Source organism: Lacrimispora sinapis (assembly GCF_043633585.1).
GTDB classification, from domain to species: domain Bacteria; phylum Bacillota; class Clostridia; order Lachnospirales; family Lachnospiraceae; genus Lacrimispora; species Lacrimispora sinapis.
In genome coordinates, this window is record NZ_CP141832.1 from 2,360,730 (window position 1) to 2,418,400 (window position 57,671).

A 57,671-nucleotide genomic window follows, 5' to 3' on the forward strand; every position below is an offset into this window, starting at 1 on the left:
AATAACATTTTAAAGCATTCCTGTGCGTAAACTGCATGAGGCTTTTTTGCCGGCATAACGAGGGTCTGACCAGCCTCTAAAACATATTCTTTTCCATCTACGGTAAACTTACCTCTGCCTTCCAGTACAGTTACCATGGCATCTCCATTGGAATCATGGGAGCTGATCTCTTCTCCCTGATCAAAGGCAAACAGCGTAATGCTTACCGCCCCATTCTGGGCGAGAGTTTTACTTACGATCTGTCCCTCCTGAACCTGAACCAGATCAGATAGTGCTACAATTTCTTCATGTCCTATATTTTTTAAGATTTTTTCTGACATATGACTGCCTCCTCATATTCTCCTTGCCTTTCTATGGCGATTATAATATAATATTTGCATCATTTCAGTTGTTATTACAACATTTTGAAAATAAATTGAAAGGGTGGGACATATGCAGGAATATCTACCTGTTTTAAAAAAATCCAATTTATTCCAAGGGGTTACACCAGAGGAAATTCAGTCCATGTTAAACTGTCTGTCTGCCTATGTGAAACACTATAAAAAAGATGAGTTTATTATCCGGAGCGGAGATTACATACACTTTGTAGGAATGATTGTTTCGGGCGCTGCTCTCATCATTCAGGAGGATTTCTGGGGCAAACGGACCATTATCTCAGAGCTGCTTCCAGGCAATCTCTTTGCAGAGACTTACGCCTGTATTCCTTCCCTTCCCATTGAGATGAGCGTGATCTGTGACAGCGAGTGCGATGTAATTTTTATGGATATGAACCGGATCATGACCACATGCAGTTCCAGCTGTTCCTTTCATACCCGCCTGATCCAGAACCTTCTGTCATCCCTTGCCAGGAAAAATATGATTCTGACGAAAAAAATGCAGCACATGTCCAAGAAAACCATTCGGGAGAAACTGCTTTCCTATCTTTCTGCGGAATCCTTAAAAAGCAATTCTTCCACATTTTATATCCCATTTAACAGACAGCAGCTTGCAGACTATCTCTCCATTGACCGGAGTGCCCTTTCCAACGAACTGAGCAAATTACAGGCGGAGGGGATTTTGACCTATAATAAAAGCAAATTCACCTTAAATGATGAGATTCATAGAAATTGATGGAAAGAACTCCTTCTCTATCAATAAAAAATTCTCCAAACGGATTAATTTTATCTTAACCAGTTTGGAGAATCAGATCCTCTTCTATTACCTTGCACAATTAGATACCCTTCCGAGCAATACATTCAGACCGTGGGTAAACTGATCCCCAATGTATTCCATACTTTCTTTCACCGCTTTGGGACTTCCCGGAAGATTTACAATCAATGTTTTCCCCCGTATCACACTGACTCCACGGCTGAGCATGGCCCGCTTTGTAATTGCCATGCTGTGCATTCGCATGGCCTCTGCGATTCCGGGAGCCATTCTTGTGGCTACCGCAAGCGTTGCCTCGGGCGTGCAGTCCCTTGGGGAAAATCCGGTTCCACCGGTCGTCACAATTAAATTCACTTCTCTTTTATCGGAAAGTCTGACCAGTTCTTCCCCGATCCGGCTTTGTTCATCGGGAAGAAGTAAGGATTCCACAACGCGGTAACCGTTTTCCTCCAGGATCGCTTTTAACAGCGGTCCGCTTTTGTCTTCCCGTATGCCGGAAAAACCGGAATCACTAAGGGTCACAATTGCAGCGGTAAATCTGTCATCCCGCTCTTCAAGCTTTCTCATTTCATCTCCTACAGAAACAGTTCCTCCCTGGAGCACTTGTGCAAAGGTGCCTTCTGTGGGCATGATACACTGACCCATTTTGTAATAAATCTGGCAGGGAGAATGGCACTGTTTTCCGTGCTGGGTCAGCTCAAGGATCACATCATTGCATTGAAATCTGGTTCCTATGGCTATGGAACGAAAATCAAATCCTTCCACAATGAGATTTTCTCCAAAGGCACCGGGGAGCACATCCGCTCCCCCCCTCTGAAACGCTTCTATCTTTTCATATGACAGAAGACTTACCTGGCGATGCCAGTTTCCTCCATGTGCATCTCCTACGATTCCATAATTTACGGCAAACTCCGCTGTTTTCACATTTGTCTTTTGGGTTCCCCGTTTTTCACCGACACACACTGCCTTTACAGTTCCCATATCCTTTTCCCCATCCCCTTATCGTCTGTTTTTATGAAAGTAATCTCCACTTTTTCCACCTGATTTATGTTCCAGATATATGTCCTTGATTACCATCTCTTTATCCAATGCCTTACACATGTCATAAATGGTCAAAAGAGCCACGTTCACACCGGTCAGAGCCTCCATTTCCACTCCTGTTTTTCCGGTTATTTTTATGGTACAGACTGCTTCGATCTCATGGTTTTCCTCATCCATATGGAACGCTACAGATGCTTTTGTAATCGCAAGAATGTGGCACATGGGAATCAGGTCGGAGGTCTTTTTTGCACCCATGATTCCGGCCACTCGCGCGATTCCTAATACATCACCTTTTTCCACGGTTCTGTTTTCAATCGATTCATATACCGCTTTGTTGACCTTGATTCTTCCTTTTGCTACAGCCTCTCTCACGGTCTCTCTTTTATCTGTCACATCCACCATAACTGCATTTCCATGGGGATCAAAATGAGTAAATTGATTCTCTTTTTTCATCTTTCTTTGGCATCCTTTCCTCACAAATACCAGATTTCTCCTGCCAGATCATATTGGTACCCTCCGATCTGGTCCATACGGCGGTGAAGCTCTTCGCTTTTTAATACCCGGAGAAAGGAGCGCATCTGAGGGAGGTCTAAATACTTGACCGGGACTGCAAAATCATACTCTTCTTCTCCAAGAGGAAGAAACTCTAAATCCATCGCCTTTGCAGCTGAGAATATTCCCATTGCGGCATCCGCGCTGTTACTGGCTACCAGAGCTGCTGCTGCCATGTGGGTAGATGCTTCCCTGTCATACCCTGCTATAAGGGAAGGGTCCAAATTTAAACGCTTTAACTGATAATCAAACAGCACACGGGTTCCCGCTCCTCTTTGCCGGTTTACAAAACGGCATTTGGTCAGATCCTCTATGCCTTTAATATGAAACGGATTCCCCTTTTGCACCATCAGCCCCTGAATGCGTTTCACTCCTTTTACGACCGCCATCGGCTCCTGGAATAAACGGGCTAAATACGGAAGATTATATACCCCTGATTCCTCATCCAGCAGATGAGTTGGGACCATATGAGCCTCCCCCCGCTTTAAGGCCATAAGTCCTCCCATGCTTCCCACATGGGTACTGGACATGTAAATCCCCGGATCATTGCATGACATAAAGTCCCCGATGAGATCAAGAATAAGATCATGGCTTCCAATGGAAACCAGGGTATGCCGGATCTCTGAAAGGCTTCTGTAGAGTTCCACCGTTACGGTTTCCCCCGCTTCCACACCTTCACTGTTTTGGTCAATGACACAAAAGCCATCTGCCCGTACCAGGCTCATGGCCGCTCCTGCTCCTCTGGAAAGAGGAGATGCCACCAATCTTCCATCAACCTCGCCCACCTTTACCCTTATGTATTCTTTGTGTTTTAAGGAAGAGACCAGGCGTTTTGACAGCACCGCCTTTTCCTTGTTGTTTTCATATCCATGCTCTCCCGTAAACATGGCCAGGATGGGTTTTACAAAATTCTCAAAACCGATGTAAGCCGATACCGGATATCCCGGAAGTCCGATCACCGGCTTCTCTTTTACCACTGCAAGTATGACCGGTTTTCCAGGTTTTATGGCAACTCCGTGGACGAGAACCTCTCCCAGTTCTCTTAAAATATGAACCGTATAATCCTCGGTTCCGGCACTGGAACCGGCATTTATAAGTACCATATCGAAGTGGTCAACGGCATTTAAGACTGCTTCTTTGATCTTTTTATAATCATCCTCAATCGGTGAAAACCGATGGGCAGCTCCTCCATAGGAAACCACCATGGCTTCAAACATCCTTGAGTTAGATTCCAAAATATCCCCTTCTCTTGGCTCTGTTCCGGGTTCTATGATCTCCGTCCCTGTGGGAAAGATCGCTACCTTTGGCTGTTTGACCACTTTGATTCTTGTAATTCCACCGGAAAAAAGAACCCCGATGTCAATGGGGCGGATTTTGTGCATACCGGATAAAAGCATTTCCCCGGCTACAATGTCCTCGCCCACAGGCCGGATATGCTGCCAGGGAGCCGCTGCTTCCAGAATCTTAACGGTGCCGTCACCACATTCTATCACATCCTCTGCCATAATAACGGCATCATAAGGATATTTTACAGGATCACCGGTATCCACAATTATGTAATCCTCCTGTTTTTTCAGTTCCAGAGGTTCCCTCTCTGAGGCCCCCTTTGTCCTTTCTGCAATTACGGCAATTCCATCCATGGCGGCAGCATTGAACATAGGAGAAGAACATACTGCAAAAACCGCCTCTTTTGTCATTCGTCCCAAGCTCTTCTCGGTGGAAATTTCTTCACATTCCATCTTAATCCGGCCTTTGAGCGCATTCTTATAAATAATGCGGGCCTCCTCCACCGGAGTATTGTTTAAATATAAATTCCTTTTTCCCATAACCTTAGCCTTTCTACGGGATTTCTATGACAGAAAAAACACTTCCACCTGCTGATCTTTTTTTACCCCTTCCTGGTTCTGTCCAATCATCAGGTAACCATCTGCCTTTGTGAAAGTCGTGATAAGACCGGATTTCCCATACACAGGCTCTGCATAATACTCCTGCTCCTTTTTAAGGAGTCTTACCAGCTGACAGGTAGCCCGGCCCGGCGCTCCGGCCAGATTGGCAGTCATACGGGCAAATAGAGATGGTCCTTCCTTCTGATGCGTCATATGCTTATAAAGCCATACAATCAAAAGCTCAAATACCAGCATGGCAGCTACCGGGTGTCCGGGCAGTCCCGCAGCCAGAGCAGCTCTTGACCGGTCATACCCAAATATGGAAGGCTTTCCCGGTTTTAAGGCAAGTCCGCGGACCAGAGTATTCCCATCTGTGACCTCATCAATAATCTGACTGGTGGCATCCTTTTTCCCTTTGGAACTTCCCCCAGATAAAATCACAAGATCACTCCTGTTCAAAGACTGGACCACCGCTTCTTTTATGACTTCCCTGTCGTCTTTATATACCATGACATTCTGTACCTTCAGACCACATACTTCCGCCTGGGCTTTCAGTGCGTAGGAATTAATATCTCTTACCTCTCCGGGCAACGGCTGCACAAAAGGGGGGACAAGTTCGTCTCCGGTGGAAAGAATGGTGATGGTCCATGGCTCATACACCATTGCATCTAAAATCCCCAGGCTGGCCATAACTCCGATCTCCTGGGGACGGATGCGGGTGCCTTTTTTTATGACCAGTTCGCCGCGGCGGATATCCTCTCCCACAGATACCACGTTTTTCCCATATGCCACCGGATCATAGACGGCCAGATGATGCTTATCAAACATCTCACAGTATTCTTCCATGACCACGGCATCCGCTCCCTCAGGGATCATGCCCCCTGTAGGCACATAGGCACAGGTCCCGTTTTTTACGGAGCCGTGAGAAGGAACCCCCATGGATACCTCCTCCACAATTTCCAATAATACAGGAAGGTTTTCTGAAGCTCCCGTGGTATCCGCCGATTTCACCGCATATCCGTCCACCATGGAACGGCGAAAGGAGGGAACCGGTTCTTGTGCCAGAAGGTCCTCAGCCAGAACATATCCTAAGGATTTGTTTGACTCTACCCGGATTTTCTCAGGCTTTTTTTCCTGCATGGCATGAATCAATTTTTCTCTTGCTGATTCTATGGTATCGACCTTTAATAGCTCCATTGCGTTTCATACCCTTCCTTTATGAAGTATCCCATCTCTTTTGGTGTTCCTGAAAAAAGATGCCTTCCAGCTTCCATCAAATGTACCTCCTGGCAGAGACCGTCAATATGCGCAGGCTGGTGGCTTACAATCACCCAGGTGATAGGATTTTCTTTTTGGATTTCCATAATGATGGTTTGAAATGACCGTATGCTCTCTGCATCCATATTTGCCATGGTCTCATCAATAAACACCAGCTTGGGTTTAAAAATAAGCGCTCTGGCAAAGGAAAGCTTTTGGCGTTCTCCGCTGGAAAGGCTTGGGGCAAACTGCTGTTCCTTTCCGGCCAGACCGCACTGGTCCAGCCATTTTTCGATTTCTTCCTTTACCGGCATCTTCTTTCGGAGCTTTAAGGGGTAGATCAGGTTCTGGTAAACCGTATCATGAAGCATATAGGGCCTTTGGGTGGTAAAGGTAATATCCGTGCTCTTTAGGCCGCCATAATCAATGGTTCCCTGGTCAGGTCTCATAAGGCCGGTAATGAGTTTTATCAGTGTGGATTTCCCGCTTCCGTTCTTGCCAATCAACCCATGGATCTTTTTTTCCTGAAGAAACAGCCTTTTTATATCCAGTTGAAAATTTTCGATTCTTTTTTCCAGTTTAATAATTTTCACCATTGTTTTCGTACCTTTTTAATGTATCCATGATCGTCTGTATGCAAAAGGAAAGGATCAGCAAAACGGCCCCAAGGGTAATGGCTTCGCTATAATCCCCTTTATTCCTCATTAATGAGATGGCGGTGGTCATGGTTCTTGTTTTATATTGAATGTTCCCTCCCACGATCATAACGGCCCCTACTTCACTGATGGACCGTCCAAAGCCGGCTGCCAGTGTAAAACAGATATCCGGTTTCATTTCTCTTAGGAGAAGGAAAAAAGTCTGGCTCCGGCTGGCATTCATGCTGACCGCAAAGGTCCGAATCTCTGGGGCCGCTTTCTTTGCCGCCGTGCAGACCATACCGCTGACAATGGGAGTGATAATGAGCAGCTGGGCAATGACCATGGCCGGAAAAGAAAACAACAGGGAAAGTCCGCCAAAAGGCCCTCTGCGCATGAAAAGAAGATAGACCAGAAGACCAACCACCACCGGCGGGAATCCCATAAGGGTCCGGTTTACCCGCAATATAATTTTCTTTCCGCAAAAATCACTTTTTTCTAACAAAAGCCCCAGTGGAATCCCAAGCATTGCTGACAGAAGGGTCGACACAAGTCCCAGCCTTATGGTGAGCCATATGATATCCACGGTTTCCTGATTCAGGGTCAGATGGAAACTTGAAAGAAATACCATAAGCCGGCTCCTTTATTTATTGGCCTTTGCATTGGGAGTAAATAAGGACTGTCCGTATTCATCCATTCCAAAACTGCCGATCAGCTTTTGAGTGTCATCAGACAGAATCCAATCCACAAAAGCCTTGGCTCCTTCTGCATTGATTTTTGGATTTAAGTCGGGATTTACTGCAATGACCCCATAATAGTTGAGAAGCTGGGTATCTTTTTCACAGATGATATCCAGGGAAGTTTTTTCTTTTGTTGTCAGCCAGGTTGCCCGGTCAGATAACGTATAGGCTCCCTTTTCATCTGCCATGAGAAGCGTGGCTCCCATTCCCTGACCGGAGCTGATATAATTAGGATTGTCGCCGGGTGTAAGATTCATGGATTTCCATATGGAACGTTCTTTTGTATCGGTGCCCGAATCATCTCCTCTGGAAACAAAAGCGAATTGATTGTCAAAAATAGACTGAAATGTTGATTTTACATCCTCATTCTTTTTTATCTTTCCGGCGGGGCCTGCCACAACAAAATCATTATACATGACGTCGTAACGCTTCACTCCGTACCCTGCCTTCATATACTCCTCTTCTTTGGCCTTCGCATGAACTAAAAGTACATCCGCTTCTCCGTTTTCTCCCATCTTTAATGCTTCTCCGGTTCCCACAGCTACCGGTTCCACCTCCCAGCCTGTTTTCTTTGTAAAATCCGGGAGAATCACGTCTAAAAGTCCGGAGTCCTGGGTACTTGTGGTGGTAGCCAATATGATTTTACCTTTTACAGGTAGGGACACAACGTCATCTCCTGCCGCAGCCGTTTCCTCCGACGGGTGCTGTGCCGTGGTTACCGAAGTCTTAAAAGTACTGCATCCCATTAATAAAGTACTAACTATCAGGCTTAATAGTATCATTCGTATATATTTCATCTCATGTTCCATCCTGTTTTATTATTTTGTTTTTGTTGCCGGTTTCAAAAACTTCTTTTCTCATCCCCCAATCTGTGACATATAATTCTGCTCACAAAACTCGGGATACGTTAGAGAATGAAAGCTGTGCCCGTCTGGTTTTTCATAGATGCCAAAAGCAATGGCCCGTTCCAAACTCGAATCGTCTGTTTCCCGTCTTAGGATGGATTTTAGATCCAAGCCTTTTTCATATTGGAGACAGGTCTTTAAATGTCCATCGGCAGTCAGCCGTATCCGGTTACATTCCTTACAAAAATTATGGGACATGGCACTGATAAACCCGATAGAGCCAAGAAAGCCTGGTATGGAATAATATCGGGCCGGCCCGCTCCACTTTGACGGCGGAAGGGGAATTAACGCTCCGTAAGTATGGGTAATCAGGCAACGGAGCTCCTCTTCCTGCCGAAAGGAATGGCGCTTTCCTAATCCTATGGGCATCATTTCAATAAACCGGACACTCAATGGATTTTTCCTGGCTAGTCCCACCAAATCTGTGATTTCTTTTTCTGATGTATCTGTCATAGGTACACAGTTGATTTTCATCTTTAAGGCTTTGTATTGAACCGCTTCTTCTAGGGCAGCATACACCTGGGAAAAACAGTCTTTGCCTGTAATGTGCCGGTACCGGTCCGGAGCCATGGTATCAAGACTTATATTGATCCCATCTAATCCTGCCAAGCAAAGGCCGGATAGGTGTTCCCTCAAAAACACTCCGTTGGTGGTCAGGGTGACACGCCTGATTCCTTCCAGCCTTTTGATTCCTCCAACCAGAGAAACAATATCGTCCCTGACCAGCGGCTCTCCTCCGGTAATCCTTACATGCTTCATTCCAAGCCGGGCAAAGCACCGGCAGAGTCTTATGATTTCCTCATCAGTCAACAGGTCACTCTTTGGAAGAAAAACGGCACCTTCTTCCGGCATACAGTATACGCAGCGGAGATTGCATCTGTCCGTCACGGAAATTCTGATGTAATTAATGTTTCTTTTGTATTGATCTATCATTTTTTATCCTTTTAAGTAAGCGTTTTGCTTACGGTATCAAACGTATCAAACCGGCAGGTATCCTCAATGGATCTGGAAATTTTAGTCAATCCCTTTCCAAGGCTCACTTCGATAAAATTTTTGATCCCTGACCGTGATAAGAAAGCGATGGAATCCCCCCACTTCATGATGCTGTACATGTTTCGCACCAATTCGTCCGAAAGGTCCCTGGATTTCCACCGGATGCTCTGATCAATGCTGGATAGAAACGGAATGGGAGAATCAGCAACCTTGATTGTTTCTACGCTGACGGACAAATCCCGTTGGGGTCTATGATACAAAGGCGTATGAAATGCAAATTTGGAATCAATGGCATAAACATGAAGGGCACCTCTTTCTGCCGCAAGAAGGCAAACCTTCTGAACGGAATTTTCATATCCTGAAATCACAAAACAATAGGGGTTATTTTCGCAGGCAATAAACACTCTGCCCTCATTCCGGCTATCCTTTATGATCCGGCCAAGCTCTTCCTTTTCAAACCCTATGATGGTTGCCATTCCTTCTCCTGCACTTTCTTTTTGGCTGATTTCATGAAGCAAAAAAGCTCCTGCCTCAAACGTGATGGCTTGACTGCAGGCCAGTGCCGTAATGAGTCCCATGCTGTAACCAAGGAAATAGTCCGGCACCACGCCCCGGGCGGCATACCATTGGTAGATGGCATAATCACAGGTGTAGATGGTCAGCCAGTTATAGAGATTGCTTTCTGTGTCCATGGCTGGTCCATAAAGATAGGAATTGATATCTATTTTATACGTTTCTTTTAAGATGTCTGATAGCTGATGAATCCTACCTCTTTCCTTATCGGGAATCTTATGGATTACCTTCCGGTAATCCGCTCCGATTCCAGCAAACATCATTGCCAAATTGTGTTTGTTTTTAAGATTGCGTTCCATAGCTGCCCCCTATATTCTTATGATTCCGTCTGGTTTTAAAATAGATTTTATTTGTCCGCCTGTCCCATATCAGCCAGCTGACAGAAGATAAAATTACAGCAGTGACACACAGCAATAACAGCTTCATCTTTTTATACAATCCCTCCACACTCCTCTCCATTCCAGTCAAGTTCCTTTATACGATTTCACGGTATAAATAAAATGCTTCCGCATAGGCCGTATTGATCTCCGCTCCCCGATATGCCGCCACCAGCCGGCTGGTATCCAGGGTTCTGGTCTGGGCATTGTTTTCTGTGGAATAAACAGAAAGAGCCGCCAGTTTATCCTCTATTTCATTGGTGATATCCACATAGTAATTGGGTTCAAATTTTTTTGTAGAAGCAAATATTTCATAAAACAACACTTTTTTTAGAAAAGGTGTTTTTGATGGCCTGCACCAGACCATGGCCGCCTGTGAAACGATCCGGTGATCCGAATTCATATCAGAATCATAATGACAGTATAAAACTTCTGGCTTTAACTCAAAGATAATACGTTCCAGAGATGTTACAATATCAAGCTGAGGGATGGTATCTAACATGATCAAGGGATGCTCTGCAAAGAATATCTCCTGTATTCCCAACACGTCTGCCGCTTTTTTTGCATGAGCTTTTCTTGTGTTTACCAGTGCTTCATCAAAGCGCTTGGAATACTTTGAACTGATAAAGACCACAAAAACCTGATCTCCTTTTTTTGTATGCCTTTTTATGGTTCCGCCACAGCCCAGCACTTCATCATCAATATGGGATGCAATTACCAGCACTTTCATCTTTCTGTTCCTCTCTTTTGTGATTGGTAGTAATCTTCTAATATATCATTCATAGTCTTTGATGCCTGAAACGATAATTTCTGACGGGCCTTTTCGGCACAAATAACGGAGGGAAGTGTCTCCTTTTCTTCCCTTATGATGAGGGAAGACTTGGAATCGCATCGCTTAAGGATTATGTTGACCAGTTGAAGCATGGACATAGAATCCTCCGGGGCTAAGTTAAAAACCCCTCCGCCCAAAAAACAAAGGCACTGACTGATGGCCTGGGTAAAGTCCGTCACATCAAGCAACTGGATGATCTTTTTAGGAGATACAAAAAGTTCCAACGGTTCATGGTTCCTTGCCCGCTCAAAGAACAAGGGAACTGCTGCAAGGTTCTTCTGCCCTGCTCCGGTGATGTTGACGGGGCGGAGAACCACCAGCTTATTTTGGGGCAGCAGACTCTCGCAAAGAAGCTCTGCCTCATATTTTGTCTTTGCATAATTTCCCACCGGAGCGATGGGAGACTCTTCTGTGATGATCTCTTGCTCTCTTGCGTAAACAGCAGCCGTGGAAATGTAAATAAACTTTGAATATCCGCATGCATGAATGAGATTTTCTGTTCCCTCCACATTGACCCGGTGAAAGATCCGGCTGTCAATGTCCGCTCCAACCGTGGTACGGTTCAATGCCGCCAGATGAATGACCGCATCAAACTCCCGATCCAGCTGGAATCTCTTTGTAATATCCACCGGATAATATCCATCCAGAGGATGAGCGGAAGAAGGTTGTCTTCCCAGCCCATAGACCTTATGACCATAAGACTTGAGTCTGGAAAATAGATATCCTCCCGCAAAACCATTCACGCCTGTAACCAGCACATTCATAATGCTCCCTCCCGATATGCAATCCCAATCTGTTTTTCTTCTACTGTGATCCACTGAATTTTTAACAACGCATGGAAAACGTCCAGTGTGAGTATGGCTCCCGGAAGAGTTAAGCCAAGGGGGAGGGATATCGTTCCCAAATCAACGGTAAGCCCCACAGAGAGGGCCTTTGTGACTGCCTCCTTCATCACCCATGTCCTGCAAAACATCTGGTACTGCTCCTGCCTGGAGAGCCTCTGGTAATAGGTAAATTCTTCCGGCGAATAGAGCACTTTCAGAGCCTCATACGTTCTTTTTCTGAAGGACTGGGCTGTTTCAATATCTATGCCCACCTCCCTGGTTCTGTCTGCAATCAGAATCAGATATTCTCCGCTGTGGGAAAGATTGAATTTCATATCCGTGACCGGCTCTAAAATAAAGGGCTTTCCGTATGAATTTCTGCTAAACCGGATCTCATTTGGAGAGCAATCCAGAACCCCGCTTAATATGAGCCTGGTCAGCGAACGCCGGAGCATCATTCTGTTTTGCGGCCGCGGCATCCGAATAAGGTTTAACCGTTTTTTCTCCTCATCCGATAAATAATCCTCATAATGAATTTCACTTACTTTTCTGCATCGGTCCAGGTCTGCCAGATACACATTTTCTTTTAAAAGAGTGACCGCCCCAAGTCCTATCAGATTCAAAAGTCCGTACACAGCAGCTAAAACCTCTTAATAAGTGCTAAGATGGCATCTTCTCTCCTGGTATCGGCCATATGAGGATCAAAGTGATTCTTTTTTGCGATTTCGACCAGGATCATTCTTATAAAAAAGTTCTGGGAAGAGATATCCAGTTTCCCTCCCAAATAGAGAGTCTCATAATGCTTGTTCTCCAAATATCTGGATACCCCCTGATTTACAATCCCGGAATAGCTTTCTTTGGAATCCAGTCCGTGAATAAAAAAGGTAACCGGTTTGGTTCTCAGTCTTTCCTTGTTTTTCTTTACATAACCGGTCACAGAACCAGGAAGTTTCCCTCCGTAAATTCCTGTGCCAATGTAAATATGGGAATAGCCCGATAAATCCAGGTTTCCTGCCTCTGATATCTTATGGATATCAAGAGGATGGTCTGCGTGAGCCTTTATCCGCAGAACGGTTTCCTCTGTCGTATGATTTTTTGATGCATACAGAATCAGATTTTTCATGCTGCCTCCTACTTTTCGTTCCAGAAACCCTTGAAGTAACGCTCATCCATTCCGGCTCTTAATTTTTTCCAGTAGTCCACGTGATCCACATACCAATCCACTGTTTGAGAAAGTCCGGAGGAGATATCATACTGGGGCTGCCAGCCAAGGGCCTGGAGTTTTTCAGTGTTTAAGCTGTAACGAAGGTCATGCCCCGGTCTGTCGCTGACATAACGGATAAAGGATTCATTTTTCCCCATCAGAGAAAGAATCCGCTTTGTCAAATCCAAATTTGTGACCTCCTGCCCACCGCCTATGTTATAGACCTCTCCATTTACTCCATCTTTTATGACCCGATAGATCCCGCTGCAGTGATCTTTCACATAAAGCCAGTCCCTGATCTGGCTGCCGTCGCCAAACACGGGAACCGGAATCCCTTCATAAAGATTGGTGATAAATAAAGGGATGACTTTTTCAGGATATGCGAACGGTCCGTAGGTATTGGAGGCTCTTGTGATACAGACAGGAAGGCCATAGGTGGCAAAATAGCTGTAAGCCAGACGATCTCCCCCTGTCTTGGACGCAGAATAAGGGTTTCTTGGCTTTAATTCCGAGGTCTCATAAAAACTGCCTTCCCGAATCTGTCCATACACCTCATCGGTGGAAATCTGAATGAATTTCTCCAGAGTCTCCCGGTTCTTTAATGCCTGCTCCAGAAGTACATACACGCCGATCACATCGGTCATTAAAAAATCCTGGGTGTTCCCAATGGAACGGTCCACCGCAACCTCTGCCGCAAAATTGACCACTACATGGACCCCCTCCATCAGTGTTTCCACCAGACCAGAGTCACAGATATCTCCTTTTACAAATTCAAAATCTTCCCGGTCTATTACCTCTGCCAGATTCTCCATATTACCAGAATAGGTAAGCTTATCCAGTACGGTCACATGGATATCGGTTTCCTTTTCGTATAAATATTTCACGAAGTTTGAACCGATAAACCCTGCACCGCCAGTAATTAAATAGTTTTTCATCTTCACTCTCCTTGGTATTTTTTATATAATATGCTGGCATTATGCCCGCCAAAGCCAAAGGAATTAGAAATTGCCATCGTTACCTCTTTTCGGACGGAAACATTAGGTACATAATTTAAATCCAGTTCCAAGTCCGGCTCCCTGTAATTGATGGTAGGGGGAATGATCCCCCGTTCCATCGTCAAAACCGTAACGATCCCCTCAATGACTCCCGAAGCGCCTACCGTATGACCGATCATAGATTTGGTAGAGGATACAAAAAGGTTCCTTGCGTGGGAGCCAAAACAGGATTTAATGGCCATGGTCTCATATTTGTCATTGAGATAGGTGGAGGTGCCGTGGGCATTGATATAATCAATATCCTCCGGTTTTACGCCGGCTTGCTCCAGGGCAAGCTTCATGGTCTTTGCCATCATGATGCCATCTCCCTCCGGGGCCGTAATATCTCCGGCATCGCTTGTGATGGCACAGCCCCCAACTTCTGCATAGATTCGTGCATTGCGTTTCCTTGCATGTTCTTCTGACTCTAAAATCATAATTCCGGCCCCTTCTCCCATAACGAATCCATCCCGGTTTTTGGAGAACGGACAGCAAGCGGCTTCCGGCATGTCGTTCTTTACGGACAATGTCATGATCTGGTTAAATCCTTTGATATACTCTTTTTGGATGTGAGAATCGGCACCTCCCGTAATGACAACATCAGCAAAACCAGAACGGATCAATTGCTGCCCCAAAGCAATGGCATAAGCAGATGATGCACAAGCGGTCGATACATTAAAGTTGGGGCCTTTAAGCCCGTAGCGGATAGATATCCAGGCACTGGGCGCATTGGGCATGGATTTGACAATGCAATTGCTTTCAGACCGCTCTTTCTCCACGTCGCTGTAGGCAGTGGTTACAATCCCCAAAATCACGGCAACCCGGCTTTTATCACAAGCCTCAAAATCAATGCCGCTGTCTTTGACCGCCTCATCTGCCGCCACCAATGCCATTTGGGTCAAACGGGTCATCTTGCTCCGCTCTCTCTTTTTTATCAGCTCTTTTGCTTTTTCCAAAAAGCTGTCATCTACCTGGGCGGCGATCCTTGTCTCTAGTTCGGATGGATCAAACAGGGTGATGGGTTTTACTCCCGATATCCCCTCCGTCATTTTTTGAAAGCTTTCCTCCATGGTGTTGCCCAATGCATTTAACATCCCCATGCCTGTAATTACGGTCTTGTTTTCTTTCATGGATACTCCCCCTTATGTGTAACGATACATACAAAAATCTGCCGGAAGAAATAACGGGTCCCTGGTCTTTTCATACTCTTCCATCATGGTTTTTAAAATGGCCGCCTTTGGAAGCTCCTCATAAAGAACGTTTAAGGAAGCAGATAAGCCCAAGACTTCCTCTACGCTTTCCTTAAATTGATTTTTATCCAATAGCGGATCTTCCATATACCGTAAAATCTCATTTAATAAAAAAGCAATCAATTTTATCCTGTACGCTTTCTCCCACGCTTCCCGGTTTTCTAAAAAATCCAGCCCCCTTTGAACGGGATCTTCTAAAGACAGAAGTCCTCCGCCCCCTCTTCCGTCTTTTCCCTGTTTCATTAAATCCGTTATCTGTGCAAGAAGAGGCTGATATAGGGAAACATGACGTTTATCCGGGAGATTGGCAAGGCACTGGGAGATGATTAGAAAACCAGTAGAATCCACCATCTCAAAGATTCCAAAGACAAGCACCTTCCCGGTAATCCGGTCAAGGTCTTTTAAGGTCAGTTCTCCATCTAAAGACAGCTTGTAGGTAAATGCGGCCAGTGAGATCAAAAGTTTCGATAACACCAAACGGCTTTGTCCTCTTAATACCAAAGGTTTCCTGCCGGTCATAGCGAGGAACGTAACCATTTTTTTGACCGTCTCTTCGCCTGTATCGGGACCTGCATTGACTTCTGCCGTGGAAATCACTTTTGACGGGTAGAAAAAATGGAGCCCCACGCAACGCTCTTTTGCTTTTACACCATCAAATACATCCGTTACGTCAAGAGAAGAGGAATTGGTTGCAAAGATACAAGTCTCTTTTGCGATCTCTTCCAGTTTTTTAAAAAGCTCCTGCTTAACCTTTAAATCTTCTGTGACAGTCTCGATGATAACATCACAAACAGCCAAGTCTGAAAGCCTGTCTGTAATCATCGGAGTTTCCTTCCCCGTAAACCGGGGGATTCTATTTAATATCTTTTGGGTTTTCTTTGTGATCTTTTGAATCTGTTCCATTTTTCTTGAGACCAGTATGACATTGCAGTCACAACCGATCAGAGAATAGAAGAGATCCTGACCCATTCTTCCTGATCCAACGATTCCTATTGTCATTCTTTTCCTATTCTACCAGCAGATCACTTCCATATTTCAGGCGATATTCATCTCCTGCAACTTTACTGGTTTTATACAGTTTTCCAACCTGTTCATAAAATTTTGCTTCCGGTAACACGGTTTTCACCACCGCATTGGTCAAGTTATAATAATCCAGGTTATGGTTGATGATGTCTTTTTTCATAGTTTCATAAAGATCTGTTCCCGGAAATGGGGTAAGCACCGTAAAACCAGCATGGTAAATGGGATTATCATTCACAAACTGAGCGACCCTGTCAAAATCAGCTTCCACATATTCCGGTCTTACAATGTAATTCCCGTTGACTAAAATCCCAAGGCTGTTCAAAAATTTCAAAGCACCGGAAATGTTTTCTATGGTATTTTGTTTGTTATAAGCCTCTAATTCTTCGTTGCTGGTGGCTTCTAACCCGCAGATCGTGATCCGGAGTCCTGCTTTTACGGCAAGTTCGATAATATCGGGATGCCGGATCACCGTATCCGTCCTCACATCTGCCAGATAATGATGGTGATTTAATCCTTCTTCTATTATTCTGGTAAATAATAGCCTGGCTTTTTTTATATCGCCAAAGGTGTTGGCATCGCAGAAACGGATGATGGGATATTCATCCATGGTTTTTAATTCCCGGATAATGCATTCCACATCTTTATGAAAATACCGTCCCCCTGTGGTCTGCCAGATGCTGCAAAAGTTACATTTATGAGTGCAGCCCTGGGAAGTACTGATGTAATGGATCTTTTTCCCCATCTGACGGATGGTATAATTATATTTATCCGTCAGCTTCCGGTTTGGCATAACCGTATCCAGAATATGCTGCTCCTTAATTTCCTCCGTGCTCAGACTGCAGATAGAAGGAGTATAATAAAGGCTTGTCCCCCGATTAAGCCCCAGTCCCGGAATTTTACTGAAATCTGCCAGCCAGCCATCTGCCTGAAACATTTCTATCATCTTTTTAAAGCTGTATTTTCCAATTCCAACGGTAACAAGATCCGCATTGGAACCTGCAAACGAATCGGGACACAGGGTCGGATGGATGCCGCCCACCATGGTTAAAATGTCCTTTTTGTATTCTTTTGTTATATTTAAGATTTTCAGGACGGAATTATACTGGGCTGTGATGCATGTAACTCCCACAAAATCAGGAGAAAACCGCTTTAGCTCTTCCACATACGCCTGGACAAAATCATATCCCGGAATATTATCCTCTTCTGTCTTTTGATCCAGGATCACCACTTCATCATCAGGTACCATGCTTGCCAGCTCATTAAGAGCAAGAGGCGGCCCCACCATGACTCTTCTCCCAAAAGATTTTCTTACGGCATCGTCAGCAAAATCGAACATACGGAACACTTTGGGAATGGGAGGATTGACCAATAGTATTTTCATCTTTTGTTCCTCACTTTATATTTTTCTTAAAGTAAAACCTGCCTGCATGAATTTGCTAACCTCCATGACAAAGCTGAAAATCAAATCCCCGCTCTGATAGGTATGTTCCTTTAACAGATTATCAATAGAAATAAGGGCGGCGGGAGGACCTGCGTACCCAACCTCTTCAATGGCACTATAAAACTGGTCTTTCCGTATTCCAAGACCAAGACATTCTTCAATAATCAACTCTCTGACAAATTTTGAGGGCATATTTACTACAAAATGCTTTAAGTCTTTCAAATTAATGGATTTTTCATTTAACATTCGTACCAGGGCATTATAGAAAATGGATTTACCGTTTTCTTCCATGGCGTAATCCCGCATTTCATTCAAGTACATTTGCCGGATATGATGATAGCCGTTCTCATAATCCTCTCTGGGGTTTGTCCAATGATAGGGATAGCGGTTTCCCATGGCTGACTGCTTTTTGCTTCCCGAAGATTCAAAGTAGGTATCCTCCAGATAAAGCCCTTCCTTTTCATCTTTTTCTGCAGAAAATACCATGGCACCTGCCCCGTCGCAAAGATACCAGCGAAGGAACACATCTTCTTTGGTTATAAGGGTCTGATTATAAAATTCCGGAATAAAGCAGGAGCTTGCTACACTGGAGGAGATAACAAGCGCATTTTTATATTCTCCGGAGGCCAGCATGATATGGGCCAGCTTGATTGCTTTATAGACGGAGGTACAGTTGGAATGAATGTGGATTTCCCCGCACAAGTCAATCCCCAGTTCCTCCTGTATTCTGGTGGTGATGGGCGGGATTTGGTGAGAAAATGCGCCGCCGTATATCAATAGATCAATGTCCTTTGCCAATACCCCCGCTGCATCCATGGCCTTTTTTGCGGCTTTGACCGACATGGTAAGATTGTCATCGGTAAAGGTTCTTGTTTGATTGTCAAAGGCATAGTAGCATTGGTTCACTCCAAGCATTTCTTTGATGATTGGCTGGACTCTTTCTGCCCAGTTTTTGATTTTTTTAGGCGCCTCCTGAAACTCTCCCAGATAATGATTGATTTCATCAAAATCAATGGGATTTCCCGGAAGATATGTACCTACGCCGGATAACTTTACATTGATAGTCATCGGATCGACTCCCCTCTTTCACTAAAATATTTTTCTTTAAACAGATCTAAGAAATGAAACCGGTCGGTAAAATGGTACTCCCGATGATGTTCATGGATAAAAGCCAGGAGCTTTCTTGCATATTCCAGCGAGCTTTTTCTGGGAACCAAAAGATCAATCACTCCCAGCTGCTCTGCTTCCTGGGAATCAATGAGGCTCCCCTTTACAATCATCTCATAGGAATGAAAAAAGCCTGCTTCTTCAGAAAGCCTCAAGGTCCCGTTTACCCCTGGAAGAAGCCCGAAGGTGGATTCCGGCAATCCAAGCCTGGCACCTGACTCACAAATCCTTATATGGGAAGCCAGTGCCAGTTCAAATCCTGAGCCGATGCAGAAGCCGCTAATGGCACTAACCACCGGAATCTCCATTTGAAAAAGTTTTTTAAAGCTATCTTTACACTCCAGATACCATTCCGGGTAACGGGTCACAACACCATCTTTTACTGAAGTATGGGTGCTGATAAAATCCAGGAGTTCTAAAACATCTGCCCCTGAACTAAAATGCCTCCCGCTTCCATATAGAATGATTCCGGAAGCATTTGTTAATAAGGCATACTCCTTAATGACCATGGATATCTCTATCAGGAACTGGGGTATCATTTTATTGGCAGGAGGCATGTTCATGCAGATATACCCAATCCCCTCTGATTCTTCATAGACGATCGTTTCAAATTGATGTTCTTTCACTTCTTCTCTTCCTCAGTTTTTAAAAGAGCCAGTTGACAAAAATAAGCGGTTTCAGGATCCGTCATAAGGGGTTGTCCCATCAGACTGCACTCTTTATAACGATTCATACAGCTTTTAATTGCATGAAGCTGCTCCCTGGTCCGTCCCAAAGTCAGGTTTAAAATTTGTGATTCTAAATCTTCATAGAAGCTGGCGTTCCTTAAAAGGGCATTGGCAAGGCCATGGCTTAAGAGTTCTTTACTGCTCAGCCTCCGTATTTCTTCTCCCAACGAAGCTTTGGGTGCAAATAACAGATGCAGAAACCGGAGCCCCTTCCTATGGTGCGGATCAAACTGCAAGGCTCCATTTTCAGAAATCAAGCACAGATCGAATGCATACATCTTTTCGTAAAGACTCATGGTAAACTCACAGTTAAGGATTAAAACCGCTATGAGATAGGGATCAAAAAGGATTCTTTTTACCTCTGCGAATTCTGTCTCTGACATGGGGCTGAAACAGTCCTTTTTCAGATCCAGAATAATGATGTTTTTCCCGCCTGGTTCCATGGTTCCATTTACAAACGGGACCAGATCTTTAACGGTTCTGATTTCCAAAAGCAACATATGGTCATCCATCAAATCAATCCCCCTTATGGGCGATGGCTGGTTCTTTGGCTGAAAATACTTCTCTGATATGAGGCGGAATGTCATACACGATCCGGTCCTCGGACACAAGAAGCATCTTTACCTTTGCCTTCATCATGGTAGTTCTTCGATCTTTGCCCACTGCTTTATGATCAGATACAATATAATTGTTTTCGATCCAGTAACGGCTGTTTATGACAAACTGATCAAACAGCCTTAATTCTTTGATATATTTGACGTTTACTTCAATGACGACCGGATATAGCTTCTCCCGCTCTAAATCCTCCATCATGGAAAACTCACGAAAGAATTTCCAGCGCACCGTTTCTAAATAATTTAAATAAACCGAATTATTTACATGTTTGAAAGAGTCCAACTCATGCCCCTGAACTTCAAACCAGCACTGATTCGTTAAAATATGATCATCTCCTGTTCCCTTACCTATCCATGGTCTTTAACAGCTTGGCAAAATAACTGCTTTCTTTTTCATACATGGGCCAACAGCCGGCCCCGGACTGATCCATACTGTCATAAAGGTATTTTATTTGACTGGGGGAACAGTTGTCTGTCAGTCCCTCGATCAGTTCCACCGCTTTGGAAAACGCTTCTTTTTTTTCTGTAAGCTCATCTGCCAGTCCAAGACCCACGGCTTGTCTGGCGGTTATCATATCTCCTGATAAAATGAGCCTTCTGGCTTCTCTCGGTCCGATCAGCTTTGGAAGTCTTACGGTTCCTCCAAACCCAGGCAATAAACCTAGGGTTACTTCCGGAAAAGAAAACAAAGCAGATTCTGCCGCCACCCGGTAATTGCAGCTGAGGGCAATCTCAAGTCCCGCTCCAAAGCAGGCTCCTTCGATGGCCGCCACGGTGACCAGAGGAAGGGCTTCCAGGCAGGATAATATCTTTTTCCCCTCATTCAGTTGTTTTTCAAGAATCTTTGGGGTATCTTTATACATCCGTATCCGGTCTACATTGGCTCCTTTGCTGAAATTCCTTCCGTTTCCCGTTATGATCAGTCCCTTAAACGGATTATGATACAGCCACTGTTTCAATTGAGGGAGATCCATAAAAACAGCATCATCCACCAGATTATCTCTTCCATTTTGAAGTCTTAATACTCCGATGCTTTTTCCCACAGTATCATATTTCACCATAAACGCAGACTCTGTGTCCATGATTACAGCGCCTCTACGATGTCATTTTCCTTTTCATATACCAAATAGGCAGTCTCAATGACTTCTTTGATGGTATTGGCCGGATTTTTAAGTAAATATTTACCAATATTCTGCATCTGGATGTTTAAGCTGTATTTCTTTTTTAACTGTTCGATTAACTCAACAAACATCAGGGAATCACCGTCTAAATCATCAATTACGGATAAGTCATCCTTAAGCTCTGTTACGGGAACCTCACACTCATCGGCTAAAAATGAGTATACCATTTCTTTAATTTCTTTTTTTGTCTCTTCCTTTAACTGTCTCATTTTATTTCTCCTTTGTTTTTTATTATGATTTAATATTTGCTAAAAATAAGTAAAGGCACCTGCTTAAAATTACAGCAATCACCAGAAAAACAACAAGCTCAGAAACATCGGTGGATACTCCATTGACTGACTGATTGATAAACATGGCAATAATAACAATGACAAGTACCATCTGCTTGATAACCATAACCGGTGCTAAGAGGTAACCAAACTTATTCTTTTTCATCAGTAAGATTCCTGACAGAATTCCTGCCGGAATCAGAATGGATAAGTCCAGAGCCTGGATCACCAACGTGGTGTAATGTTCCAGTTCCGCCGGAACTTTTTGATGTATAAGGGGAATGCAAATTCTCTTTAACCACATCATGCCAGCCAATACCGCGGTTAGGATGAGGATAGTTCCTACGAATTTTTCCGGAAATCCTTTGCCTAGTCTGGACGAAATATCTTCTTCCCATAAGGAGAAGAAGGTCAGTATAAAAGCAAAAAAGCAGGCAGACAAAACTGCAGCATATACGAGAAACAGCCCATTATACATTGCACCAAACGAATAGGTAGCATAAGTATAAAGAAGGTATCCCAAAAGTCCAAGAAGGAGAAATCTGCCTTTTAAGGAGCCTTTTCCCGCAAGCACCAACGACCCCAGCAGTGCAGGGATTCCAAGAACCAAAGTTACCCCATCCTGGGCTTTTGCCTGCAATGCCATGGAGACGGATTCATTTTTATAAATCCCATGTCCATATGCCATTACAAGGTTCCCATGGATCGAACGCAGCGAAATCTCTTTCTCTCCTCCTGTCAGAAAAATTCCGCAGGCAGCGGCGGTTCCCGCCAGTATTACTATCAATATGGTTAAGAAACTGATTGCTTTTTTATATTTCATCATTCTCTCCGTTTGACTCGATGCATCTGCTCTTTTTATACCCAAGCGAAAACGCTTTTAAATTAATATCTGCCAGTTTTTCCTGTACCACTTCTTTTATGGCTGTAAGCCATTTGTCCTCTTCAATTTCTGTGGTGGCTGCCAATGCTCCGATCAGAATTACGTTCACCGTCTTTAAGTTTCCGGCCTCTTTGGCATAAGCGAGGGCATCAATGACCTTACAATGGATTGGCAGGGATAGAAGCTTTTTCTCTAAATCCTCAGGATAGTTTGCCGTACCAGTGATGACCGGCATAGGATCAATCCGCTGGCTGCTTGTGATTAAGGTACCTCCAGGCTTTAGCCATTCCACATATCTGGCTCCTTCTAACAGCTCAAAAGCAAGAATCACGTCTGCGGTTCCTTTCTCTATGATGGGTGAATGGATCTTTTTACCAAATCTTACATAGGTCACTACGCTTCCGCCTCTTTGGGACATGCCGTGTACCTCGGAAACTTTTACATCAAGCTCCAGGTTTTGGGCCAGCTTCCCAAGAATCCTGCTGGCAACCACAGCTCCCTGGCCGCCAACTGCTGCAATCAGAATATTCATACCGCTTCTCCCTTCTTATGCTTCTTTCTTAATGGCATCAAACCTGCAAACGTTGGCACATAGCTCACACCCCACACAAAGCTCCTTTTTTATCTCTGCTATGCCCTGGGAAAAGGATATGGCAGGACATCCAATCTTCATACATGCTTTGCAGCCAATGCATCCTCTGATGTTTAAAGGTTTGTGGATCAGGGGTGAGTTTTTCAGGAGTATGCAGGGACGCTTCGTAATGATGACAGACGGCTCCTCGGCCTGTGTCTCCTCTATGATGATCCGCTCCAACTCCGTAATATCATAGGCGTCTACGGTTTGGATTCTTTTTATTCCAATGGCTTTTGCCAGAGCCACAAAATCAACGGCCTGACTCTTTTCTCCCCGAATGGTACAACCGGTTCCCGGATGGTCCTGGTGTCCGGTCATGGCGGTGGTGGAATTATTCAGGATAATCACCGTAACATTCCCCTGGTTGTATACCACATCAATCAACGCGGTGATGCCGGAGTGAATGAAGGTGGAATCTCCAATAACTGCAACTGTTTTCTTTGAAAATTCCTTTCCCCTGGCTTTCTCAAACCCAAAGGCCATTCCAATGCTGGCCCCCATGCATATGGACGTGTCCATGGCGCTTAAAGGAGAAAATGCCGCCAGCGTATAGCAGCCGATATCCCCGGATACGTGAAGCTTTAGCTTGTTTAAAACATAAAACACCCCTCTGTGATGACAGCCGGGACAGAGAACCGGAGGCCTTATGGGAATTCCTTTGGACAGTTCTGTCTCCACTCCAGCAATCGTCTCCTTGAGCACTGCGGTACGGACGATTTCCTGATTTAGTTCCCCAATGGTGGGAAGCACTTCTTTTCCAACGACCGCCAGGCCCCAGGACCTGATCTTCTCCTCAATGATCGGTTCCAGTTCTTCAATGACGTAAACGGTCTTACAGCTTTTTATGAATTCCGTAATTTTCTTTCTGGGAAGGGGATGGGTAATCCCAAGCTTCAAATAAGAAGCTTCGGGAAGCACTTCTTTGGAATATTGATACGCAATGCCGCTGGTAATGATTCCAATGTTCGTGTCATGATATTCCACCGTGTTAAGTTCTGTGGTCTCTGCAAATTCTTCCAACTTTCTTAAACGCTCCTCTGCGATGACTCTTCTCTTTTTTGCCACTGCCGGAGCCACGATATACTTGTTGGGATTTTTGTCATATTCCCTTAACTCCCAGGGCATCGGTTCTTTCAGCTCCACCAGGCTTTGGGAGTGAGAGATCCTCGTGTTTAACCGAAGAATCACCGGTGTGTCAAAAGTCTCACTGATCTCCAATCCCGCTCCCACAAACTCCTTACATTCCTGACTGTCCGATGGTTCCAGAACCGGAACCTTAGCCGCCTTTCCAAAGTACCTGGTGTCCTGCTCATTCTGGGAACTGTGCTGGCTGGGATCGTCTGCAACCACAAGCAGCAGACCAGCATTCACACCGGGATAAGAAATCGACATCAGGGGATCAGCCGCTACGTTCAGCCCCACATGTTTCATGGAAACAATCGTTCTCGCTCCCGCGATGGAAGCCCCGATTCCCACCTCTAATGCAACTTTCTCATTGGGAGACCATTCCGTGTTTATCGTTTCATATTTCTTTATATTTTCTGTAATTTCCGTACTTGGTGTCCCTGGATAGGCGGAGGCAACCGTTACTCCATATTCAAACGCACCCCTTGCAACTGCTTCATTTCCTAAAAGTATATGTTTCATACGTGTATCATTTCCTTTCGAAATGTTCCTGTAGATTATGAATGTCGTTTACCACCTTTTGAAAATGTCTGTCCCGTTCCTGACTGACCACATGGGCTTCTTCCATGGAAAATTCAACGGATACCCCTTGGTCTGTGGCTCCAAAGGAAAAGCATCCTACCGGGGTATAGGGACCGTTTAAAATGTAAAAACATATTTTTTTATACCGGTCACATTCTATAATTTTATAATCGGCTTGAATGGTCTTATCTGGAGGGCCATTCATCTCCTGCAAAAACACCGCACCGGTTTTGATGGGCTGCTCTGACGGATATTCCACCGATTTTACCCCCGGCCGCCATATCTTATTGTTTCTTCCGTCCAATAGGAATTCAAAAATTTCCTCTAATTTACCGTGTAACAAGACGCTTGCACTCGCATATGCCACCGTTTTATCTCCTTTGTCTGTCGTACTAAAAAACCTCATTGTCCCCAATGACCAGATTGGAAGTTTCTCCAAGAGAAACCGGACCTTTCGTCATGGGAGTATACGCTATGAGATTGCTGTATTCTGTACTTTCGCTAAATCCCGCACGTCTGAAATATTCCGCATAAATGGTAGAGCTTAATACATTCATAAGGGTTACCGGTTCTTTTATGGTGCCTGCTGCCTTTAATAATTCTAAAAATATGGTCTCATCCTCCGCTTCCACATCAAGGATATGTATTCGGCGGGAAGGCTCGTAGTATTTAAACACCACATATCCTCTCACCCTGCCCTTTTCCTGGAAAAAAAATATGCTATAGTTCCCGGAGGGACGCTTGAAATAACGCCAGGAAAAGTACTCCACCTCTTTTACAATGGAAAATGATCTTCCGTCAGCAATGCTTAAGGCAAAGTCCGAAAAAGCCTTTTCCCAAAACCGTAAATTAAACGAGGTAAGGGGACTGATGCGTTCATCCACGATTTTACCGGAAACCACATCTTTGATCCTCTTCGTTTCCAGGTAATAATTCTTTGGAAATGCAGTCCACCCTACTCTCCGGTGCCCGGGCAGAGAGTTTTCATTTGGAAATCCAATCAAGATTTGAACCCCTTGTTCCCCTGCCTTTGAAAGTACATACCGTCCCAGCTTTGTAAATAAATGGAAGCCCTGATATTCTGGTGTGACAAAAACATTGTTGCACAGCCCGCTCTTTACCAGCTTCCCATGAAAGAAGGCATGACTTTGCAGGATACAATATCCAGCGGAAAGAACCTCCTGGTCAAAGGCTCCATAGACAAGATTTCTGGAATCAAAAATCCATTCATAGTCCCTCTTTTCAAAGGGCCGCTCAAAGGCAAGTTCCCAGCCGATTATAAATGCAAGCTTTTCCCACTCTTTGGTCAGTCGTCTGAATTCCATGGCACACCCCTCCCCTTTTGTTTTACTCAAGTTATTTATCTGCCTCCAGCTTTTTTGCCAGTTCTGCAAACGTCATGGTTTTTTCCACTTCGTCATCTTCAATGTCCAGCTCCAGCGTCTCACTCAGTTCAATGATGAACTGAACCAGATTCATGGAATCAAACCGCTTTGCTTCTTCCAGTCTGGAGGACGGCAGAATATCATCATCCTCAAAAATCTCTGTGGCGAGTGCCATTATTACATCTAACATCGTAAGTTCCTCTTTTCTCCGTTTATTCCCTATGATTTTCTTTCTTCAGATAGCAGCCCGCCCAGGAAAGTCCGCCTCCGAAAGCTGCCAGAAAAACATGGTCCTCTTCATTTGCTTTTTCTGATTCCAGATATTCGTTTAAGGCAATTAAAACAGAAGCACCAGCCGTATTGGCGTATTTCTCCACATTGATGAAGAATGTCTCCTCCGGTAGGTTGGTACGTCTTGCAATCTCTTTGATAATGTTTCGGTTGGCCTGATGAGTGATGATCCGGTCAGCCGCTACGACATTCCTTTCTGCCAGGGTCTCAATCAGTGCACTTCCTTTTTCACAGGCAAAACGGTATACACTTTGGCCGTCCATAGAAAAGTAATAATCCCGTTCCTTTTTTACGGCTGGGGCCGGAAGCATACTTCCTCCTGCCGGTATCTGAATCACATCACAGCCGCTTCCATCTGAAAAAAGCAGGACATCCTTTAGCTCATAGAGTCCATGACCGGACACAAGGACCGCGGCCGCTCCATCTCCAAAATAGGGATAGGTAGCAATATCTTTTGGATTCAATAACCGGCTGTACACCTCTGCGGCTACCACGATCACATTTTTTATCCCATCTTTTATGAGAGCAGAAGCGATTTTTAATCCATAGATTCCTCCGCTGCAGACAGAATTAAGATCAAAACAAAAAGCGTTCTTCAAACCGCAGATTTCCTGGATCCTCGTTGCAGTCGCAGGCTGTATCCGGTCCGGAGAGGATGTGGCACAAATGAGGGCATCAATCCCAGATGGGTCCATTCCGGTCTTTTTTAACAGCTGCTTTACTGCCAGGGCACCAATATCTGAAGTACACTCGTCGGTCACATGTCTTCTTGTCTTAATTCCGGCCTTTTCTTCAATGAGCTGCCGGTATTTCGGCGGAAACTGGGTCAGCTCAGAATTGGATATTTCTTTGGCAGGCAGGTATTGCGCCGTATTCACGATATAAGCCATAATTCCTCCCCCTTATGTATGTATCAGAACAATTGAAATTCTTCATTCAGCTCATCAACCACCTTTTTAAAACCAGGAGATTCCAAAAAGGATCTGCGGTATCTTGATAAATTTTTTTTCACATTTTTATCATTAATGACCTGAAGAATCAGGGCCTTTAGGTTCTCTTTCTGAAACTCCTTGGTATTTGCCATAAACAGCCTTCCGCATCCATCGGCTTCCACGACTCTTCCATTGCTGGCCTGCTCTGCATGACCGGGGCATATGATAAGGGGCGTTTCATAAAGGATGGAATCCGTGATGCTGTTAAAACCTCCATGGGAAATGAACAAAACAGACCGTTTTAATACGTTCCGGTACTCTTCCAGGCTTAAATTTTCGTAAATCGTTACGTGATCCGGTAAATTGACCTCATTTACTTTATTATTCCTGTTTCCCCCAAAGGATACCACCACCTGATATCCAAGATCTTTAGAAGCATCAATGCAGATGTCCCAATAGGTATGGCTGAAACAGATGGTCCCAAGGCTGATAAATATGGTATCTTTTTTTTCGGTGAGCGTTTCTCTATCCACAAAAGCAGGACCTACGAATTTAACATTGGGAGGGTATTTATTTCCGCCGGGATGAAACTCCCTGGAGGTCACCACCATGGTGAATTTCCCTTCCGGCTCCATAATGCTCCACGGCTTATCCACCACCTTGCCATACTGTTTTTCCAACCGCTTTATGATGGAATTGAATTTCATGATATAGGGAATGGATACCGCCGCACTTTTTACAAGGCTCAAGGTAAATGCCGGGGTCTCCTTCATCATGATTTTATCCCCCATAAAGCTGCTTACAAAATATACATAAGGGATATGAAAGTATCGGGCGGCGATTTTACCCCAAATGGCTAAGGTATCGCATATGATAAGGTCAGGCTTTTCCCTTTCCACCTCTTTCATCATGAAGGGAAGAAGTTTTTCTGTAAATGTATAAAATACATAAAGCAGATTCATAAACTGGGACTGAAGCTTTTCATCTGCCGCAAGCTTATTATAATAATGATAGAATTCATCCGGATATTTCCGCAAATCCACCCCGTCCATAGAATCAAACTTGTGGAAATACTGCTCAAAGGTATAGTAGATAAGGGTTACATCCCGCTGGGACAGTTCCTTACACAGGTTGAGCTGAGGGTTTACGTGTCCTGACACCGGAAGACTGATAAACATGATCTTTTTCAATTTCCTTTTTCTCCTTCTCTTCTAACTCTTTCATTAAAACAGTCGCCTCATATAACTGCTCGAAGGTTCCCGCATCGGTCCATTTGGAGGTTAAAATCCCGTAAGTGAGTTGTCCCTGTTCTGCATAGTGATGGAGAACATCTGTGGTCTCATACTCATTCCTTGTGCTCAATTTCATATTTTTCAAAAGATCAAATACCTCTGGTTTAAAAATCCATAAGCCGGTGTTGACGTAATTGGAGAAAGGTACCTGGGGCTTTTCCACCAGCCTGGTGATTTGGTTTTTCTTAAATTCAACCACGCCGTAGAGTTTTGGATTATCGGACTGAGTGATCAGGATTTTGGCACTGAAATTTTCTTTTTCCGTTTCAAAATCCTTTACAAAGGAAGTCAAGTCCTCCGTCACAATATTATCGCCCAGAATTACCATGAACTCGTCCCCTCTGGCAAATTCCTCCGCACATAAGAGAGCAGCTCCTGTTCCTTCATTGCCCTCCTGAATCTCATAATGAAGCTTTACTCCAAACTCTTCACCGGTTTTTAAAAGCTTGTAAAAATGCCCTAAATATTCTCCGCTTGTTACGATGAGGATATCCTTGATTCCCACTTTCGCCAGGGTTTCTATGGGGTAATAGATCATAGGTTTCTTATAAACCGGAAGCAAATGCTTGTTGGTAATGATTGTCAACGGATTCAGACGCTTTCCGTGACCTCCTGCTAAAATAACACCTCTCATAAACAGCACCTCTCTGCTAATGTATTTTTTTATTTTCCAGTTCTTTTTTGATTTGTTTTTTTAAAACGGAATATCTCCATTTCATAAAAGCCAAATGATTTGGAACCAAACACAAAACATAGTATTTATGCAGAAACTTATTTTTTCCAGACAGTATATGAACATTCTCCAAGAGGATTCCCCCATCCGCGGGGTAAAAATTAAAGTATGCCTTCCCTCGCATGGGACCGCCCGCCCCGCGCAGGACAATTGATTTTCCCATGATCACTTTTGTAACCTTCAATTTGTAATAAAACAAAGGCATGGTAAAACATATGGTTCCGATGCAGCCAGATTCCATCTGCTTTCGGTCAAAGCGGATCCAAAGGACCGGAATCAAGTCAAACCACTTGTGAAACTTCTCTCTGTTATATACATGATCAAAAACAATCCCTGTTTCATCCTGGGGAACGGGAATAAAAACCGATGAACGTATCTCTATTTTCTCTTTATTATCTAACCAACCCATGGGATATCCGCCTCTTTGGGCTCCTACTCGCTTCTCCTGCGGCGCAGTGCCTTCTCGTCCTGCTTTGTCATCAGTTTACAAATAAGGGAGCTCATAATCTCATTCATCTTGTTTTCTTTTTGGGTCAGCTTTGCATTCAGATCAATTTCTTTCAGCAAAGCCTGAATGGGAATCACATCATCATAATCAACCGCCTTTGCTTTTTTGATGTACCTGGAAATGCCCAATTCTTCAAATCGCTTTACGGTAGGTGCGCCCTCCGGCGTAAGTCCTCTGTACCGAAAGTACTCCGGCAGCATCCCTTCTTTTTCCCCCACCCTGATGGTCGTGTCTTTAATGAATTTATCTTCCACGTCATTTTCTTTTTTCCGTTCGGGCCAGTGATAGTCTTCCAGTTTTAAACCACATTCCAGATTAAAACCATTCTGCAGCTGGTAAATACGATCTGCGGCAGCAAACATCTCCTCATCGGTAAAATCCAGATTGAGAATCCCATTGGTGATTTCCGCAAATTCATTAAAATAGGCTGCTCCTGCACTTGGGAGTGCGGTTACAGCAAAAAGGCACAACCCCAAACAGTCAATGACATATTTATAATTTTCATGCCAGCACACCACACGGCCTTTTTTATCTGCCTTGGCAAAATTTTTCTCAGCCTTTGTTTTAAAAATATGTTTGGAAACCACCTCGGAGAAAAAGCCTCCAAATACCGAGGTAAACACGTAGCCCTTTAAGTGGTCCCCCCCTCTGGTAGAGGTAAGGTAGCTTAGGGACTTGGCTAAATGAGAATTGGAATGAAGTCCGGCAGATGACTTGCGGATACAAAATGCATACTTTTCAGCATGTAAAACAAGGGAGGCCCGGTAAGCCCCTTCTGCTGCAATGTTTCCGATCCCTTCCCTGCGGCAGATTTTATACATCAACTCTTCCACATCCTCTGCATTTCCAAACTCATACGTCTTTTCCTCATCTGCTATGATGCCTCTCTGATAACACTCCAAGAGAAACCCAATGGTAGAACCGCCTTCAATGGCATCAAATCCCAGATTGTCGCTGAGATTTTTCAAATGAAGAATGCTGGCCCAATCGAAGATCCCGTTGTAAGGACCGATGCCTGCCACCGCACCATAATCCAGCCGGTCTCCCTTTTCTCCTTTGTGCCTCCCTTCCTTGATCTCATACTCTCTGGCACACCCAACCGGACAGTAAATGCAGGCTTTTCTTTTTGTCTCGTGTTTGTATAAGAAATTCTCCGCATATAAGTCTTTCACCTTTTTGTCATCCGATGTCTGAAAATTGCGGATGGGCAAGGCGCCCTGTTTGTGATACCTCTTGATTAGCATTAACGTCCCTTGAATCTTTCCTGATCTTAAAATGACCGACGCACGGCATTTCCTGATCCACTGATCCCTGATTTCTTTGACTTTCTCCGGATTCCAAACTTCAGGCTTCCCTGTCTTTTTTTCCACTACAATGGCCTTCAGCTTCTTTGAGCCCATCACGCAGCCCATGCCGGTTCTTCCAGCCACGTGGCATTTTGACATGATAATACTTGCAAAACGCACCAGATTTTCTCCCGCCGGCCCGATGCAGGCAACTTCTGAACCTTTCCCATGACGTGCGGCCAGCTTCTCTGTGACTTCTTCCGTTTGCATTCCCCAAAGCTCTGCGGCATCTAAAAGTTCGATCTGGCCCTGTTCTTTGATGAGAACATACACCGGATGATCTGATTTTCCTGAAAAAACCAGATGATCAATTCCCACCGTTCGCAGCCGGATGTTAAATTCTCCGCCCAGATTGGAATCTCCAAATGCGTCCGTAATGGGACTTTTGGCGGTTACTGTACATCGGTTACTGGCCGGAAGCCCGCTCCCCACCCCCGGCCCAATCCCAAAGATCAATAGATTTTTTTCTGAAAGCGCATCATAATCTGCCGCATCGGAATCATACAAAATCTTTGTATTGATTCCCGGCCCGCCTATGTAATTCTTTCTAAGCTCTCTGGTGATCTCTTCTAATCTCACTTCACCAGTGGTTAAATTGATGTAAGCAATCTGATTGTCATGAATTTTTTCCACGTTGACCAGCCTCCTTGCTGTATCCGCTTCTTCGATTGATAAGATTCAATGAACTTATTTAATTTCGCATAGTATAGCATAATCGTTTTTTTTACAAAATACCTTTTCATTTTCTGCCATAAAAACAGCAAAATCTCGTATACAGTTTCTTTGGTCCTTTTTCTACAAATTTTTACAATATTATGATAAAATAACAGTAATTAGAAAAATGGAAGGAGACCGGGACTTTATGATTAGAATTGCTGTCTGCGATGACGAACCTATATTCATTGAGCAGATCAAAGCCCTGATAGAACGCACACTATCAGAGGCATTAATCTCTTACTCAGCCGATTCTTTCACATCAGGAGAAGAGTTATGCGAGGAACTGGCACGTGGTGCTGTCTATGATCTGGCCTTTCTGGATATCAGTATGAATGGTATGAGCGGAATCGAATTAGGAGACAAATTAAGATATTATTTTGGAATCAAAAAAACCATTATTATTTACATATCTTCCTATGATAACAGGGCAAAGGAAGTGTTTTGCCTGGACACCTTCCGCTTTCTGTCAAAGCCCATTGATCCTGAGCTTTTTAAAAAGGATCTTATGAGTGCCTATAAACGGTTTGCCAAAATGCAGGACAAATTCTTTTGTTTTAAGGACATCACCAAAGGACAGTGTAATCTTCCCATTGAGGACATTCTCTATTTTGAAATAACCCAGGGTCACAAAATCAATGTGATTACAAAAGACAGTCATTATGTTTTCTTTGGAAAGCTGATACAGGTATTTGAACAATTGGAGGCACAGAAATTTTTATTGATCCATCATTCCTTTTTGGTCAATTATTGCCATATCCGGCAGATTTCCTATGAAAAGGTCCAGATGTCCAATCAAACGGAATTACCCATCAGCGGCCCGAAAAGGAAGGAAATAAGGGCGAAGTATTTACAGCTTAGAAAACAAAAGGAAGAATACATATGGTAGTGATCGTTACATATTTAACCATGAATATTCTTAGGACCTACGTGGTCTATGATTTTATCCAAACGTTCCTAAAAAAAAGAAGAGCCCCTGTCTGGGCCATTGGAACCGCTTATGTGATCTATTACCTTGTGGGGGCATATCTGTACTTTAATTTGTTTAGTCCCACTTTAAATATCGTGTTTAATCTGACTATTTGCTTTTTAATCTCTCTTTTCTATAAGACTTCCGTGTTTAAGCGGATTCTTGCTTCTTCTTTTCTTTATATATTGTCGCTTGCAAGTGAAGATTGTATGGCAGCGGTGCTTGTGCTGTTTATAGGCACCAGTTTTAAAACCATCATACAGCGGGACTGTTTTGTCATTATCGGAATCATTTTTTCCAATCTGCTGATGTTCGGTCTGGTTAAATGGAGCAAAGTCTTCTTTAAAACCCAGGAAACTTATCACACAGATGTCCAGCCTCCCCGCTGGCTGGCCATATTTTTGATTCCTGCAGGAAGTATCTACATATTAAACAGTCTGACGTTAGAAATCATTTCCAATCAATCGGAATCTTCCTTTTTATTGACCACTGCAGTTCTGGTATTGCTGGTGATCAATATTTTGCTGTTTCATTTATATGACAAACTTTTATTGGAGGAGAATTTAAAGTATGAAAACCTGCTGCTCTCCCAACAGAATGATGCCTATGAAAAGCAGTCTGTTCTGGTCCAGCAGTTCCAAAAAAGTATGCGGGAAAAACGGCACAACCTACACAATCATCTGGCTGCCATATCCGGCCTTGCGGAACAGGGGCAGAAAGAAGAATTAATGGAATATATAAAAAAGCTGACGGACAATGTAAGGGCCCAGGAATCGGGGATCAACAGCGGACAACCCATCATTGACGCATTGATTAACAATAAGCTTTATCTGGCCCAGCATTTTCAGATCAAAGCCCAGGTCCATATCCGGCTTCCTGAGGTACTTAAAATAAACAAGATGGATCTTACCATTATCTTAGGCAACCTTTTGGATAATGCCATGGAAGCCTGTATGAAACTTCCAAAAGAAGAACGGGAGATTCTCATTGATATCTCAGAGCTACACGGGGTTTTAACCATACAAGTGATAAATACCTACGATGCCTCCAAGCTATGCATCAAAGACGGAAGGCCCTGTTCCACGAAAAAGGATAAGACCTGTCACGGGATCGGGCTAAATTCTGTTGACCATACCATAGCAAAATACAACGGGGTCTTAGAATATGATTACGGCAAACAGCAGGACGGGGAAAAGAACCTTTTTACCGTAAATGTTCTGTTGTATCTGCCTGACGAAGCCTGCTGACCGCACCAGCCATCGAAAAAAGGGGAATTCTATGCCAGAGACAAACCATATCAGTAAAACACACAAGATTTTATTATGCAGCACGGATACACAGTCGGAAGAATACCAGGAGATTCTTATGGAATACAAGTTATCCATCTATGTGAACCACATTCGTTACGTCAATCTCATCTGTACTCATAAAAATTTATACGAATTAGTTCTTGGGAATTTATTTACGGAAGGGATTATTCAAGAGATCTCTGAGATAAAATCTATAGAGATCGCGGAAGACGAAGGAAAAGCATACGTGGAATTAGTGACAAGCGATGTGTTTAAAGATTTAATCGGGGCAACCGAAGGAATACGAACGGTTACTACTGCCTGCGGAAAACAGCACTCTATCTCCTATTATCTTATGAACGATGGAGATCTAAAGGCATTGGACTCCCATTTTACCATCAGACTGTCAAAAATTATTACTTATATGAATGAATTTCAAAAAAGCAGTGATATCTACAAATTGACCCGGGGAATCCACTCCTGCGGATTATATGACAGCCAGGGCTTATTATATCTTATGGAGGATATTGGGAGACATAATGCGGTGGATAAGGTCCTGGGGTATGCCATGAAACATGGAATTGATTTATCAAATACCATTCTCGTCACCAGCGGAAGGGTTCCCAGCGATATGATATTAAAAATCATCAAAGCGAAAATCCCCATCCTGGTGGCCCGTTCGGTCCCTACGGATGCCGCCATTGAGATGGCCAATAAATTCAATATCACTTTAGCAGGTTTTGCAAGAGGGACCCGGATCAATTTGTATTCTAATGAACAACGGGTCCTTTTGGAAGAGATACGGTAAAACAGCTTCCTCCTTCTCTTCTACGTTCTGCGGTGACGGTTCCCCCGTGAGCCGCAACAATGGATTTTACAATGGCAAGACCGATGCCTGCGCCTCCGGTCCTTCGGTCTCTGGATTTATCCGACCGGTAAAAGCGTTCAAAGATAAGCGGCAATTCTTCTTCCTCGATACCGATCCCGTTGTCAAGGACCTTCACGATTCCGTACTGAGGGGTCTCAGAAACCAGAACCTTTATGCTGCCGCCTTTTGGAGTGTATTTTACTGCGTTGGAAAGAAGGTTTGCAACCACCTGGCTGATCCGGTCCTTATCGGCTTCCACAAATACCGGGTTCCCTTCCATCTCAAAGGAATGGTTCTTTTTCTGAATCTCCCCATTCATGGTGTCTGATACAATTTTAACAAGACCGGTCAGGTCAATCCGGGATTTTTTTAACGTCAGATTTTCACTTTCTATCCTCGCAAGCTGCTCTAAGTCTGCTACCAGGGTTCCCAACCGTTTCACCTCTTCAAAACAGCTGTAAAGCCGCTCGGGGGTCGGGTCCCACAACCCCTCCATCATGGCTTCCAAATGGGAGCTTAATGAGGTCAGCGGAGTCCGCAGCTCATGAGCCACATCTGCCGTCAGCTGTTTCCGCAAGTTTTCCTGTCTGCCAAGAGCGTCGGAAAGCTGATTGATGGCGGCTGCAAGGTCATCAAGTTCTTTGATCCTGGTTCCAGGTTCAAACCGGATGTTATAATTACCTTCTGAAATTTGTTTGGCAATGTAGGCGGTCTTTGTAACCGGCCGGGAAATCCTGCGGGCCAGGAAACAGCCCACCGCCACAGAGCAGATGCCGGACAGGATTCCTATGAAGCCAAGGACCTTATTCATGACATTGATAAAATCGAAATCTGCTTCATTCATAAAGAACGGACCATAGTATTTAATGGATACGCTTCCGGTCTTTCTTCCATTCTGGCTCAGGTCATAGGTATGGTCCACAAAACCACCCTTTGATCCCCGCTCCTCCATACGGACCGAGATTTCATTCATGATCTTTCCGCAAAGACTCATGTCGTGGTTTTGCGCATCCCATACCACGTTACCGCCCAGATCATACAGTTTTACGATATAGCCGTCATATAAGGCATTCATACCGATGGCGTGAACGTAATCAAGTTTCCAGTTCCGCTTAAAGCCATCATACTGGCCGTTTAATTCTTCCACCAGGTTTTCTCTCCGCTCCACCCCAAGCTGGGTAATATACTTTTCAAATTCCCGGTTAATCAACCAGTTGGAGAGAAGACCGATGAGAAAGATGGTCAGAAAAAGCACCAGAAAAATCGACAGTGACAGCTGCTTTCTTAAACTTTTCATTCCGGTCACCCCCCAAATTTGTATCCAAGTCCCGGAATGGTAAGGATGTATACGGGAGCTTTGGGATCGTCCTCCACCTTTTTTCTTATGTTTTTGATGTGGCTGTCAATGGCTCTGTCATATCCTGCAAAGCCCTTATCAAGGGCTGTCTCAATCAATTCTTCCCTGGTAAAGACCTTTCCCGGATATTTAATGAGGGCAGACAGGATATTGCGCTCGCTTGGTGTCAGCGTGACCACCGCTCCTTTTTTGCGGACCTCATTTTTCTCAATATCCACCACCAGATCTCCGTCTCTCCAGGAATTGTACCTGGTCAGCGGTACTAAGTCCCGTTCGGTGCGGCGGAGCACTGCCTCGATGCGGGCAGACAGTTCTTTTAATCCGAACGGTTTGATCACATAATCATCGGCTCCCAGTCCAAACCCCTCCACCACATCATTTTCCTCTACCTTGGCGGTCAGCATAATCACTGGAACACGGGATTTTCTGCGGATGGCAGTACACACCTCTTCTCCGGAAAGGTCCGGGAGCATAAGATCCAGAAGTATCAGAGAGATATTTTCTGCATCAAATATTTCCAAAGCCTTTTTACCGTTTTCAGCCGGCAATGGGCGGTAGCCTTTGCTCTCCAGAAGACGGCAGACTACCTCCAGTATTTTAGGTTCGTCATCGACGACCAGTACATTTTTTAAATTCCTTCCCATCCGCACACCTCAATCTCATCAAAATAAACAGGAAAAGGGAACTGCACCCTGGCAGTTCCCGGTTTTCTTATTCCACTACGTCGTAGCCCTGATCTTCAATTTCAGACTTTAACTTTTCCACAGGAGCTTTCTCCGGGTCATGATCCACTGCTACGGTCTTGGCTGCCAGATCCACAGACACACCGGACACACCTTCGATGGCTCCTACCGCATTCGTAATTGCTTTTACACAATGTTCACAGGACATACCTTCTACGTTGATGATTGTTTTTGACATTTGTATTACCTCCATTATTTTATATTATTTAAAGAAAACCTACTTGTTTGGTACAATGACGAGGTCTTTATCTCGTTCCTGTCATTGGTTTGAATCTCTTTAGCCGCAGCGCATTGGTCAGTACGGAAACAGAGCTTAAACTCATGGCTGCCGCTGCAAAAATCGGATTTAAAAGCGGACCGTTAAAGAGTAAATGCAGAAGACCTGCCGCAATGGGAATCCCGATCACATTATAACCGAACGCCCAGAAAAGATTCTGTTTGATGTTCCTGATGGTCTGCTTGCTCAAATCAATGGCCGTCGGCACATCCATTAAATCAGACCGCATAAGAACAATGTCTGCCGATTCCATGGCAACGTCGGTTCCGGAACCGATGGCGATTCCGATATCTGCCTGGGCAAGAGCCGGTGCATCGTTGATCCCGTCTCCTACCATGGCAACCTTTTTCCCTTCGCTCTGCAGCTTCTTTACCTCGCTGGATTTATCCTGGGGAAGCACTTCTGACAGCACCCGGTCAATTCCCACCTGTTTTGCAATGGCAGCTGCAGTTTTCTTATTATCTCCTGTGATCATAGCCACTTCTATGCCCATCTTATGCAGACTTTCAATGGCCGCACGGCTGGATTCCTTCACCACATCGGCAACTGCGACGATGCCGGCCAGCTGTCCGTTTAAGGCCACATACATAGGGGTCTTTCCTTCTTCCGCCAGACGGTCGGAGCTTTCTTCCATTCCTGCTAAGGAAATGTTTCTCTCCTCCATCAGCTTCCGGTTTCCGGCAAGAACCTCTTCTCCGTTAATCGTTGCTTCAATGCCACGACCGGTCAACGATTCAAACTGACTGGCAGTAAGAATCTCAAGTCCTGCTTCCTCTGCCCCGCGGACAATGGCCTGCCCCAACGGATGCTCAGATCCTCTTTCTGCAGAAGCACAAACCTGCAGCAAGTGGTCTTTTAAAATGCCATCTGCCGTCAGCACATCCGTCACGGTTGGCTTCCCTTCGGTAATGGTACCTGTTTTATCAAATACAATGGTCGTGATCTTATGGGCCGTTTCAAGTGCTTCTCCTCCTTTGATGAGGATTCCATTCTCCGCTCCCTTTCCGGTTCCCACCATAATCGCTGTAGGTGTTGCAAGCCCCAGTGCACAGGGACACGCGATGACCAGAACGGATATAAATATGGTAAGAGCAAACTTCAAATCCCCGCCGGTCCCAAAGTACCAGGCAATCCCGGACAACAGGGCAATGGTGCATACAACCGGAACGAAATATCCGGAAACAATATCTGCCAGCTGGGCAATGGGGGCTTTGGACCCCTGAGCGTCTTCCACCAGCTTGATGATCTGGGCCAGTGCGGTTTCGCTGCCGATTTTTTCTGCTTTGAACTGCAAGGCTCCTGTGGTATTTAGGGAAGCTGCGTAAACCGGGTCTCCCTCTTTTTTATCCACCGGCATACTCTCTCCGGTCAGCATGGATTCGTCAATGGCGGTATGACCGCTTATGACGCTGCCATCCACCGGGATCTTTTCTCCAGGCTTTACTAAAATAATATCACCGATTTCTACTTCGTCAATAGGAATCTCTTTTTCTGCGCCATCCACCAGTACAGTTGCAGTCTTTGGTGCCAGGCCCATAAGTTTTTTAATGGCTTCGCTGGTCCTTCCCTTGGATACCGCTTCTAAGGATTTTCCAAGTAAGATAAGAGTTATGATAACCCCTGCCGTCTCAAAATACAGCGAATCTACCGCCATAACGTGACCCGTTGCGATCTGAACGGTGTTATAAATACTGTAAAGAACCGCTGCCGTAGTTCCCACTGCAATGAGAGAATCCATATTGGGACTTCTCTGAATCAGGGCCTTAAACCCAATGGTATAAAATTTATATCCCACTCCAATAACCGGTATAACTAAGAACAGCTCGGTCAGCGCATAAACCAAAGGGAACTGCATGGGATCGAGTCCTGCGGGAAACGGCAGGCGGACGATCTTTATCATGGGCGCCATGGCAATATAAAGAAGGGGAATGGAAAATACAGCAGATACAATGAATTTGGTCCACAAGGTCCTTATCTCCCGCTGTTTTCTTTCCCGGTCCTCGTCTGCCGCATCCGCCTTATTCACTTCCAAAGCCTGATAACCCGCTTTTTCAATGGCACCTCGGATTGCGGATAGTCTAACGGTCTGGGGATCGTAAGTCACCATGGCTTTTTCTGTGGCGAAATTGACAGAAGTCTCTTCCACTCCTTCCAGCTTGCCGATGGCTTTTTCTACCCTTCTTGCACAGGCGGCACAGGTCATTCCGCCGATGGGAATGGTCACACGGGCATTTTCCGATTTCTCTGCGACTTCATATCCGATTTTTGTTACTGCCCCTTTAATGGCAGAAAGATCCAGACTTTCGTTGTCGTATTCCACAAACAGCTTTTCACTTGCCAGATTCACCGTAGCCTGGCTGACTCCGGAAAGCTTACGCACAGTCTTCTCAATCCTCTGCGCACAGGCGGCACATGTCATGCCTCTTATATTTAACATTTCACTTGTCATCTTGATCCACCTCACCTTTTTTTAACATCTGCCTTGAAGTTTTCTGTAACTCATGATATTATTATGACAGTTATTGTGATATTTGCAAGTATGCACTTTATTGTAATATAGTACCCAAAAAGATACTAAAGGAGGTTTTTATTTATGGATTGCAACTGCTCTGAATATCATTGCCCGGTTGACACTACTTTAAATATGATCGGCGGAAAATATAAAGCTCTTATTTTATGGCACCTGATCGACAACACGTTACGATTCGGGGAATTGCGTAAACTTATTCCGCAGGCTACCCCTAAAATGATGACCCAGCAGCTTAGGGAACTGGAAGAGGACCACTTAATCAACCGGACGGTGTACCCTGTGGTTCCGCCAAAGGTCGAGTATTCCCTGTCGGAGCTGGGAAATAGCATTCGCCCGATTCTGGAAGCCATGTATTACTGGGGCACAGACTACCTGACCCAGAATGGACTAAAAGCAAGCTGTTCCATGAAGTTTCCCCTTTAATCTAATATGAGGTAATCATTATGATCCTATGCATTGGCTCAGCTCCGTGTAAGGTTTGAAACGGACGAAACATATATTAGGGTTGGAAAAAGAAAATTTAAAGTAAAATAAAAAGATCAGGAATCCCGTTTTCATGGGACCTGATCTTTTTTTATTCTTCTATGCCTGCCTGACTGCAATCGGTTTTATTGCTCTGCCACCCCGAAATCATCCACATACACATATGCGGCCCCGGACTTTTTGTAAGCATACACGGTAGCATTAACGGCTCCGGCCCCCGTAGTAAAAGGGATTTGGACCATCGTCCAGTCTGTACGGTCCGATGTTTGTGATACCTTGGTACCTCCAAAGCCGTTTACACCAATTTCAACCTGCTCTCCCGGGTCTGCCTTGACCCAGGCAGTGCATACATAGGTGGTATTCGGACTCAGCCCTGTGACCGTCTGCTTGATGCCATCTTCCCCGGTTCCCAGTCTGACACTTTTTGAACCGCTTCTTGATGCAGATACACCGGCAGCTGTTTTAGAATGTGTCGGCACCCATGGGGAGATGACTCCTTTCTCCAAGTCGGACTGCCTCACCTTATTGATGTAAAGGACACTCACATCTTCAAAAACCGGATCAGGCGGGAAAGAGAAATCATGTCCGGGAGTCCACTTGGACCCACCGTACTCATATGCGCCAATATCCGGCCCCGAGCCGGCATAATCACCGGTGATTCCAGGGATCACGACCCCGGCATCAATCGCCGGAGAAGCAGCTTTCAAACGGAAATCTCCTGCTGCAGGGTTCTCAAACAGGGGATCGGTACCAGAAGTAATATTATTTCCTTCTATATGAGTTCCTGGAAGGGTAAACGCGGTCGTAAAGATATTGTTGAAGATTCTGTCCCCATACATATCTGACTGAAACTTACTTCCCCAATATCCAATATTTCCGTTATTGTAGGTGGTATTGTTATAGATCAGATTAAAATTACTGGGAGTATTCAATCTTATCCCTGTATAATTTCCCCAAACAACATTGTGATGTACGATATAATTCTTGCTTCCGTTATCCAGATAAATACCGGTGCCGGAATAATTTTTTGCCAGATTATCATGGATATAATTGTGATGAATGACCGTCCCCTGCCCATCCCAGGCAAATTCATAAAGGATTCCGCAGTCCTTTGTCAGCTTTCCTGCATTGTACAGATCATTATACTGTATCCGGCTGTTTTGGGTTGGCATAAAAATCAGATGCCGTCCGGCATTATATACCGTATTATGACTGATCAGATGGTTTGCTCCCAGAAGATAGATGGCTGGGATATCTGCTGCCGAATAATCTGCTTCATGAATGAGATTATTAATCAACTGATTCCCTGTTCCCTGTATGCTCACCAGATTTCCGGAGCTGTAGGTCAAAGTACTGTCTCTAAGTTCATTATTGGTTCCGGACATAAATATCCCGGTACTGTATTGCTTTGTAACATCCGAATCGTGGCTGATGTATTCTCCCTTTAAATCCGAAACCTTACAGGAATTAGAACCAGCCATTTTAATGCTGGAAGCAAAAATGTTAATTCCCGTAATATTTATATAGGAACGGGAGCTTAAATCAAATGCATACGTCCGCTTCTTTGCTTCTACGGTCAGGTTATTGGGATTTTCTCCCCCAGGTGCCCATAAATAAAGCCGGTCGGTGGGGCTGTCATAATACCATTCTCCTGGGCTGTCAAGGTCGTTTAAATCACCGGTGATATAATAGTTGTTACCGGCTGCGGCCGGAATCTCGATTGGATCAAAGGTAATGGAGCCTGGATTTGAACCTGTAATGGTGCTTTGGTAAGATTTATAGCCTGTTCCCGAAACACACCATACCGTTTTGCCAACCCAGTATCCAGCTTTCTGTGTCAGACTCTCATCTTGAATCATGGAAGCTGAACCGGAATCAACGGAGGCAAATGTGGCATTCATGGGATTTTGTTGGGCTGAATTGGGCCATCTCGCTTGTATTTGCATTTGTTTGTTGACAAATATCTGATCTTTGGTTCCAAGGGAACCATTCATGGATGCATAATAGATGGAACCGGAATCTTTTACCCAGTCTGTGACCGGATCGGCACCAGAAACGGTGACGGTCTCTCCTTTATAAGCCTGAAAGCTTATGGGCTTTGCAGAAGTTCCCGAGGTTTTCATGGTTACGGTTTCCCGGTAGGTACCGCCTCGTATGATACAGGTGTCTCCGGCTTTCATGGAATCTGCTGCCTTTTGAATGGTTTTCCATGGATTTGCCAGGGTTCCGGTTCCGGTAGCGTCATTGCCTGTTACAGAAACGTAATAGGAGGAAGCTGCTTCTACCCTTTCTCCCCCTAAACAAAAAATAAATAAATTAATTAACACACTTACGACGAAAAACATTCTGCCTTTTCTCTTTTTCAAACTCTGCCTCCTGTAATCTCTTCATTTTCAGATAAGGCTTATTCCTATGGACTTAAATTCACTGATACCAATATTTTGATACCATAATCCATAGATATCTGTAAGCCTTGTTGTTTTATCGGCTTACAACCGGTTACAGTTTATGTTTTTCCGACAATGCAGGAGATATTTATCATTTTTTTAACAAAGTTTCTCTGTTATATAAACAATCCAGACATTTCATGGAATCGCTTTGACCGATGAGTCGTTCTTTCAGAGATTCAGGATGATTTCGGGTGAAACGTAAATAGCCTTGATGCGTTTGATCCAGCAGCAAGGCTATGACTTACAAATGTTAAAAAGTTGTGTTATTTTACATAGATCGTTACAAATTTACAGTGGGAAAGTTCCTTTACCTTTATGGTGTTATTGTGAATCTCGATGCTCTCTTTCTTTTCCTCCAGAAGATTTGTATAGTAAGCCTCCGTAATATCATAGTTAAACCTTATTTCATCCCCCAGAGTTTCATGATCCTTGCCATTAAATAGCCGGATAATGATCCCTTCCTCATTCTCTGCCTTTTTTATGGCAGAAACTACAAGCCGGCCTTCTGTTTCAAACAGGGAACCAACCGCAGGCTTTCTGCCTTCTGGCTCCCTTTGGGAAAAAATAAGCCTGCCATTTAAAAATTCTCCATAGGCGTAGACCTGGACCGGCGTATTATAAGCTTTCGCCAAAATGTCAATATTGGAACCATTGATATGGGAATTGTAAATGGTGAATCCAAAGGAGAAATCCATTTTCTTTAAAAGCTGGGCATCGGGAGTCTCTATGATGCGCTCACCACTGGCCCTTCCCGGCCGGTAGAGCAGATTCTCCTTCCCCATGAAACCGTAAGTGCGGAACAGAGTAAGGCGTATTTTCCGATCCTCCAGGACTTCATATTCTCTCACCCCCTGGGGAATCACAGCAATTCCCCGATTCCCGTCCGTGAGGGAAACATAGGATTGTGCGGGTTCAATGGGAATAGGCGGCTCCTGCCAGGAAGACGGGTTGTTTGCCCAGTTGGCAAGCTCTTGAACGCCTGCTTTCGTACCTGAGCTTTCCTTCTGACTCTCCAGATACAGATCCATTTCCTCTTTGTAATGGTTTTTTCTCTTAATCAGGCCAAACTGTTGATCTGCATAGTTAAAACTACGGATAAGCAGGCTGTCGAAAATCACGCAGAGACGATGGGAAAGACCTTTGTTATCCACATGAACATTAAAATCAATGACTTTTTCTCCCTGCTTTAAGCCTACGGTCATCGTAACCGGGAGAATGGTGTCAGCCACCTTTTTGCTTCTGGACTCTAAATCTGCCGGCACCTTCATGTGATAGGTGATGATCGCCCTTCCATAGATGCCGCTGCTCTCCAGGAAAGCCTCAAAGGGTCCATCCGTGGAAAATATCTCCATATCCTGTCTTGGAGGAGAATAATTAAAGCTGTCACCGTCATCTCCATTTTCCACCAGCACCGCCTGATTCTCATAGCATATCCTGCTCTCCTTATCCAAAATGGTGAGGGAACCGTTTGCGGCCACTGAAATAAAGTAATATTCATTTTCCAGGGTGTCTTGTTTCATCATGGGACAAGCGCTGGTGACGGTTCTTTCAAGACTGTACCGGGCATATCCCAGAGCCGGAAGCTCTGAGGTTTTAATGGCTATCACTGCTTCCAGCACCCGTTCAGGAACATAGAAGCTTCTGGAGGGATCCAGGCGGATCGTCTGAGAAAGAACATAGTCGGTTAAATCTCTGGACGATACAAGGGTATAAGGAAGCGTCGTTCCCTCTTCATCCAGTATCGCAAAATCTTCTCCCGGAACATAGATCTTTGCCAGCACTACTCCGTCCCGTTTCTGGGGAAGGGTGTTGATCATGGTAATGGACATATCCCCACGCTTCTCTATGCCGGCAGCAATCAGCCGTGTATGAAGCTCTGCCAGATTGACGGAAATATCCCTGGCCTGCTTATAGCGCATGAAAACATCCTCGTTGGCCGTATCGGACATACAAGAGCCTATGGAATCGTGGGCAGCATTTTCAAAGAGTAGCTTCCACACCTCCTCCACGGCCTTGCGGGGATACTCATTTCCCAGTTGGTCTGACAATGTGAGCAGCGGCTCCAATACATTAGTCACGTAATTCTGAACCTGGGTATTGAGCACCTTCAAATCAGACCGCGAGGAAAAGATAGACTTGTGGATCCGCATATGCTTTGCGATCACCAGTTCTCCGGAAACCTCCTCCAAGTCAGGTTCTTCCTGCTTCACATCCCGGATATAATCCTCAATACAGCTTATGACATATTCTCTTTCAGGATCTTTTTCGTTCCTCTCCTTGATCAGCTCAGGGAGATTGGTACGGATAGGTGCCTGGTCAAAGCCATTGGGAAAGTAGATGTTTTTTGTGCTGCTTCTCTTCCCCGCCTTCTCAATGCACTCCTTCTGCCAAAATATCTCACTTTGCTCCGGATTCTCCGGTATGCTTCCGCCGATATAATAGCCGAAGGGAATCTGTGTGGCAAAGACCAGGCTGCCGTCGTCTCCTCTCCAGTTAAAATCCGTATGATTTACCATATCATCGCTGACTCCACGCCAGAACAAGGTATCCTCTATGCCAAATTCCCGGTAGATCTGGGGCATATTTCCAGCCTGACCAAAGGAATCCGGAACGTACCCCACCTTCATATAGCCGCCGAACTCCTCACAGCATTTTATCCCATAATATAAATTTCTGACAATGCTTTCGGCGGAAATGACCAGTTGATCAGTCTGGGTGTACCAGGGACCCACGATCAGCCGCCCCTCTTTTACCAGCCTGGTGATCCGCTCTTTATCCTGAGGCTGCCATTTGATATAGTCCTCCAAAAGGGAAGCCTGTCCGTCGAGCATAAAGTATTTAAAGTCCGGGTCTGCCTCCAAAGTAACCAGCACATCCTTTAGATCCTTCATCAGATAGACCTTTGACCTGGAGGTGGTGAAATACCACTCCCTGTCCCAATGGGAATGGGGCACCACGTGTATTTTCTGCATCATAATAAATTCTCCTCTCATTGCTATACAAGGACCAGGAGCTATTTTATATCCTCAAAGGATATCTGGATCTCGTCCACATTCACTTCCTCCGAAGCATTGGCTGTGTCCTGTCGAAAGTCAACCAATGCCGTGGATAGCCCTGCAATCACGAGAGCACCTGCCCCAATCCCCACCAGGTATGCCCAGCCATTTGTAATGGAAACAAAACCGTAGATACCGCCTACCGGAGGGATGTCCCCCTTGGCGCCTAAAAGACTGCAAATAGCAGCTCCGATTGCGCCGCCAAGCATATTGACAGGGATCAGTATCTGGGGTTTTACAAGGGTGAAAGGGATCGCGCCTTCCGTGATGCCAATGAAGCCCATGACCCAGTTACTTTTTCCGGTCTCACGAAAAGCGGCGGAGAAGCGGTCCTTTCTCATTACTGTTGCGATCGCATACGCCAGAGGGGGAATACAGATGGCACAGTTGATAAATACGTTTGCCTGGAAAACACCTTCAGCTAACAATACATTGCCTGCCATCCAGGCGGATTTGTTGATCGGACCGCCCATATCGGAGGCAACCATCGCTCCCAAAAGAATGGCCATTACAAGCTGTGAGGTACCGCTGGTACTCATGTCCCTCAGCCAGCTTACAAGCGCTCCGTTAATTGCTGACAGCGGATCTGCCAAAACAGCCCCCATAATGATAGCAACGCTGCCTGTAGCCAGGAACGGAAGGATCACAAGAGGCATCACATTCCCCATGGATTCCGGAAGGTGAATGTGTTCCTTGCCCCACTTTACCGTGTAACCGGCGATAAATGCAGCGATTACGGCTCCTAAAAAGCCGGCCTGGGTGGAGGTGGCCAGAGCACCGCCGATAAAGCCTGCTCCAATGGCGGGCTTGTCCGCAATGCTGTAAGCAATAAATCCTGCAAGAACGGTGTTGATTAAGCCAACCCCTGCCCAGCCTACATTTTCAATCAATTTCAACGTATGTAAAAATCCCGTTCCGTCTGCGTATGGATCCAGTGATGGGATTCCCATGCACAAGGCGATGATTTTTGGGATTGCCACGACAAGTGACGCACCGATGATAAGAGGAAGCATATAGCCGATGCCTGTCATCAGATGCCCCTTTGCCTCTTTCAGAAATTGTCTCATAGTCTTATTTCTCCTTTTTTCAATATCCTTCTTCTGCTCTCTTAAATCCTTCTTATCCCCTCACTGCCGCCACACATTTTTTGAGCACTGCCTCCGGTGCCTTGATGCAGATATTGATATCTACACGTATGACCTTTTTCCCTGCAAAACGCTCCATACCAGTAACTTTCTGGTCGGAAGCGATGATGATCAAATCAGCCTCCCTGGCTTCCTCAGCCGTAATGGCATTGATCTGACCCATACTGCCCTGCTGCTCGATCTTAATGTCATACCCCAGACCTATCCCTGCTTTTTCCAGTGCTTTGGCAGCCATGGGGGTGTGTGCCAGCCCTGCCGGACAAGCGGAAACTCCTACAATTTTCATTTTAACTGTCCTCCTCAATCATTATATTTTCTTTCAAATAACGGAGCAGCTGCTCCTTGTCGGAAGTTTTCTTCACTGTCTCCTTGAACTCTTCCTCCAAAAGGCCGGTAGCCAGCCTTGAGATCATCATCAGATGCTTATTGTCTGCGTTTTCCTTTGGTACAATCAATGCAAACAGATCCGTCACTTCCTTCTCATCCATGGTCCCCCACTCCGGAATCCCATGTCTGCACCGCACATAGAAGACCCCCATCCTTTTGGCGAAGCTTGATTTGGCATGAGGAATGGCAAATCCGTCCTGGAGACCGGTAGAAAATTCGCCTTCCCGTTTCAGAAAATCCTCGTTCAGTCCTTTCTCGTTATCCGTAAGCCCCAGCTCCAGAGCTTTGCGGCTGATGAATTTCAAGGTCTCAGCCTTGGTCGTAACGTCAACATCAAAAAATAAGTACTCTTTCTTAAGCATTCTTAACCTCCTTTCAGCAGCCCTCCCCGTTTCTTTCTGTCACTACTATAATCTCAGCAGCTCTATATTTCAATTGATGGGATTTCCGTTTGAAAGTGGAAATGGATGAGCTGTATTTTATGGGAGGAATCCACTATAATAGAAAGAAAAACCAGAACAGACAAAGTCGGGATATGACCCAAACAGAGGTTAGGAGGTAAGTGATGAATGTTTCCATACGGAAGATTAAATGACATATTCAATGATATAAAAAAGCATGATTATGTTTCACCGGACCGGTTGGCTGATAAGTTTCATGTCACCGACCGTACCATACGGGGCGATATCCAGGAAATCAACGGCATTTTAAATGGTCACGGGGCAAGGGTAAAGCTGAAACGGAAATTCGGCTACTATGTTGAAATTACGGATCCTCCGGCATATGAACATTTTCAAGAGCGTATGGAGGCTGCATTGGCAGAATCCATGGAGCTTGACTCCTCAGAGGACCGGATCAGATATATCCTCAGTATGCTTTTATTCGCATCAGACTACATTCCCCTGGAACAGATCATGGATACTGTGTTTATCTCAAAAAATACGCTCAGCAATTATATCCGAACCCTCAAACGAATTCTGGATAAATATGGTTTGGAGTATATTTCAAAGCCCAATTTAGGCATAAAAGTCATCGGTTCGGAGAAAGACAAACGCAGATGCATCATGGAGCGTGTGATTACATCGGATAATGACAGCTACCTTACAGGATTTGCAAAAGAGGAACGTCTGTTATTTCCTGAAGTGGATCTGGATTATCTCAAAAAAGTCACCCTGGATGAGTTGAAAAAACGCAGCATTGATATAAGCGATTACAATTTAAAAAACCTCATCATTCATCTGGCTCTCCTGATCACCAGGGTCAAAAGCAATCACTATATAACCGTGGAAAGCATTGAGACAGACTGCTCTATCATGGCCATTATCAACTCCCTATGCGGGGAAATTGAAGCCCATTATGGCATTGCCATATCCAAAGGGGAGAAATTATATATGTATCTTCACATGGTGACCAACACCCATATGGAGGCCACAGAGATTGATGATGAATGGCTCAGACGCTCCATCGGAGAAGCACTGGAGATCATATACAAGAACTATAATTTTGATTTACGGGCGGATAAGGCACTGCTGTCCAATCTTTTCCGGCACATGAAATCCATCTTTATCAGCAAATCCTTTGGGCTGAATATCCGCAATCCTCTGCTGAACACGATCAAGAACAACTACTCTCTGGCCTTTGAGATCTCCTTAACCGCCTTTACCCAGGTCTTTGATACCCCTCCCTTTACACTGAATGAGGAGGATGTGGGCTATGTGGCAGTGCACGTCTGTGCGGCCATAGAAGTATTTTTCTCCAAAGGATTAAAAAAGAAGAAGGTGTTTCTCGTCTGCGGCAACGGCCTGGCAGCTCTGCGCATGCTGGAAACCAGACTGGGCATGTATTTTGATGGACAGATCAACATTGTCAGAACCCTATCCTGCAATGAATACATGGATCTGTGCGAAGAAAGCTTAAAGGAGGCAGACTGTACCATATCTACAAGTCCTCTAAATGACGAAAGGCTTCCCAGCATCACCGTGGACTTTGCCTTGAAGAACAAAGATATTGAATCCATCGCCAGGTTTTTTACTGCCATTGATGCGGCGGAGAAAGAAAAAAAATCAGGCTTCTTTGAAGAGGATCTGTTTTTCCGGCTGCACCATGTTTCAGGCAAAGAAGAGCTTCTTACCATGCTTTGCCGGAGGCTGAAGGAGAAAGGGTTCGTTGAGACTGACTTTATAGATTCTGTGCTGGAGCGTGAAAAACTGGGAAGAACGAATATGAACGAACTGTTCGCTTTGGCCCACCCCATGAGCCTATGCGCCAGGAATACAAAGGTGGCTGTGGCCATTCTTGAAAAGCCCCTGGTCTGGAACCGTGATGAGTGCGGACAGGAAGAGACGGTGCAAATCGTCTTCCTGCTGGCCATCAACCAGGAAATGCAGAAGGATCTGGTACACCTTTATGACAGCATGATTGAAATCGTCAACAATTCAAAATTACAGCAGCGGCTCATATCCTCTGACAGCTTTGAAAAATTTATCGCGGAGCTTCATGCCATCCTGCCCGTATAGAGACTGATTCACCAAACACATTCACTCCCATAAAACAGACGCTTGCCATGTCCGACAGACGGAGGAGACCGGCTACTGATAAAAAGTTATTAAAAAAGGGGGAATTATGCTGAACCAGAAGAGATTTTGTGCTAAAATAATAGGAAGTTCTGTCAGAAAAATAAGTATCATAAGGAGATCCCTATTTTTTTGATAATTATTTTTATAAAATGAGAGAACAATAAAACAAAGGAACTCTATTGAAAAAATAGAAATGGATGAACTATGGAACCAAAATTAGAAAAAAAATATGGACTTATTACAGCCATTGCAATGGTAGTCGGCATCGTCATTGGAAGCGGTGTCTTTTTTAAGGCGGAAAAGATCTTAACCGCAACCGGAGGCAATTTAAAGCAGGGGATTCTGGCATGGGTGATCGGCGGTATCATCATGATTTCCTGTGCCTATACCTTTTCCGTTATGGCTACCAAATATCAATACGTCAATGGCGTGGTGGATTACGCGGAAGCTGCCATGGGCAAAACCTATGCTTATTATGTTGGCTGGTTTATGGCAATCATTTATTATCCTACAATTACATCAGTCCTCGCATGGGTCTCTGCTCGTTACACCTGCGTCATATTGGGATTTTCCATAACGGGAGGAGAATGTATGACCATTGCATGCCTGTACCTGGTCTCCAGCTTTACACTGAACGCCTTATCTCCTGTTTTAGCAGGAAAATTCCAGGTGAGTACTACCATCATCAAGCTGATTCCCCTCTTTTTAATGGCAGTGTTCGGAACCATTACCGGTCTTCACAACGGAATGACCGCATATAATTTTACGCATGAGGTAACCAAAAGTTCCTCCCATGGACTTTTTACCGCCATTGTGGCCGCAAGTTTTGCTTATGAGGGGTGGATCATTGCCACCAGCATCAATGCAGAGCTTAAAAATGCCAAAAAGAACCTTCCTCTTGCTTTGATTGCAGGTACTTTTATTACCATGTCCGTTTATATCCTGTATTATATTGGTTTAGCCGGAACCATTAAAAATGAAGTGATGATGGCAGGAGGCGAGGAGGGTGCCAGGCTGGCATTCCAGACGATCTTCTCCTCCGCAGGTGGTACCCTGCTGTTTGTCTTCGTCATCATCTCCTGTCTCGGTACTTTAAACGGATTGATGCTGGGCTGTACCCGCGGAATCTTTTCCCTTGCGGCAAGAGGCCTTGGCCCCAAGCCCAAAATCTTCAGCCAGGTGGACCCAGTCACCAATATGCCGGTCAATTCTGCCATTTTAGGATTGTTCCTCTGCGGCGTCTGGCTGCTGTATTTTTACGGAGCCAATTTGACCACCAACTGGTTTGGATTCTTCAGCTTTGATTCTTCCGAACTGCCGATCGTCACCACTTATGCGCTGTACATTCCTATTTTTCTTATGTTCATGGTAAAAGGAAAAGAGCTTAACGTTTTCAACCGTATTCTGATGCCCTGCCTTTCCCTTGCAGGCTGCATTTTTATGATCATTGCCGCCTGGTATGCCCACGGGATGGCAGTAGTTGCTTTTCTCATCGTCTTTCTGATCGTGATGTTAATGGGCGCTTTGCTTTTAAAAATGTCAAAACAGCCGCTTGATAAATAACGCTGCGGTGAAAAAAGGGCGCTGCTCCTGAAATGAAATCAAAAGAATTTCACCTCAGGAGCAACGCCCCATTTTTCTTTACAACTGGCATACCTTATGTGGATTTAAAATGTTTTTCGGATCAAATGCCTGTTTGATCCCTTTCATGATTTCAACAGCTGCCGGATCCAGGGATTCCATTAAGTAAGATTTCTTGGCATAACCGATGCCGTGCTCCCCGGATACCTGGCCCTTTAATTCCCTCGCTTTTCCATAGATTCTATCCATGGCTGCTTTCATTTTTTCCTCCCACTCCTGTTCACTTAAATCATCTTTCAGTATGTAGGCATGGAGATTGCCGTCTCCTGCATGGCCAAAGCTTTTGATTCTGACATTTACTTCCTTGTATAGATCGTGGATATACTCCACCATTTCATTGACAGAGCTTCTGGGAACCACTACGTCCACCTCATCCATATAAGTGGTAGAACCTTTGATGGCTTCAAGGAACGCTCCACGGGCCTTCCAGATGGATTCTTCCCGCTCATTGGTATCGGAGATCAGAATATCCACTGCACCCTGTTCCAGGCAGATGCGGGCCACACATTCGTAATCCTTTTCAATCTCTTCCGTGGAATTTCCATCGAATTTCAGAAGCAGATAAGCATCCGCACGGCTGTCGGGAAACTTTTTGCCCAAATATTTTTCAGCATCTATGATAACTTCCCTCTGCATAAATTCAATGGCTGTGGGGATGGCTCTGGACTTAATGATGAGCGGAACCGTACCAATGGCCTTTTGAAGCGTTGGAAAGGGGATCAGCAGGCTGATTGCTTTCTTCGGCAGCGGAAGTATTTTAAGGGTCGCTTTTGTAATGATCCCCAATGTTCCTTCCGACCCTATGATCAAATCCTTCAGGGCATATCCCGTACTGTTTTTTACAATCTTTCCGCCGAATTCTACGACCCTGCCATCGGGCAGCACCACTTCTAAGCCTCTCACGTAATCTCTGGTGACACCATATTTTACAGCCCTCATTCCTCCGGCATTGGTACTGATGTTCCCGCCTATGGTAGCCGATTTCTCTCCCGGGTCCGGGGGATAGAAGAAACCTCGTTCCTCCACATACGCCGCCAACTCCATCAAAAGCACTCCTGGCTCAACGGTCAAGGTTAAGTTATCTTCATCAAGTTCCAGAAAATGGTTCATCAAACTGGTATCCAGCATAATCCCATGCTCTATGGCAACGGAAGCTCCCACAAGACCGGTTCCGGCTCCTCTTGGGGTCACCGGTATGTTTTTTTCATATGCGTATTTCATAATGGCAGAAACTTCTTCGGTGGAAGTAACCTTGACCACGAGATCAGGATAGCTGGCTGTGTCACTTAATTCATCATGGCTGTATTCTTCGTTGATTTCCGTTCCATATAAAATCCGTTCCTGATCCCCGATCAAACGTTCTATGTAATTGATATCCTCTGTATCCAGCTTTTTATATTCCATATTAACTCCTATCTGCGCGCTTTCGCCCACTTATTAAACTGATTCCGTTTCGTCCGTTCCCACGAATGGAACGGTTTGTTCCGGAGGGTGCATCCGGTATTTTGTAACCGCGGCTTATGCACTTATCCGCTTTCCTTCCTTGATCTGATGAAGCAAGCCAGGGATGATATCATACAAATCTCCCACCAGACAGTAATGAGCGGTCTTGAAGATAGGAGCATTTTCATCCTTATTGATGGCAATGATCTGGTCAGAATTGTTCATGCCGGCAGTAAACTGGACGGCACCGGATACGCCGCAGGCAATGATCAGCTTTGGCCTTACGGTACGCCCGCTTAACCCGACCTGGCATTTGGCATCCAGCCAGCCAGCCTCCACGAGGGGCCTGGTACATGCAAGCTGTCCTCCCAATAAGCCGGCAAGCTCTTTTAACATCCCCAGATCCTCTTCCTTCTTCACACCCCTTCCGGCTACGACTAAAACCTCTGCTCCTTCAATGGATTGTTCCTTCTCTTTGGGAATAATGTCAAGCACAGATACCTGGCTTTCTAATTTCCCGGAACCGACCTTACAGGAAATAATCTGGCCATGAATGGTTTCAGATCTTTCTGGTGCATCCATAACCTTATAGCGGACGGTTGCCATCTGAGGTCTGTGATTGGGCGTTAAAATCTGAGCCATGATATTTCCGCCAAATGCTGGTCTTATCTGGACCAGATCGGTATTTTCATTGATATCCAGAATGGTACAGTCTGCAGTCAGCCCGGTCTTTACTCTGGCCGCCAGTCTGGGGGCAAGCTGTCTGCCAACGGGAGTGGCTCCCATTAAAATGGCACAGGGTTTTCTTTTCTTTACAAAATCTTCAAAAGCATTGGTATAAGGTTCCATTTTAAAACGGTCCAGTTCCTGCTCATCATATGCAAATACTTTATCCACATCATAATGGAGAAGCTCCTCACACTGGGACTTAATCTCATGCCCCATCATGACCGCATAGACGGGGTGATGAATCTTTTCAGCCAGTTCTCTGGCCTTGCCAAGAAGTTCAAAGGTGACCGGATGGATCACTCCGTCAATATGATCCACATACACGGCAATCCCCTTCCACAAATCCTTATCTATGGATTCAACCTCTTCTTCGATATACTCTACCGCTCCTTTTGGTCCTTTTTTTACGCACAGTTTGCACATCTTACAGGCTGCATTGATTTGAAGGAGATGATCCTTTTCCTCCAGGGCTCCAAAAGGACAGATTCCGATAAGTTCTTCTATATTGCCTACCTTATCCTGATTGATGACTAATTTCCCCATTTTCTCTACCTCCTCAGGCGAATTTCAATTCTTTCAGTTTATGATACAGCCGATCGGCCAGCTCTTTGCCGTCTCCGCTCCAGGTCTCTCTCTGCGTATTGGACTGAGGCGGAAAAATCCGCTCTACCTGAGTTGGGGAACCGTTTAAACCGTAATGCTTTTCATCCCGGTCTTCCATATCTTCCAAAGAGAACACTTTGATTTCCCGGTCTTTTGTCTCCTGCTTTTTTATGTAAGAGGGAAGTCTGGGAACAAAAATATCTTTATCCACGGACAGCAGACAGGGATATTTGATTTCCGCCACTTCCAGGTCATGAGTCATATCCATTTCCACAACAAGGGAATGGGCTTTCATTTCTACGATTTTTGAAACGTTGGAGAGGCTGGGCAGCTGAAGCCATTCCGCCACTTCCGGTCCCACCTGGGCAGTATCCCCATCGGTTGTCTGCTTTCCACAGAGGATCAAATCAAATTTCCCTGACTTTTTGATTCCCTGAGAAATGGTATAGCTGGTTGCAAGAACATCCGCACCTCCGAATTTCCGGTCAGAGATCAGAACTCCTTCGTCGACGCCCATGGCATACGCTTCCCGAATGACTCCCGCCGCCTGACCGGGACCCATGGTTAAAGCGGTAATGGTTCCTCCGCATGTTTCCCTGATTCTCAGAGCCGTTTCAAGAGCAAACAAATCGTATGGATTCATCTTGGATTCCACACCATTTCTCTTTAATACTCCTGTGACCGGATCCACTTCCACCTTATTGCTGTCCGGCACCTGCTTCAAGCATACTAAAATATTCATGTCATGACTTCCTTTCTTCCCCGTTTGGGATAACGGTATGGATACCATACCTGTTGTTTTAGGAAACTTAACTTTAAATTGGTAGTACCACTTTTAGTAAAACAATTGCTGCAAAATCCAGTTTCGCAGCTTTTTTACCATCAGCCCAAAATGGTAGTACCACTTTTGACTCCATTATAAATCCATTTATTTCCTATGTCAATCAATGTCTTTTATTTATCATGGCTTTTGTATGTTTTTACTCACCTCTTTTCCTCTCAGTTTTTCATCAATAATATCAAAGTGCTTGTTGATGGCCTCATACGCCAGCTTCTTATCCTTGGTCATCAAACTTTTTATCATCTTATTGTGGACCTCCATCAATCCTTTTTTGCTGTCCTCCTGGCTTAAAATCTCTCGTCTCAAATCAATGATAAACCGGTCAAGAACCTCGGAAAGTGCCTGCAGAATACTGACGATCAACGTATTTTTTGATGCCAGAGCTATGGTATAATGCAGCTTCTTGTCCAAAATCACATTGTTCTCTTCCGTCCCTTTTTCCAGCTGGGAAATCAAATGGCTGAGGGAATCTATCTCTTCGTCACTGATATTGTCAATGGCCAGCAGCAATGCTTCCAGCTCCAATGCCCTGCGCAGCTGGCTGATCTGATTATAATCAATCTGGTTAAGCAGAAACAGCATGGTAAGGGATTCCTTTAAGCTGTTTTCAAATTTACCGGTCAGAAAATTACCGGCTCCATGCTGGCTTTCAAGAATCCCCATATTATCCAGAGTCCTTATCGCTTCTCTTACAGAATTTCGGCTGATCCCCAGTATCTCTGATAGTTCCCGTTCTGCAGGAAGCTTTCCGCCTATGCTTAATTCTCCGAGATGGATCTGCTTTTTAATATAATTGATCACTTTCATATAGGACTTTTCCTGATTTCCAAGCTCCTCCATGATTTCCTCCATTTATTTCAACTGTGTAACAGTGCTCATCTTTTCACGCTGCGGTTTGGTATTTTATGTCATAATCATTCTGTAACCGATATTATATCAGGCTTATGTAATTATGTAAATCTACAAATGATTGCTCCATATATTTCCTTTGATTTCCCGAACATAAGTTTGTATAATAATCTCAGGAGGTGTGTCAATCATGGGAACCTGTGACCTTGAGCCGGAATTAAACAAATGCCAGTACTACGTGAAAGAAAAAAAGAACTGCAAACTCAGCAGTCCGGGGTGCGGATTTTTTATACCATCAGAAAAGAAAGAACCACAGGCAAACCTAAGAACGCCCAAATGGTTTGAGAAATATTATAAATAAATCCCGCATTCTTTTTCCATAGAAACCAAACTTTTTAAGGGCGGGGCAAAACAACGATCCCCGCCTTGAATTTTATCTGTTAAGTCTTTTCCACATCATAATAAAATCCTGGTGTATGCGTTCCATGGGGATCAGTAAATCAAAAACGTCTGCATCGGCAGCCAGAAGCACGGCAGCAGCCCCGCTTATAACCGGTACAGTAAGCCTTTTTCAAAAGACAACAAATAGAATCATTCCATTCATTGCAATTACGATTCTGTAAAAGGCTTTCCCAATTATTGCATCCTTCCACGCTGTTGTATTGATCATAGTTTGGATCATAACCACTGTTTGGATCGTAACCACCGTACGGATCGTAACTACTGTTTGGATCATAGCCACCGTATGGATCGTAACTACAGTTTGGATCGTAACTGCTGTTTGGATCGTAACCACCGTATGCATCATAGCTATTGTTTGAATCGTAACTATTATATTCTTCTACATTGCCTGCAGTTTCATATCCCGAAGAATCCCAGTTATATTCATCCATTTTCCACACCTCCTTTATATTATAACTTATTATATGGTCGGTGTAGACAAGATGTGAATCTCATGGATGGCTGTTAAATTTCCTTCACTTTTGATGATTACGGCAGGTTTATTGCGTGGGATGGAATGCATCAGAAAATGGCAGAAGCAAGGGTTTTTATCACCTCATAAATACGGTCTTTATTATTTTATTTGTAGTAAAGGTGAATACTTCTTCCGTTATCTCCCCCTCATTAATCCGGTACAAATTATACCCGTACTTTTCTTCAAACCTTACCGCCCCATTCTCCTCTGACTCTCCGCAAAAGGAAAGACTGCCCGCCGTAAAATAACGGCTTCCTCCGGCCGTTCCAACATAGGGATGATGCGTATGCCCATTTAAGATACAAAGAAGCTTCTGTTCTTTAATGACTTTTAAAAGCTTCTCTGCTTGGGGAACCGGAGA

58 protein-coding genes (2 of these 58 cut by a window edge) are annotated in these 57,671 nt (G+C 44.7%); 8 read left to right on the forward strand and 50 right to left on the reverse strand.

Annotated features, from left to right (window positions below; genetic code table 11):
- On the reverse strand, positions 1-320 hold the 5' portion of the coding sequence (locus tag VIG27_RS11020; RefSeq protein WP_394522565.1) for a cupin domain-containing protein. It extends 16 nt beyond the left edge of the window; only the first 320 of its 336 coding nucleotides appear in the window; its start codon is at positions 318-320; the stop codon falls past the left edge of the window.
- Between the two features lie 112 nt (positions 321-432).
- On the opposite strand from VIG27_RS11020, the gene VIG27_RS11025 reads away from it, so the two are divergent.
- Positions 433-1,110, forward strand: a complete 678-nt coding sequence (locus tag VIG27_RS11025; protein WP_394522566.1) for a Crp/Fnr family transcriptional regulator — start codon at positions 433-435, stop codon at positions 1,108-1,110.
- An 87-nt stretch (positions 1,111-1,197) separates the two neighbouring features.
- Here the strand turns inward: VIG27_RS11025 and VIG27_RS11030 are convergent, their stop codons facing one another.
- The 34 genes from VIG27_RS11030 to VIG27_RS11195 form a co-directional block, all read right to left on the reverse strand.
- Positions 1,198-2,127, reverse strand: coding sequence for a molybdenum cofactor synthesis domain-containing protein (locus tag VIG27_RS11030; protein WP_394522567.1), 930 nt, complete (start codon positions 2,125-2,127; stop codon positions 1,198-1,200).
- A gap of 18 nt (positions 2,128-2,145) precedes the next feature.
- Entirely contained in the window at positions 2,146-2,640 is a 495-nt protein-coding gene (gene moaC / locus VIG27_RS11035) for a cyclic pyranopterin monophosphate synthase MoaC (RefSeq protein WP_394522568.1), read from the reverse strand.
- Positions 2,641-2,660: 20 nt separating this feature from the next.
- Positions 2,661-4,565 (reverse strand): molybdopterin biosynthesis protein, encoded by a 1,905-nt coding sequence (locus VIG27_RS11040; RefSeq protein WP_394522569.1) that lies wholly within the window; start codon positions 4,563-4,565, stop codon positions 2,661-2,663.
- Between the two features lie 24 nt (positions 4,566-4,589).
- Positions 4,590-5,822 (reverse strand): gephyrin-like molybdotransferase Glp, encoded by a 1,233-nt coding sequence (gene glp / locus VIG27_RS11045; RefSeq protein WP_394522570.1) that lies wholly within the window; start codon positions 5,820-5,822, stop codon positions 4,590-4,592.
- Positions 5,810-6,478: an ATP-binding cassette domain-containing protein gene (locus VIG27_RS11050; protein WP_394522571.1), complete on the reverse strand. Its 669-nt coding sequence runs from the start codon at positions 6,476-6,478 to the stop codon at positions 5,810-5,812. The genes glp and VIG27_RS11050 overlap by 13 nt, the downstream gene beginning before the upstream one ends.
- Complete coding sequence (locus VIG27_RS11055; RefSeq protein WP_394522572.1) at positions 6,462-7,148, reverse strand: ABC transporter permease; 687 nt, start codon at positions 7,146-7,148, stop codon at positions 6,462-6,464. The genes VIG27_RS11050 and VIG27_RS11055 overlap by 17 nt, the downstream gene beginning before the upstream one ends.
- Before the next feature lie 12 nt (positions 7,149-7,160).
- Positions 7,161-8,054, reverse strand: coding sequence for a substrate-binding domain-containing protein (locus VIG27_RS11060; RefSeq protein ID WP_394522573.1), 894 nt, complete (start codon positions 8,052-8,054; stop codon positions 7,161-7,163).
- 60 nt (positions 8,055-8,114) lie between these two features.
- Positions 8,115-9,095 carry a GTP 3',8-cyclase MoaA gene (moaA, locus tag VIG27_RS11065; RefSeq protein WP_394522574.1) on the reverse strand — a complete coding sequence of 327 codons (981 nt, stop codon included), beginning with the start codon at positions 9,093-9,095 and terminating at the stop codon, positions 8,115-8,117.
- Between the two features lie 11 nt (positions 9,096-9,106).
- Positions 9,107-10,027 carry an ACP S-malonyltransferase gene (locus VIG27_RS11070; protein ID WP_394522575.1) on the reverse strand — a complete coding sequence of 307 codons (921 nt, stop codon included), beginning with the start codon at positions 10,025-10,027 and terminating at the stop codon, positions 9,107-9,109.
- A gap of 175 nt (positions 10,028-10,202) precedes the next feature.
- A complete protein-coding gene (locus tag VIG27_RS11075; protein ID WP_394522576.1) occupies positions 10,203-10,835 on the reverse strand; it encodes a PIG-L deacetylase family protein in 633 nt (210 codons plus the stop codon).
- Positions 10,832-11,701 (reverse strand): NAD-dependent epimerase/dehydratase family protein, encoded by an 870-nt coding sequence (locus VIG27_RS11080; protein ID WP_394522578.1) that lies wholly within the window; start codon positions 11,699-11,701, stop codon positions 10,832-10,834. Before VIG27_RS11080 ends, VIG27_RS11075 begins: the two co-directional genes overlap by 4 nt.
- Positions 11,698-12,396 (reverse strand): 4'-phosphopantetheinyl transferase family protein, encoded by a 699-nt coding sequence (locus tag VIG27_RS11085; RefSeq protein ID WP_394522579.1) that lies wholly within the window; start codon positions 12,394-12,396, stop codon positions 11,698-11,700. The genes VIG27_RS11080 and VIG27_RS11085 overlap by 4 nt, the downstream gene beginning before the upstream one ends.
- Before the next feature lie 5 nt (positions 12,397-12,401).
- Complete coding sequence (locus VIG27_RS11090; RefSeq protein ID WP_394522580.1) at positions 12,402-12,884, reverse strand: flavodoxin domain-containing protein; 483 nt, start codon at positions 12,882-12,884, stop codon at positions 12,402-12,404.
- Positions 12,885-12,892: 8 nt separating this feature from the next.
- On the reverse strand, positions 12,893-13,900 hold the full coding sequence (rfbB, locus tag VIG27_RS11095; RefSeq protein ID WP_394522581.1) for a dTDP-glucose 4,6-dehydratase: 1,008 nt from the start codon (positions 13,898-13,900) through the stop codon (positions 12,893-12,895).
- 2 nt (positions 13,901-13,902) lie between these two features.
- Positions 13,903-15,129 (reverse strand): beta-ketoacyl-[acyl-carrier-protein] synthase family protein, encoded by a 1,227-nt coding sequence (locus VIG27_RS11100; protein WP_394522582.1) that lies wholly within the window; start codon positions 15,127-15,129, stop codon positions 13,903-13,905.
- Between the two features lie 12 nt (positions 15,130-15,141).
- A complete protein-coding gene (locus VIG27_RS11105) occupies positions 15,142-16,248 on the reverse strand; it encodes a 3-hydroxyacyl-CoA dehydrogenase family protein (RefSeq protein WP_394522583.1) in 1,107 nt (368 codons plus the stop codon).
- Between the two features lie 7 nt (positions 16,249-16,255).
- Positions 16,256-17,653, reverse strand: coding sequence for a B12-binding domain-containing radical SAM protein (locus tag VIG27_RS11110; protein WP_394522584.1), 1,398 nt, complete (start codon positions 17,651-17,653; stop codon positions 16,256-16,258).
- A 15-nt stretch (positions 17,654-17,668) separates the two neighbouring features.
- Complete coding sequence (locus VIG27_RS11115; RefSeq protein WP_394522585.1) at positions 17,669-18,781, reverse strand: 3-oxoacyl-ACP synthase III family protein; 1,113 nt, start codon at positions 18,779-18,781, stop codon at positions 17,669-17,671.
- On the reverse strand, positions 18,778-19,506 hold the full coding sequence (locus tag VIG27_RS11120) for an enoyl-CoA hydratase/isomerase family protein (protein ID WP_394522586.1): 729 nt from the start codon (positions 19,504-19,506) through the stop codon (positions 18,778-18,780). Before VIG27_RS11120 ends, VIG27_RS11115 begins: the two co-directional genes overlap by 4 nt.
- Positions 19,503-20,120, reverse strand: a complete 618-nt coding sequence (locus VIG27_RS11125) for a hypothetical protein (protein ID WP_394522587.1) — start codon at positions 20,118-20,120, stop codon at positions 19,503-19,505. Before VIG27_RS11125 ends, VIG27_RS11120 begins: the two co-directional genes overlap by 4 nt.
- Before the next feature lie 4 nt (positions 20,121-20,124).
- Complete coding sequence (locus VIG27_RS11130) at positions 20,125-20,574, reverse strand: acyl-CoA thioesterase (RefSeq protein ID WP_394527529.1); 450 nt, start codon at positions 20,572-20,574, stop codon at positions 20,125-20,127.
- Positions 20,567-21,304: an enoyl-CoA hydratase/isomerase family protein gene (locus tag VIG27_RS11135; protein ID WP_394522588.1), complete on the reverse strand. Its 738-nt coding sequence runs from the start codon at positions 21,302-21,304 to the stop codon at positions 20,567-20,569. The genes VIG27_RS11130 and VIG27_RS11135 overlap by 8 nt, the downstream gene beginning before the upstream one ends.
- A gap of 2 nt (positions 21,305-21,306) precedes the next feature.
- Positions 21,307-21,612, reverse strand: a complete 306-nt coding sequence (locus tag VIG27_RS11140) for an acyl carrier protein (protein ID WP_394522589.1) — start codon at positions 21,610-21,612, stop codon at positions 21,307-21,309.
- Between the two features lie 22 nt (positions 21,613-21,634).
- Complete coding sequence (locus VIG27_RS11145) at positions 21,635-22,498, reverse strand: hypothetical protein (RefSeq protein ID WP_394522590.1); 864 nt, start codon at positions 22,496-22,498, stop codon at positions 21,635-21,637.
- Positions 22,485-23,087, reverse strand: coding sequence for an indolepyruvate oxidoreductase subunit beta (locus VIG27_RS11150; protein ID WP_394522591.1), 603 nt, complete (start codon positions 23,085-23,087; stop codon positions 22,485-22,487). Before VIG27_RS11150 ends, VIG27_RS11145 begins: the two co-directional genes overlap by 14 nt.
- A 15-nt stretch (positions 23,088-23,102) precedes the next feature.
- Entirely contained in the window at positions 23,103-24,836 is a 1,734-nt protein-coding gene (gene iorA, locus VIG27_RS11155; protein WP_394522592.1) for an indolepyruvate ferredoxin oxidoreductase subunit alpha, read from the reverse strand.
- A gap of 7 nt (positions 24,837-24,843) precedes the next feature.
- A complete protein-coding gene (locus VIG27_RS11160) occupies positions 24,844-25,263 on the reverse strand; it encodes a hypothetical protein (RefSeq protein ID WP_394522593.1) in 420 nt (139 codons plus the stop codon).
- 25 nt (positions 25,264-25,288) lie between these two features.
- Positions 25,289-26,221 carry a GNAT family N-acetyltransferase gene (locus VIG27_RS11165; RefSeq protein ID WP_394522594.1) on the reverse strand — a complete coding sequence of 311 codons (933 nt, stop codon included), beginning with the start codon at positions 26,219-26,221 and terminating at the stop codon, positions 25,289-25,291.
- Between the two features lie 31 nt (positions 26,222-26,252).
- Positions 26,253-26,471, reverse strand: a complete 219-nt coding sequence (locus tag VIG27_RS11170; RefSeq protein ID WP_394522595.1) for a phosphopantetheine-binding protein — start codon at positions 26,469-26,471, stop codon at positions 26,253-26,255.
- 22 nt (positions 26,472-26,493) lie between these two features.
- Positions 26,494-27,462: a 3-oxoacyl-ACP synthase III family protein gene (locus VIG27_RS11175; RefSeq protein ID WP_394522596.1), complete on the reverse strand. Its 969-nt coding sequence runs from the start codon at positions 27,460-27,462 to the stop codon at positions 26,494-26,496.
- Between the two features lie 23 nt (positions 27,463-27,485).
- Complete coding sequence (locus VIG27_RS11180; protein WP_394522597.1) at positions 27,486-28,694, reverse strand: glycosyltransferase; 1,209 nt, start codon at positions 28,692-28,694, stop codon at positions 27,486-27,488.
- On the reverse strand, positions 28,627-29,430 hold the full coding sequence (locus VIG27_RS11185) for a sugar phosphate nucleotidyltransferase (protein ID WP_394522598.1): 804 nt from the start codon (positions 29,428-29,430) through the stop codon (positions 28,627-28,629). Before VIG27_RS11185 ends, VIG27_RS11180 begins: the two co-directional genes overlap by 68 nt.
- Positions 29,431-29,446: 16 nt before the next feature.
- Positions 29,447-29,938: a hypothetical protein gene (locus VIG27_RS11190; RefSeq protein ID WP_394522600.1), complete on the reverse strand. Its 492-nt coding sequence runs from the start codon at positions 29,936-29,938 to the stop codon at positions 29,447-29,449.
- Positions 29,939-29,961: 23 nt separating this feature from the next.
- Entirely contained in the window at positions 29,962-32,016 is a 2,055-nt protein-coding gene (locus VIG27_RS11195; protein WP_394522601.1) for an aldehyde ferredoxin oxidoreductase family protein, read from the reverse strand.
- A gap of 229 nt (positions 32,017-32,245) precedes the next feature.
- Between VIG27_RS11195 and VIG27_RS11200 the strand changes: the two genes are divergently transcribed.
- The 3 genes from VIG27_RS11200 to fdhD are packed head-to-tail and all read left to right on the forward strand — an operon-like array spanning position 32,246 to position 35,164.
- On the forward strand, positions 32,246-32,986 hold the full coding sequence (locus VIG27_RS11200) for a LytR/AlgR family response regulator transcription factor (protein WP_394522602.1): 741 nt from the start codon (positions 32,246-32,248) through the stop codon (positions 32,984-32,986).
- Complete coding sequence (locus VIG27_RS11205; RefSeq protein ID WP_394522603.1) at positions 32,980-34,314, forward strand: sensor histidine kinase; 1,335 nt, start codon at positions 32,980-32,982, stop codon at positions 34,312-34,314. Before VIG27_RS11200 ends, VIG27_RS11205 begins: the two co-directional genes overlap by 7 nt.
- Before the next feature lie 31 nt (positions 34,315-34,345).
- On the forward strand, positions 34,346-35,164 hold the full coding sequence (gene fdhD, locus VIG27_RS11210; protein ID WP_394522604.1) for a formate dehydrogenase accessory sulfurtransferase FdhD: 819 nt from the start codon (positions 34,346-34,348) through the stop codon (positions 35,162-35,164).
- Here the strand turns inward: fdhD and VIG27_RS11215 are convergent.
- From VIG27_RS11215 to VIG27_RS11230, 4 genes are all read right to left on the reverse strand, one after another.
- Positions 35,127-36,521: an ATP-binding protein gene (locus VIG27_RS11215; protein ID WP_394522605.1), complete on the reverse strand. Its 1,395-nt coding sequence runs from the start codon at positions 36,519-36,521 to the stop codon at positions 35,127-35,129. The genes fdhD and VIG27_RS11215 overlap by 38 nt on opposite strands.
- A gap of 5 nt (positions 36,522-36,526) precedes the next feature.
- Complete coding sequence (locus tag VIG27_RS11220; RefSeq protein WP_394522606.1) at positions 36,527-37,225, reverse strand: response regulator; 699 nt, start codon at positions 37,223-37,225, stop codon at positions 36,527-36,529.
- A 67-nt stretch (positions 37,226-37,292) separates the two neighbouring features.
- Entirely contained in the window at positions 37,293-37,502 is a 210-nt protein-coding gene (copZ, locus tag VIG27_RS11225; RefSeq protein ID WP_394522607.1) for a copper chaperone CopZ, read from the reverse strand.
- Positions 37,503-37,569: 67 nt separating this feature from the next.
- Positions 37,570-40,050, reverse strand: coding sequence for a heavy metal translocating P-type ATPase (locus VIG27_RS11230; RefSeq protein WP_394522608.1), 2,481 nt, complete (start codon positions 40,048-40,050; stop codon positions 37,570-37,572).
- A 144-nt stretch (positions 40,051-40,194) separates the two neighbouring features.
- Between VIG27_RS11230 and VIG27_RS11235 the strand changes: the two genes are divergently transcribed.
- Positions 40,195-40,554: a winged helix-turn-helix transcriptional regulator gene (locus VIG27_RS11235; RefSeq protein WP_394522609.1), complete on the forward strand. Its 360-nt coding sequence runs from the start codon at positions 40,195-40,197 to the stop codon at positions 40,552-40,554.
- A 185-nt stretch (positions 40,555-40,739) separates the two neighbouring features.
- Here the strand turns inward: VIG27_RS11235 and VIG27_RS11240 are convergent, their stop codons facing one another.
- The 5 genes from VIG27_RS11240 to VIG27_RS11260 all read right to left on the reverse strand — a co-directional run bounded on the left by VIG27_RS11240 (position 40,740) and on the right by VIG27_RS11260 (position 48,014).
- Positions 40,740-42,980, reverse strand: a complete 2,241-nt coding sequence (locus VIG27_RS11240) for a right-handed parallel beta-helix repeat-containing protein (protein ID WP_394522610.1) — start codon at positions 42,978-42,980, stop codon at positions 40,740-40,742.
- A gap of 347 nt (positions 42,981-43,327) precedes the next feature.
- Positions 43,328-46,039 carry a glycoside hydrolase family 38 C-terminal domain-containing protein gene (locus VIG27_RS11245; protein WP_394522611.1) on the reverse strand — a complete coding sequence of 904 codons (2,712 nt, stop codon included), beginning with the start codon at positions 46,037-46,039 and terminating at the stop codon, positions 43,328-43,330.
- Positions 46,040-46,077: 38 nt separating this feature from the next.
- Positions 46,078-47,187, reverse strand: coding sequence for a PTS fructose transporter subunit IIC (locus VIG27_RS11250; protein ID WP_394522614.1), 1,110 nt, complete (start codon positions 47,185-47,187; stop codon positions 46,078-46,080).
- Between the two features lie 52 nt (positions 47,188-47,239).
- Positions 47,240-47,551, reverse strand: coding sequence for a PTS fructose transporter subunit IIB (locus VIG27_RS11255; protein ID WP_394522615.1), 312 nt, complete (start codon positions 47,549-47,551; stop codon positions 47,240-47,242).
- Position 47,552: 1 nt separating this feature from the next.
- Positions 47,553-48,014, reverse strand: a complete 462-nt coding sequence (locus VIG27_RS11260) for a PTS sugar transporter subunit IIA (RefSeq protein WP_394522616.1) — start codon at positions 48,012-48,014, stop codon at positions 47,553-47,555.
- Positions 48,015-48,221: 207 nt separating this feature from the next.
- Between VIG27_RS11260 and VIG27_RS11265 the strand changes: the two genes are divergently transcribed.
- Together VIG27_RS11265 and VIG27_RS11270 are read left to right on the forward strand one after the other, a co-directional pair.
- Positions 48,222-50,168 (forward strand): BglG family transcription antiterminator, encoded by a 1,947-nt coding sequence (locus VIG27_RS11265; protein WP_394522617.1) that lies wholly within the window; start codon positions 48,222-48,224, stop codon positions 50,166-50,168.
- A 264-nt stretch (positions 50,169-50,432) separates the two neighbouring features.
- Positions 50,433-51,791: an APC family permease gene (locus VIG27_RS11270; protein WP_394522618.1), complete on the forward strand. Its 1,359-nt coding sequence runs from the start codon at positions 50,433-50,435 to the stop codon at positions 51,789-51,791.
- A 78-nt stretch (positions 51,792-51,869) separates the two neighbouring features.
- Here the strand turns inward: VIG27_RS11270 and VIG27_RS11275 are convergent, their stop codons facing one another.
- The 4 genes from VIG27_RS11275 to VIG27_RS11290 form a co-directional block, all read right to left on the reverse strand.
- Positions 51,870-53,273 carry an FAD-binding oxidoreductase gene (locus tag VIG27_RS11275; RefSeq protein ID WP_394522619.1) on the reverse strand — a complete coding sequence of 468 codons (1,404 nt, stop codon included), beginning with the start codon at positions 53,271-53,273 and terminating at the stop codon, positions 51,870-51,872.
- Positions 53,274-53,387: 114 nt separating this feature from the next.
- Positions 53,388-54,584 (reverse strand): electron transfer flavoprotein subunit alpha, encoded by a 1,197-nt coding sequence (locus VIG27_RS11280; protein WP_394522620.1) that lies wholly within the window; start codon positions 54,582-54,584, stop codon positions 53,388-53,390.
- Positions 54,585-54,597: 13 nt separating this feature from the next.
- A complete protein-coding gene (locus tag VIG27_RS11285) occupies positions 54,598-55,386 on the reverse strand; it encodes an electron transfer flavoprotein subunit beta/FixA family protein (RefSeq protein ID WP_394522621.1) in 789 nt (262 codons plus the stop codon).
- A 219-nt stretch (positions 55,387-55,605) separates the two neighbouring features.
- Positions 55,606-56,325 carry a FadR/GntR family transcriptional regulator gene (locus VIG27_RS11290; RefSeq protein ID WP_394522622.1) on the reverse strand — a complete coding sequence of 240 codons (720 nt, stop codon included), beginning with the start codon at positions 56,323-56,325 and terminating at the stop codon, positions 55,606-55,608.
- Positions 56,326-56,524: 199 nt separating this feature from the next.
- On the opposite strand from VIG27_RS11290, the gene VIG27_RS11295 reads away from it, so the two are divergent.
- Entirely contained in the window at positions 56,525-56,695 is a 171-nt protein-coding gene (locus VIG27_RS11295; RefSeq protein WP_394522624.1) for a hypothetical protein, read from the forward strand.
- 139 nt (positions 56,696-56,834) lie between these two features.
- On the opposite strand, the gene VIG27_RS11300 is transcribed toward VIG27_RS11295, so the two are convergent.
- Complete coding sequence (locus tag VIG27_RS11300) at positions 56,835-57,227, reverse strand: hypothetical protein (RefSeq protein WP_394522625.1); 393 nt, start codon at positions 57,225-57,227, stop codon at positions 56,835-56,837.
- Positions 57,228-57,386: 159 nt separating this feature from the next.
- On the reverse strand, positions 57,387-57,671 hold the 3' end of the coding sequence (locus tag VIG27_RS11305; RefSeq protein ID WP_394522626.1) for a metallophosphoesterase family protein. 519 nt of this gene lie beyond the right edge of the window; only the last 285 of its 804 coding nucleotides appear in the window; the start codon falls outside the window, past its right edge; it ends in the stop codon at positions 57,387-57,389.

What these genes read in the sequence shown, in the direction of transcription:
- VIG27_RS11030 (WP_394522567.1), bottom strand. Translation starts at nt 2,127, where the DNA reads ATGGGAACTGTAAAGGCAGTGTGTGTCGGTGAAAAACGGGGAACCCAA.
- VIG27_RS11280 (WP_394522620.1), bottom strand. Translation starts at nt 54,584, where the DNA reads ATGGGGAAATTAGTCATCAATCAGGATAAGGTAGGCAATATAGAAGAA.
- VIG27_RS11230 (WP_394522608.1), bottom strand. Translation starts at nt 40,050, where the DNA reads ATGACAAGTGAAATGTTAAATATAAGAGGCATGACATGTGCCGCCTGT.
- glp (WP_394522570.1), bottom strand. Translation starts at nt 5,822, where the DNA reads ATGGAGCTATTAAAGGTCGATACCATAGAATCAGCAAGAGAAAAATTG.
- VIG27_RS11105 (WP_394522583.1), bottom strand. Translation starts at nt 16,248, where the DNA reads ATGACAATAGGAATCGTTGGATCAGGAAGAATGGGTCAGGATCTCTTC.
- VIG27_RS11175 (WP_394522596.1), bottom strand. Translation starts at nt 27,462, where the DNA reads ATGGCTTATATCGTGAATACGGCGCAATACCTGCCTGCCAAAGAAATA.
- VIG27_RS11220 (WP_394522606.1), bottom strand. Translation starts at nt 37,225, where the DNA reads ATGGGAAGGAATTTAAAAAATGTACTGGTCGTCGATGACGAACCTAAA.
- VIG27_RS11125 (WP_394522587.1), bottom strand. Translation starts at nt 20,120, where the DNA reads ATGGATGACCATATGTTGCTTTTGGAAATCAGAACCGTTAAAGATCTG.
- VIG27_RS11100 (WP_394522582.1), bottom strand. Translation starts at nt 15,129, where the DNA reads ATGAAAGAAAACAAGACCGTAATTACAGGCATGGGGATGTTAAATGCA.
- VIG27_RS11110 (WP_394522584.1), bottom strand. Translation starts at nt 17,653, where the DNA reads ATGAAAATACTATTGGTCAATCCTCCCATTCCCAAAGTGTTCCGTATG.
- VIG27_RS11200 (WP_394522602.1), top strand. Translation starts at nt 32,246, where the DNA reads ATGATTAGAATTGCTGTCTGCGATGACGAACCTATATTCATTGAGCAG.
- VIG27_RS11080 (WP_394522578.1), bottom strand. Translation starts at nt 11,701, where the DNA reads ATGAATGTGCTGGTTACAGGCGTGAATGGTTTTGCGGGAGGATATCTA.
- iorA (WP_394522592.1), bottom strand. Translation starts at nt 24,836, where the DNA reads ATGAAACATATACTTTTAGGAAATGAAGCAGTTGCAAGGGGTGCGTTT.
- VIG27_RS11070 (WP_394522575.1), bottom strand. Translation starts at nt 10,027, where the DNA reads ATGGAACGCAATCTTAAAAACAAACACAATTTGGCAATGATGTTTGCT.
- VIG27_RS11140 (WP_394522589.1), bottom strand. Translation starts at nt 21,612, where the DNA reads ATGAGACAGTTAAAGGAAGAGACAAAAAAAGAAATTAAAGAAATGGTA.
- VIG27_RS11265 (WP_394522617.1), top strand. Translation starts at nt 48,222, where the DNA reads ATGTTTCCATACGGAAGATTAAATGACATATTCAATGATATAAAAAAG.
- VIG27_RS11190 (WP_394522600.1), bottom strand. Translation starts at nt 29,938, where the DNA reads ATGGGTTGGTTAGATAATAAAGAGAAAATAGAGATACGTTCATCGGTT.
- VIG27_RS11025 (WP_394522566.1), top strand. Translation starts at nt 433, where the DNA reads ATGCAGGAATATCTACCTGTTTTAAAAAAATCCAATTTATTCCAAGGG.
- VIG27_RS11235 (WP_394522609.1), top strand. Translation starts at nt 40,195, where the DNA reads ATGGATTGCAACTGCTCTGAATATCATTGCCCGGTTGACACTACTTTA.
- VIG27_RS11150 (WP_394522591.1), bottom strand. Translation starts at nt 23,087, where the DNA reads ATGAATATTCTGATTGCAGCAGTTGGCGGCCAGGGAGCTGTGGTTGCC.
- VIG27_RS11300 (WP_394522625.1), bottom strand. Translation starts at nt 57,227, where the DNA reads ATGGATGAATATAACTGGGATTCTTCGGGATATGAAACTGCAGGCAAT.
- VIG27_RS11255 (WP_394522615.1), bottom strand. Translation starts at nt 47,551, where the DNA reads ATGAAAATTGTAGGAGTTTCCGCTTGTCCGGCAGGGCTGGCACACACC.
- VIG27_RS11185 (WP_394522598.1), bottom strand. Translation starts at nt 29,430, where the DNA reads ATGAGAGGTGTTATTTTAGCAGGAGGTCACGGAAAGCGTCTGAATCCG.
- fdhD (WP_394522604.1), top strand. Translation starts at nt 34,346, where the DNA reads ATGCCAGAGACAAACCATATCAGTAAAACACACAAGATTTTATTATGC.
- VIG27_RS11055 (WP_394522572.1), bottom strand. Translation starts at nt 7,148, where the DNA reads ATGGTATTTCTTTCAAGTTTCCATCTGACCCTGAATCAGGAAACCGTG.
- copZ (WP_394522607.1), bottom strand. Translation starts at nt 37,502, where the DNA reads ATGTCAAAAACAATCATCAACGTAGAAGGTATGTCCTGTGAACATTGT.
- VIG27_RS11285 (WP_394522621.1), bottom strand. Translation starts at nt 55,386, where the DNA reads ATGAATATTTTAGTATGCTTGAAGCAGGTGCCGGACAGCAATAAGGTG.
- VIG27_RS11170 (WP_394522595.1), bottom strand. Translation starts at nt 26,471, where the DNA reads ATGTTAGATGTAATAATGGCACTCGCCACAGAGATTTTTGAGGATGAT.
- VIG27_RS11135 (WP_394522588.1), bottom strand. Translation starts at nt 21,304, where the DNA reads ATGGACACAGAGTCTGCGTTTATGGTGAAATATGATACTGTGGGAAAA.
- VIG27_RS11275 (WP_394522619.1), bottom strand. Translation starts at nt 53,273, where the DNA reads ATGGAATATAAAAAGCTGGATACAGAGGATATCAATTACATAGAACGT.
- VIG27_RS11260 (WP_394522616.1), bottom strand. Translation starts at nt 48,014, where the DNA reads ATGCTTAAGAAAGAGTACTTATTTTTTGATGTTGACGTTACGACCAAG.
- VIG27_RS11075 (WP_394522576.1), bottom strand. Translation starts at nt 10,835, where the DNA reads ATGAAAGTGCTGGTAATTGCATCCCATATTGATGATGAAGTGCTGGGC.
- VIG27_RS11165 (WP_394522594.1), bottom strand. Translation starts at nt 26,221, where the DNA reads ATGGAATTCAGACGACTGACCAAAGAGTGGGAAAAGCTTGCATTTATA.
- VIG27_RS11050 (WP_394522571.1), bottom strand. Translation starts at nt 6,478, where the DNA reads ATGGTGAAAATTATTAAACTGGAAAAAAGAATCGAAAATTTTCAACTG.
- VIG27_RS11290 (WP_394522622.1), bottom strand. Translation starts at nt 56,325, where the DNA reads ATGGAGGAGCTTGGAAATCAGGAAAAGTCCTATATGAAAGTGATCAAT.
- moaC (WP_394522568.1), bottom strand. Translation starts at nt 2,640, where the DNA reads ATGAAAAAAGAGAATCAATTTACTCATTTTGATCCCCATGGAAATGCA.
- VIG27_RS11205 (WP_394522603.1), top strand. Translation starts at nt 32,980, where the DNA reads ATGGTAGTGATCGTTACATATTTAACCATGAATATTCTTAGGACCTAC.
- VIG27_RS11090 (WP_394522580.1), bottom strand. Translation starts at nt 12,884, where the DNA reads ATGAAAAATCTGATTCTGTATGCATCAAAAAATCATACGACAGAGGAA.
- VIG27_RS11215 (WP_394522605.1), bottom strand. Translation starts at nt 36,521, where the DNA reads ATGAAAAGTTTAAGAAAGCAGCTGTCACTGTCGATTTTTCTGGTGCTT.
- VIG27_RS11040 (WP_394522569.1), bottom strand. Translation starts at nt 4,565, where the DNA reads ATGGGAAAAAGGAATTTATATTTAAACAATACTCCGGTGGAGGAGGCC.
- VIG27_RS11245 (WP_394522611.1), bottom strand. Translation starts at nt 46,039, where the DNA reads ATGATGCAGAAAATACACGTGGTGCCCCATTCCCATTGGGACAGGGAG.
- VIG27_RS11250 (WP_394522614.1), bottom strand. Translation starts at nt 47,187, where the DNA reads ATGAGACAATTTCTGAAAGAGGCAAAGGGGCATCTGATGACAGGCATC.
- VIG27_RS11145 (WP_394522590.1), bottom strand. Translation starts at nt 22,498, where the DNA reads ATGATGAAATATAAAAAAGCAATCAGTTTCTTAACCATATTGATAGTA.
- VIG27_RS11115 (WP_394522585.1), bottom strand. Translation starts at nt 18,781, where the DNA reads ATGACTATCAATGTAAAGTTATCCGGCGTAGGTACATATCTTCCGGGA.
- rfbB (WP_394522581.1), bottom strand. Translation starts at nt 13,900, where the DNA reads ATGAAAAACTATTTAATTACTGGCGGTGCAGGGTTTATCGGTTCAAAC.
- VIG27_RS11270 (WP_394522618.1), top strand. Translation starts at nt 50,433, where the DNA reads ATGGAACCAAAATTAGAAAAAAAATATGGACTTATTACAGCCATTGCA.
- VIG27_RS11060 (WP_394522573.1), bottom strand. Translation starts at nt 8,054, where the DNA reads ATGAAATATATACGAATGATACTATTAAGCCTGATAGTTAGTACTTTA.
- moaA (WP_394522574.1), bottom strand. Translation starts at nt 9,095, where the DNA reads ATGATAGATCAATACAAAAGAAACATTAATTACATCAGAATTTCCGTG.
- VIG27_RS11295 (WP_394522624.1), top strand. Translation starts at nt 56,525, where the DNA reads ATGGGAACCTGTGACCTTGAGCCGGAATTAAACAAATGCCAGTACTAC.